Source organism: Pseudomonas farris (assembly GCF_019145235.1).
Lineage (GTDB): Bacteria > Pseudomonadota > Gammaproteobacteria > Pseudomonadales > Pseudomonadaceae > Aquipseudomonas > Aquipseudomonas farris.
In genome coordinates, this window is the sequence record NZ_JAHSTV010000013.1 from 114,988 (window position 1) to 168,913 (window position 53,926).

Genomic DNA, 53,926 nt, shown 5'->3' on the forward strand with positions numbered 1-53,926 from the left:
CACCGCTGCTGCCAAGGCGCTGCCTGAGCTGGCCGGCAAGCTGACCGGTAACGCGATCCGTGTTCCGACGCCGAACGTGTCGATGGCCATTCTCAACCTCAACCTTGAGAAAGCCGCCACCCGTGAAGAGATGAACGAGTACCTGCGCTACATGGCGCTGCACTCCGATCTGCACAAGCAAATCGACTACGTCAATTCGCAGGAAGTGGTTTCCACCGACTTCGTTGGCTCGCGCCACGCAGGCGTTGTGGACGCTGAAGCGACCATCGTTCAGGACAACCGCGTTGTTCTGTACGTCTGGTACGACAACGAGTTCGGTTACAGCTGCCAGGTAGTTCGCGTGATGGAAGACATGGCCGGTGTAAACCCGCCAGCGTTCCCGCGCTAAGCGCTTTTTGTTGTGCGGTTTGGTCAGTTGCAGGTGTGTTGTCGGTGTTGGCCTCTTCGCGAGCAAGCCCGCTCCCACATTTGATCGAGTTGTCCCGGCGGACGCGGTCAAATGTGGGAGCGGGCTTGCTCGCGAAGGCGATGGATCAGGCGCCGCCGACTACTGCCGCTTGCGCAGTCCGCAACTCGTGACGATTGCCCCGGAACAGCACCAGCGTCGCAATCAATCCCAACACCGCCGCGCCACTGAGCCAGATCCCCGGCGCCGCCTTGTTGTCCAGCACATGGATCAGATACGTACAAGCCGCCGGTGTGAAACCACCAAAGGTCGCGGTCGCGAGGCTGTAGGCAAGGGAGAAACCGGTCGTGCGAACTTCCACCGGCATGATCTCGGTCAGGGCCACCACCATGGCGCCGTTGTACGAGCCATACAGGAACGACAGCCACAACTCGACGATCAGCAGATGGCTGAAGCTCGGGTTCGCGACCAGCCATGACAGCGCTGGATAAGCCGTGAGGATCGCCAGAATCGTCGCCGCCAACAGCAGGGGTTTGCGCCCGATTCTGTCAGACACAGAACCCATCACCGGCAGCCAGAAGAAGTTCGACAGGCCGATGCACACGGTCACCAGCAACGTATCCAGATCCGACAGATGCAGTTCGGCCTTGCCGAAGGTCGGGGTGTAGGCGGTGATCAGGTAGAACGACACAGTGGTCATCACCACCAGCGCCATGCCGGCGAGGACGATGCCGAAGTTCTGACCAATCGAGCGGACAATGTCTTGCAGGGTAGGGCGGTGCTTGCGCGCCTGGAATTCCGGGGTTTCTTCCAGCGAGCGGCGGATCACGAAGATCACCGGCACGATCATGCAGCCGATCAGGAACGGCACGCGCCAGCCCCATTCACCCATTTCTTCCGGGCTGAGCCAATGGTTCAAGCCCACGCCGAGCAGGCCGGCGAATACCACCGCAGCTTGCTGACTGGCAGACTGCCAACTGACGAAGAAGCCTTTGCGGCCTGGTGTGGAGATCTCGGCGAGGTACACCGACACGCCGCCCAGTTCCACGCCCGCCGAGAAGCCTTGCAACAGGCGACCGAGCAATACGATCAGCGGCGCCGCGACGCCCAGCGTCGCGTAACCCGGCACGCAGGCAATCAATAGTGTGCCGGCGGCCATCATTGCCAGTGTGATGATCAGGCCTTTGCGGCGGCCGTGACGGTCGATGTAAGCCCCGAGGAAAATCGCCCCCAACGGACGCATCAGGAAGCCGGCCCCGAAAGTGGCCAAAGACAGCATCAGGGAAGCGAAAGCGCTGTCGGCAGGGAAGAAGGTTTTAGCAATGGCCGTGGCGTAAAAGCCGTAAACCATGAAGTCGAACATCTCCAGGAAGTTTCCGCTGACGACGCGAAAAATTGCTTTGCCGTTGCTCGTATTGGAAGACATTTGTAGGTACTCACGCTGGTAAATCTTGTTTGAAAACGCTGCGCCTGTGGGGTGATCGGGTTTACGATTGCTTCGCAATCGGACGGGGGCAAGCCCCCTCGCCACACAGGCTCGCTCCCACAGGTTTTGCGTCTGGCTGACGGGCGCTGGCAGACCTCGCTCTCATGCGCTCTGAGGCCCATAATGGCGGGCGCGGTTTTGAGGGGAGATGAAGATTTGTTAACTGGACGGTGGAGTGGACTTGTGGTGCTGGCCGGCATCTTGTCCGGTTGTGGCAACGGCGACAGCCTGGAACGCTTCGACGGCCCGACCATGGGCAGTCGTTATTCCATTCAATACGTAAGACATTCCTCCGCGCCCGGGCCGAAAGCGGTGCAGGCCGAAGTAGAAAATATCCTCGCCGAAGTGGATCGACAATTCTCGACCTATCGCAGCGACTCGGACACCGTACGTTTCAACGCACTGCCGGCCGGTCGCTGTCAGGTCATGCCTGGCCCTGTGCTCGAATTGATCCGTGTGGGCGAGCAGTTGTCATCCCAAAGCGACGGCTCCTTCGACTTGACAGTGGAGCCACTGCTCAATCTGTGGGGATTCGGTCCGCAGGCGCGTGAGGAAAAAGTCCCGAGCGCCGAAGCGCTTGCCGAGATGCAGCAACGCGTCGGCCACACCCACTTGCGCATCGACGGTGATCAGCTGTGCAAGGACGCTGCGGTTGAGATCGACTTCAACAGCATCGCTGCCGGTTACGCGGTCGACACGATTGCCGCAAAGCTTGAAGAGCAGGGCATCCACAACTACCTGGCGGAGGTCACCGGTGAACTCAAGGCTGCCGGCAAAAAGCTCGACGGTTCACCCTGGCGCATCGCGTTAGAAGAGCCTCGGGACGATCAGCAAGTCGCGCAAAAAATCATCGCCGTCGACGGCTACGCTGTGTCCACGTCCGGCGACTACCGCAATTATTTTCAGCAGAACGGCCAGCGCTATTCCCACACCTTCGATGCCCGCACCGGAGCGCCGGTCCTACACACCCTGGCGTCAGTCACAGTGATTCATCCTTCAGCGTTAATGGCCGATGGCCTATCGACGCTGTTGCTGATTCTCGGTCCTGAACGGGGTTGGGACTATGCCGAAACCCATGACATTGGTGCATTCTTTGTGATTCGTGCCGATACAGGTTTCGTCACACGCACCAATCAGGCTTTTGAGCGCCTGGTGGGCGAGAAAACCAAGTGATTGCGGTCTCAAAAGCATTTTTGATGGCGTTGTAGTGCAGGCAAAACTAGCCTACGACGCGACCAAGGGTTAATGTGCCCGGCGTTGACGCTTCTATAGACTGTGTCCGGGTTCTGCACTGGCCCCAAATTGTTCCTTCACGCCGCAGATCGGCGTGATTTAGCCGCAGGTGCCGAGGGCGCCGCGGCCTGTTCTGAGGAGTATGCATGGCTGTCTACAACTACGACGTGGTGGTGTTGGGTTCCGGCCCGGCGGGAGAGGGCGCGGCAATGAATGCCGCCAAAGCAGGACGCAAGGTGGCGATGGTCGATAGTCGTCGCCAGGTCGGCGGCAACTGCACCCACCTGGGCACCATCCCGTCCAAGGCCTTGCGTCACTCGGTCCGGCAGATCATGCAGTTCAACACCAACCCGATGTTCCGGGCGATTGGTGAGCCGCGCTGGTTCTCGTTCCCGGACGTTTTGAAGAGCGCCGAAAAAGTCATCTCCAAACAAGTCGCCTCGCGCACCGGCTACTACGCCCGTAACCGCGTCGACGTGTTCTTCGGCACCGGCAGCTTCGCCGACGAGCAAACCATCGAAGTGGTCTGCGCCAACGGCGTGGTTGAAAAACTGGTGGCCAAGCACATCATCATCGCCACCGGCTCGCGTCCTTATCGCCCGGCGGACATCGATTTCCATCACCCGCGTATCTACGATAGCGACACCATCCTCAGCCTCGGCCACACCCCGCGCAAACTTATCGTTTACGGCGCTGGCGTGATCGGTTGCGAATACGCCTCGATCTTCAGTGGCCTGGGTGTGCTGGTTGAGCTGGTGGATAACCGCGGCCAGTTGCTGAGCTTCCTCGACTCGGAAATTTCCCAGGCGCTGAGCTATCACTTCAGCAACAACAACATCACGGTTCGCCACAACGAAGACTACGACCGCGTCGAAGGCGTGGACAACGGCGTGATCCTGCACCTGAAGTCCGGCAAGAAGATCAAAGCCGATGCCTTGCTCTGGTGCAACGGCCGTACCGGCAACACCGATCAGCTGGGCCTGGAAAATATCGGCGTGAAGGTCAACAGCCGTGGCCAGATCGAAGTCGATGAAAACTACCGCACCTGCGTGCCGAATATTTACGGTGCCGGGGACGTGATTGGCTGGCCGAGCCTGGCCAGTGCCGCCCACGACCAGGGCCGTTCGGCCGCTGGCAGCATTGTTGACAATGGCAGCTGGCGTTTCGTCAACGACGTGCCAACCGGCATCTACACCATTCCGGAGATCAGCTCGATCGGCAAGAACGAGCAGGAGCTGACTCAAGCCAAGGTCCCGTACGAAGTGGGCAAGGCGTTCTTCAAGGGCATGGCGCGTGCGCAGATCGCCGGTGAGCCGCAAGGCATGCTGAAGATCCTGTTCCACCGCGATACCCTGGAAGTGCTGGGCGTTCATTGCTTCGGTTATCAGGCGTCGGAGATCGTGCACATCGGTCAGGCGATCATGAGCCAGCCGGGTGAACTGAACACCCTGAAGTACTTCGTCAACACGACGTTCAACTACCCGACCATGGCTGAAGCCTATCGGGTAGCGGCGTACGATGGCCTCAACCGGCTTTTTTGAGCGGCTCCGGCCGGTGGCCTGAGCCGGCCGGGGAGACCGATTTCAGCAATTCTCGAGCGTGGCAGTGGCCAAACCGGGAAAGTCTGTAATCAGGCTGTCAACGCCGAAGTCGGCGAGTCTGCGCATCAGCGCGGGCTCGTTGACTGTCCACACCGACACATGCAGCCCCTGACGCTGCGCCTTCTGCAGGCGTTCCGGCGTACACAGGGTCCAGTTCAGCGCCAGCATCTCACAGCCATAGTTTTGCGCGACCTTCAACGGGTCGAGCCAGGCATACTCGGCCACCAATCCGCGAGACACGTCCGGCACCAGGTCCAGCGCGGCTTTCAATACTTCGCGTGAACTCGACGTAATCGTGATCTTGTCCCGCATACCGAAACGCTGAGCCATTTCGCGAATCGCCAGCACGGTGGTCACGGCACGGGTGCGTGAAGCGCTTTTGACTTCCAGCTGCCAGTGCTCGAAATCGCATTTCTCGAACAGTTCTTCCAGCGTTGGGATCGGGCAGGGTTTGATCCAGCCCGGGCCACCCTTGCGCGCGTCATAGGTCACCAACTCCGCGGCGGTATGCTCGACTACTTTGCCGCGGCGGTCGGTGGTGCGTTTGAGGGTCGGGTCGTGGATCACCATCAACTCGCCGTCCTTGGACAGGTGCAAGTCCAGTTCACAACGACGTACGCCGTGCTTGAGGCATTCCTGAAAGCTGGTCAGGGTGTTTTCCGGTGCTTCGCCCTTGGCGCCGCGATGGCCGTAGATGAGAGTCACGGTTCTTCCTTAAATTAAATGCCTGATTCGTTTTGTTCGCGGGCCAGGCGTCGTTCTTGTGCCTGTCGCTGCAAGATGTAACGGGCCAGCAATTGCCGCTGGGCATCGGACGGGTATTCGAACTCGGTGCCGACATCGTAGCCGTCGCCCTTGCGGTCGCAATGGGTGACGCGGGCTCGCAGCAGCAGGCCAAGGGCTTGCGGCATGAGTACCAGCTTGACTGACAGATGCGCGCCAGTGGCGATGGGCGTCGGATGCTGGAAGTCGATGCCTCCTTCGGAGAGGATCACCGGCTGCGGTTCGCCGATCTGCCCGAGCACGGTCAGAGCGACCACCTGGCTCAGCAAATCGATGCGTTTGTTCTGGGATTTCAGGAACGCGGCGATGGTCCGGTCACGTTCGCTGATCTGTCGCAGCAGGTGTTGCGACTCGAATTCGCTCAGGTGCAGTTCGCTGAGCAGGTTGAATAGAGGGGAAGCATCCTGCAACACTTCCTGGCCTGCGGCTTCGGGAGCAGACAGGGGCCGAATTTCCAGTGCGATCGTGTCCTCGATACGGTAGTATTCGCGGCGATCTTCTTCATCTAATGTCGACATGGCGAACCCATGGTAGCGGCGGTGGTCTGAGTGTAAAGCTGGTTATCGACCCCCGCCACAAGGACGTTCCTTTTCCCTCCGAACAAGCCCCGACATGTTCAGACCTCTCTTCGTATTTATTGGCACGCGTTATACCCGTGCAAAGCGTCGCAATCATTTTGTGTCATTCATTTCCCTGACCTCGATGATCGGACTCGCCCTCGGCGTGGTCGTGATGATCGTCGTGCTGTCGGTCATGAACGGCTTCGATCATGAGATGCGCACCCGCGTGCTGGGCATGGTGCCCCACGCGACCATCGAGTCCGGTGAGCCGATCAGCGACTGGCAAAGCCTGGCCGCCAAGGTCAAGCAGAATCCGCAGGTGACGGCGGTTGCGCCCTTCGTCCAGATGCAGGGCTTGCTGACCAACAACGGCAAGGTCTCCAAAGTGCTGCTCAATGCCATCGACCCGGTGCAGGAACGGCAGGTGTCGATCATTGATAACTTCATGCAACAGGGCAAACTCGACGACCTGGCGCCGGGCAGTTTCGGCATCGTCATCGGCGACAAGGCCGCGGCCAAGCTCGGCGTGGCGGTTGGCGACAAGCTGACGTTTGTCGCGCCGGAAGTCACCGTGACCCCGGCCGGGATGTTCCCGCGCATGAAACGCTTTACCGTGGTTGGCATCTTCCATGTCGGTGCCGGTGAGATCGACGGCTATCTGGGCATCACCAACCTGCAGGATCTGGCGAAGCTGCACCGCTGGAAGCCGGATCAGGTCCAGGGCATCCGCTTGAAGTTCGACGATCTGTTCCAGGCACCGCGCATGGCGTGGACCATCGCCCAGCAACTCGGCGAAGACAAGTATTACGCCCGCGACTGGACCCGCACCCACGGCAATCTGTATCAAGCGATCCGCATGGAAAAAGCCATGATCGGCCTGCTGTTGCTGCTGATCGTCGCGGTTGCAGCGTTCAACATCATTTCCACGCTGGTGATGGTGGTGAACGACAAGAAGGGCGACATCGCGATCCTGCGCACCCTCGGCTCCACGCCGGGGCAGATCATGGCGATCTTCATGGTCCAGGGCACGGTCATTGGTGTGGTCGGTACGCTGATCGGCGCTGTGGTCGGGATCTTCGCCGCGCTGAACGTCAGCGCCGCGATTTCGGCCCTTGAAGGGCTGATCGGCCATAAATTCCTGAACGCTGACGTGTATTTCATCGATTACCTGCCGTCGCAAGTGCAGAGCCAGGACGTGTTGATGGTCTGCGCCGCCGCGTTGGTTCTGAGTTTCCTCGCCACCCTGTATCCAGCCTGGCGTGCCGCGCGCACCCAGCCTGCGGAGGCGCTACGTTATGAGTGAGTCGGGCATGAGTGATAAAGCAATCTTGAGCTGCCGCAACCTGGGCAAATCCTACGTGGAAGGCCCGGAATCGGTAGAGGTTCTGGCGGGTCTGCAACTGGAGTTGCACCCAGGTGAGCGCGTGGCGATCGTCGGTACGTCGGGCTCGGGCAAAAGTACCTTGCTCAACCTGCTGGGCGGCCTCGATACGCCGACCAAGGGCAGCGTCTGGCTGGCCGGTGAAGAGCTCTCGGCACTGAACGAAAAGGCCCGTGGCCTGCTGCGCAATCGGTCGCTGGGTTTCGTTTACCAATTCCACCACTTGCTGCCTGAGTTCACCGCGCTGGAAAACGTCTGCATGCCGTTGCTGATCGGTAAAACCGCAATCCCGGAAGCGCGTCAGCGTGCGACGGCGTTGCTGGAGCGGGTAGGGTTGGGCCATCGTCTGGAGCACAAACCGGCGGAACTGTCGGGTGGTGAACGCCAGCGTGTGGCCATCGCCCGCGCCTTGGTGAACAAGCCAGGCCTGGTGATGCTCGACGAGCCGACCGGCAACCTCGACTCCCACACCGCCCAAGGCATTCAGGATTTGATGCTGGAACTCAGCACCTCGATGCGCACGGCGTTCCTGGTGGTGACCCACGACATGAACCTGGCCCGCCAGATGGATCGCGTCCTGCATTTGCAGGAAGGTTACCTGACACCCATCTGATTGACCGAAACCCGGCGTACTGAACAGTGCGTCGGGTCTTTTATTTTTATACGGTGCCCCAGCGAATGTTCAGACCGTTATCGATCTTTATCGGCACGCGCTATACCCGCGCCAAGCGCCGCAATCGCTTTGTTTCCTTCATCTCGATGACCTCGATGATCGGCCTCGCCCTGGGCGTGCTGGCGATGATCGTGGTGCTGTCGGTGATGAACGGCTTCCAGCGCGAAATGAGCTCGCGCATCCTCGGCATGGTGCCCCACGCGACTATCGTCGGCGTGAACCCTATCGACGATTGGCAGCCGGTGGCCGCCGCGGCGATGAAGAATCCTGAAGTGACGGCGGCGGTGCCGTTCACCGAGATGGAAGGCATGCTGTCCTACAAGGGCACGATGCAGCCGATCCAGGTCAGCGGTGTCGATCCGGCGCTGGAAGGCAAGGTCTCGATCGTTGCCAAGCACATTGTTCAGGGACGTCTCGATGCCTTGAAGCCGGGCGAGTTCGGCGTAGTGGTCGGTGAGATCACCGCGCGACGTTTTCGCTTGAATGTCGGCGACAAGATCACCCTGATCGTGCCGGAAATCAGCAGCGCACCGGGTGGGATTACCCCGCGCATGCAGCGCCTGAACGTGGTCGGTGTGTTCAAGGTTGGCGCCGAGCTGGACGGCTCGATGGCGCTGATCCACCTCGCCGATGCCGCGCAGATGCAGCACTGGCAGCCGAATCAGGTGCAGAGCGTGCGCCTGGCGGTGAAGGATCTGTACGCCGCGCCGCAAGTGTCGAGCGACATCGCGACCGGCTTGGGCGCTGCCTACAAGGCTGACGACTGGACCCACACCCAAGGCAGTCTGTTCAACGCGATGAAGATGGAAAAAACCATGATCGGCCTGCTGTTGCTGATGATCGTCGCGGTGGCGGCGTTCAACATCATCGCCACCCTGATCATGGTGGTGAACGACAAGGGCGCGGACATCGCAATCCTGCGCACCATCGGCGCGACGCCTCGGCAGATCATGGCGATCTTCATGGTGCAGGGCACGGTGATCGGGGTTGTCGGTACCTTGATTGGCGGCGTGCTGGGTGTGATCGCAGCGCTGAACGTCAGTGAGCTGGTGGGCTGGATGGAGCGGGTCAGCGGGCAGCACATCTTCAGTTCCGATGTGTACTTTGTCAGTAACTTGCCGTCGGAGCTGCAGGGCGCGGATGTGTTGTTGATCTGTTCCGCCGGTTTCATCATGAGCTTTTTGGCGACGGTGTATCCGGCGTGGCGGGCGGCGAAAGTCGAGCCGGCTACTGCGTTGCGGTATTCGTAAGCCGTTACATCGCCTTCGCGAGCAAGCCCGCTCCCACATTGGATCTGAGTCGGTCACAAATTTGTGATTCAACTCGGTCAAATGTGGGAGCGGGCTTGCTCGCGAAGGGGCCAGACATGCCGCCCTCAATCCCCCTTCGGCAACTCAATCACAAACCGCGTCCATCCGTTATCCGATTCGCAATGAATCTGCCCGCCATGGGCGCGGATGATCGACTGGGTGATCGCCAGCCCCAACCCCGCATGCTCACTGCTGCCTTCACGACGCGCCGGGTCTGCCCGGTAGAAGCGGTCAAACAAGCGCGGCAACAAGTCTTCAGAAATCCCTTCACCATTGTTTTCAACAGTCAGGTTCAAGCCTGCCGGCTGCTCGACAATTTTCACCCGCACCTCGCCACCGACCGGGGTAAACCGCAACGCATTGTCCAGTAAATTGGACAGCGCCCGACGCAGCATGCTGCGGTCGCCCTGCATGCTCGCGCTGCCGTCACGACTCAACTTCACCTGAGCGTCCTCGGCCAACGGTGCAAAGAACTCCAGCAGCACATCGGCTTCCTCCGCCAGTTCCAGCGGTTCACGTTTGGGCATCAGCAAGCCATGGTCAGCCTTGGCCAGGTACAACATGTCATTGACCAGTTGCGCCATCCATTGCAGTTCTTCGAGATTGCTGTGCAGCGCTTCGCGGTAATCCTCGATGGGGCGAGGGCGGGTGAGGGTGACCTGAGTATGGGTCAGCAAGTTCGACAGGGGGGTGCGCAGTTCATGGGCGATGTCGGCAGAGAAGGCCGAGAGACGCTGAAAAGAGTCGTCGAGGCGTCCGAGCATGGCGTTGAAGCTGTAAGCCAATTCCTCGAGCTCTGGCGGCATGTCTGCTTCTGGCAGACGAGCATTGAGCGATTGCGCCGACACGCCGCTGGCGACCGCGCTCATACGCCGCAGCGGGCGCAAACCACTGCGCGCCGCCCAGGCACCGAGCAGGGCAGTGGCCAGCGCTGACAAGCCGACGGTCAGCCAGATCAGATGCTGCATGCGTTGCAGAAAGTGTTGGTGATGGGTGATGTCCAGCAGCAAGGTCAATTGCGGTGAGTCGGGTTTGTCGGGGAACAGCGGTGCATTCAGGACGCGATAGTCGGTGCCGTCGTTGCTCATCGTCGACAGGCCTGGTTGGAGCGGCAAGTCTTTGGGTAAACGGTCCGAGCTGTCGTACAAGCGTTGGCCGTCACTGCCAATGATGCGCAGCGAAAGATCGGCTTGTCGGCTCAATTCATCGGCCAGTCTGGTCTCGCTTTCGCTGGACTGGATGTCATCCAGCGCCCGGCGCAAGCCAATCAGCTTGCCATCCAGCAACTGCTGGTCCAACTCGACAAAGTGCGCCTCGCTGGCGCGACTGAACAACACCCCGGCGAACAACGACACCACGGCAGTGCAAGCTGCGAACAGCAGCGCCAGACGATTGCTTAGTGAAAGTCGGCGCATCAGGCAGGGCGCTCTTCAAGGACGTAGCCCATGCCGCGCACGGTGTGGATCAGCTTGTTCGGGAAATCATCGTCGATCTTCAGGCGCAAACGGCGGATCGCCACTTCGATAACATTGGTATCGCTGTCGAAATTCATGTCCCACACCTGGGAAGCGATCAGCGACTTGGGCAGAACTTCGCCTTGTCGCCGCAGGAGCATTTCCAGCAGGGCGAATTCCTTGGCGGTCAGGTCGATGCGCTGACCGTTGCGCTCGACCCGGCGGCGGATCAGATCCAGGCGCAAGTCGGAAAGTTGCAGGCTGGTTTCCTGAGGCGTGGCGCTTCCGCGACGTAGCAGACTGCGAACCCGCGCCAGCAGTTCGGAGAAGGCGAACGGTTTGACCAGATAGTCGTCGGCGCCCAGCTCAAGGCCGTGGACCCTGTCCTCTACCGCGTCTCTAGCGGTAAGAAACAGTACCGGTGTGTCGAGACCAGCGCCGCGCACCGCTTGCAGAATCTGCCAGCCATCGCGACCAGGCAGCATCACATCGAGAATCAACAAGGCGTAATCGCCGCTCAACGCCAATTGCTGGCCGGTGTTGCCGTCTGCCGCCAGTTCGGTGGTGAACCCGGCCTCGGTCAGGCCCTGGCGCAGGTAGTGGCCGGTTTTCGGTTGGTCTTCGACGATCAGCAGTTTCATGGGCGACTCGGGCAGTTGGAACAGGTGCGTTATACCGTGGGCGGCGGCGAAGCAGGCCTACCTGACAAAGTTGTAATTTGTCTGTCAGGTGGTTGGCAGTACCCGCAGCTTAGAGTTTCCCACAAGCTGAACCTCATCTTGTTGGAGCGCGACTATGTTTTTGCACAATCGTCTGGTACTGGCTGCTTGCTTACTGACTCTGAGCCTGGGGCTTGAGGCTTCCCCCGCGCATTCCTATGACTTCGGTCAACCAGCGACGGCCGCCAAGGCTACCCGCAGCGTTGAAGTGGTGATGGGCGACATGTCCTTCACTTCCAAGGCGATGGATATCAAGGCCGGGGAAACCGTGCGTTTTGTACTGGTGAATAAAGGCCAGTTATTGCACGAATTCAACCTCGGCGACGCGGCGATGCATGCCCGGCACCAGCAGGAAATGCTCCAGATGCAGCAAAGCGGCATGCTTATGCCCACAGGGATGAAGACCATGGACCACGGCTCCATGGGCCATTCTTCCGAAGGGCATGGGATGAAACACGATGACCCGAACAGCGTGCTGGTGGAACCAGGCAAAACCGCCGAGCTGACCTGGACGTTCACCAAGGCCGCCCACCTGGAATTTGCCTGCAATATCCCCGGCCACTATCAGGCCGGTATGGTCGGCAAACTGACAGTCAGTCAGTAAGCACTCAAAGGCGGGAGCAAAGGCTGGTAGAATCCGCTGATTCTTCAGTCAGGTTTCCGCCATGCATCCCGCAGCCGAACACTCGCCGCTGGGCAAATCCAGCGAATACATCGCCACCTATACGCCGTCCTTGCTGTTCCCGATCCCGCGCACCGCGAAATGGGCCGAGCTGGGCCTGACGGCTGAAACCCTGCCGTACAAGGGTGTGGACTTCTGGAACTGCTTCGAACTGTCGTGGCTGTTGCCATCCGGCAAGCCTGTGGTGGCGATTGGCGAATTCAGCATTCCGGCGGATTCGCCGAACATCATCGAATCGAAGTCGTTCAAGCTGTACCTCAACTCGCTGAACCAGACAGCGTTTGCCGATACCGCAAGCCTTGAAGCGACACTGGCGAAAGACCTCTCGGCCGCTGCTGGCAAACCGGTGGGCGTGCGGATTCGCAGCTTGAAAGATGTTGAGGCAGAAGGCGTCGTGGCGTTGCCGGGCGTGTGCATCGATGACCTGGACATCAGCGTCAGCAACTATGAACATCCGCGTCCGGAACTGCTGCGGTGCGATGAGTCGCTCATTATTGAAGAGAGCGTGCACAGCCATTTGCTCAAATCCAACTGCCCGGTTACCAGTCAACCGGATTGGGGCAGCGTGGCGGTGGAGTATCGCGGCGCGGCGCTGGACCATGCGAGTTTGCTGGAATACATCGTGAGCTTCCGCCAGCACTCGGACTTCCATGAGCAGTGTGTGGAGCGGATTTTCCTCGACCTGCAACGGTTGCTGAAACCAGAGAAACTGACGGTGTATGCACGGTATGTGCGTCGCGGTGGGTTGGACATCAACCCGTATCGCAGCACCGAAGAAGTGCAACTGCCGAACCATCGCTTGGTCCGTCAGTAAAGCTCCAATGTGGGAGCGGGCTTGCTCGCGAAGACGTCGGCACATTCAACATCAACGTGCCTGCCAGACCGCTTTCGCGAGCAAGCCCGCTCCCACAAGGGATTGCATTTCAGGTCGCAGACATTAAAAAGCCCCGCTATCGATAGCGGGGCTTTTTGCATCTTGCGGGTTCAGATTCCCATATTGGCCAAGGCTTGCACGATGTTGCGCAAGGTGCCGGCAAGGGTCGGGTGTTCGAGTTCGAAGCGCTCGACGGCCAGGTTCACATTGTCGGCGAGGTTGGTGTCCTGGGTTTTGGTTTCGAGTTCAAGTTCCAGTTCGATCTGTTCCATCAGCGCGTGCAAGTCTGCGCGTTCGGCTTCGGTCAGCGGTGGATTCTGTTCCAATTGCTCGCGCAGTTTGTTGAGCTGTTCTTGCAGTTCGCGGGCAGGCATGGCGTTCTTCCTTTTATCGATAGGCACTGGCATAGACCGCAGCGGCGCGCCAAAGGTCTATGGCTGACCTTTAGATTAATCCACTCCCGGGCAAACTGCATGATCTCGATCAGGGCTTTTCGCCCTTGAGCCGGCGCAGGCTGATATCGGCCAGGCAAGTGTCGAGTTCGCCCAAATGATCGATCACCGAATGCACGCCCAGGCCGAACAGTTGCATTGTCGCCTTGCCGCGCAGGTGTTCCCGTTCCTTTTGACTCAAGGCCTGCCATTCGCTGGGGGCCAGCCCGCACAGCGAGCCGCAGGACGCCAGGCCAATGGTCCACAACCCGGCATTCAGGCCCGATTGCAGAAGACGCGGTTCGCCGCTGACCAGCACGCAACCGTCCAGACGTTCGACATTCAACGCCATCAACGCTTGCCAACAGGCGTTCGGGGCCGGCCATGGATTGATTGTTGCCGGGTGTTGCGAAGGCTTGATCCAGCCCGGGAGTGCCGCGGCCAGAGAGTGGCTGAGGGCGGGGGGCAGTTCATCGAGCCAGGCGCAAGGAATCTGTTGGCGCTGCAAGCTGGACAGACTATCCAAAGCGCCGAGCGTGACTTCGGTATGTTCGGCAGTCAGTGTGCCGGCTTGACGAGTGCGTGCGCCGAAATCCACCAGACATCCACTGAGGCCGAACAGTACAGCGGTCAGGTTGGGAGCGATGAGAGGCGAGGTTTCGGCGCGCGGCATGTCAACATCCTTGAAATAGTAACAAGGCTATTCGTGGACGGTGACAGTTGAGTGACACTGATGTGAATCGCTCCCAGCCAGGAAGAATTCATCCGGGGGGCGTCGCGCACGATGCTGCCTAAACCGGGTTATCCGTCATATACTAGCGGCCTTTGCGCCTGGGCCAAGCCCCCGCGCCAGTACGAATCCAAGGAGTTTCTCTATGCGCTGGAGCAATCGACTCGCTCAGCTTTGTATGTGTGCCAGTGTATTGCTGGTTCCGTTTGCGGCTCAGGCTGCCACGGAAGAAGATCCTTGGGAAAGCATTAATCGCCCGATCTACAAGTTCAACGATTTTGTCGACACTTACGCACTGAAGCCATTGGCTCAGGGCTATCAATTCGTCACGCCGCAGTTTCTGGAAGATGGCATCCACAACATGTTCCGCAACGTTGGTGATGTGACCAACCTCGCCAACGACGTGTTGCAGGTCAAACCCGCCGCGGCAGGCGTCGACACTGCGCGTTTGATCTTCAACACCACCTTCGGCCTGCTGGGCTTCTTCGACGTGGGCACCCAGATGGGCCTGCATCGCAATGATGAAGACTTCGGCCAGACCCTCGGTTATTGGGGAGTGGGCAGCGGCCCATACTTGATGCTGCCGCTCATGGGGCCAAGCACCTTGCGTGATGCGCCTTCCAAGTATGTCGACGGCTATACCGGCCCGTACCGCTACATCCACGACGTGCCGGTGCGTAATTCGATCTTCGGCCTGAACATCGTCGACACCCGCGCCAACCTGCTGTCGGCCGAGAAGCTGGTCAGCGGCGACAAATACACCTTCATTCGCAATGCGTACCTGCAAAACCGCGAATTCAAAGTCAAGGACGGCCAGGTTGAAGACGATTTTTGATCTCGACCGGTAAACGAAGAAGGCGGCCATTTTGGCCGCCTTCTTTCGTTTGGCTTTGCGGGTTAATCGGGTTATTTCATCTTCAGGATTGTAAGCCCGAGTTTCTGATTACCATCGTCCTGTGCTTTCACCCATACCACCTCGGTGTCGGCCTCAAGGCCTTTTAGCGCCGCATGATCGGAATCGATCCGCACACTGAGCCGGTCACCGACCTTGAATAAGCGGGGCGCTTCAACCTGCATGCCGCTGCTGGAAAGGTCGATACAGACGGCTGGCACCTCGTCGCCTTCATGAATCAGCGCCACATCGGCATCTACCCGCATGCGGATGAAATCGCGCTTTTCGCTGTAGTCCCGCTCAGTTTGGCTCATGGGCTCGATCCTTCCTTTGGGTTACGGTTTTGCCTGTTCTTATAACTCCCGGTGATTTGACAAGTAAAGACGTCAAGCGACCATCGGCGTGAGCTTGAAACGCCTCGCGGATGGGAGTACCGTCTGCGCCTTAGAAGGGCACCTTTGGTGGACCTGTGAGTAGGGCAAACGCTCGAAAACGGTGCAATCAGAGAGGCTAGAAAGCGAATCCAGTAGTGTGTGCGGGGGCCAATGCCCAGCCTGCTACGCCAACCTAATTCTGGCGCCGTTTGCCCACATGCCAAAAACCAGTGCCACGCTGCTGATAATCGATGATGACGAAGTAGTGCGCGCGAGCCTCGCGGCCTACTTGGAAGACAGTGGTTTCAGTGTCCTGCAGGCCAGCAACGGCCAGCAGGGTCTTCAGGTATTCGAGCAAGACAAGCCCGACTTGGTCATCTGCGATCTGCGCATGCCGCAGATGGGCGGACTCGAACTCATTCGCCAGGTCACCGAGCTGTCGCCGCAAACCCCGGTGATCGTGGTATCGGGCGCCGGCGTGATGAACGACGCGGTCGAGGCCCTGCGCCTGGGCGCGGCGGACTACCTGATCAAGCCTCTAGAAGATCTGGCCGTGCTCGAGCACTCCGTGCGCCGGGCTCTGGATCGTGCGCGTCTGCTGCTGGAAAACCAGCGCTATCGCGAGAAGCTGGAAAAGGCCAACCGCGAGCTCGAAGCCAGCCTGAACCTGCTCCAGGAAGACCAGAACGCCGGTCGCCAGGTGCAGATGAACATGCTGCCGGTCAGCCCCTGGAGCATTGATGAGTTCCAGTTTGCGCACCAGATCATTCCATCGCTGTACCTGTCGGGCGATTTCGTTGACTACTTTCGGGTCGACGAGCGTCGGGTAGCGTTTTACCTGGCGGACGTTTCCGGTCATGGCGCCTCTTCAGCCTTCGTTACCGTGCTGTTGAAGTTCATGACCACGCGCTTGCTGTTCGAATCCAAGCGCAACGGCACATTGCCAGAGTTCAAGCCTTCAGAGGTTCTTGGTCATATCAACCGGGGCCTGATCAGTTGTAAGCTGGGTAAACACGTCACAATGGTCGGTGGAGTCATCGACGAGGAGACCGGTTTGTTGACCTATAGCATCGGCGGTCATCTGCCGTTGCCTGTGTTGTACACGCCAGACAGTGTTCGTTACCTGGAAGGGCGCGGTCTGCCGGTGGGCCTCTTCAATGAAGCCACCTACGAAGACCACGTACTGGAATTGCCGCCAGTGTTCAGCTTGACGCTGATGTCTGATGGCATTTTGGACCTTTTGCCAGAACCCACACTCAAAGATAAAGAAGCTGCTTTACCTCAACGGGTGAAGGCAGCGGGCGGCAGCCTGGATGGTCTGCGCCAGGTTTTTGGATTGGCCACGCTAGGGGAGATGCCGGATGATATCGCCCTGTTGGTGTTGAGCAGGAATCTTTAATGAGTACCGGTAGAATCCAGTTCGCCGAGCAGGACGGCACCTTCGTCCTGAAGTTCGTCGGTGAAGTTCGCCTGACCCTGTGTTCGGCGTTGGATGCGACTATTGAGCGGATCTTCACTGCGTTGAATTTCAACGCCATCGTGATCGACCTGACCGAAACCCGCAGCATCGACAGCACCACCCTGGGCCTGCTGGCCAAACTGTCGATCCTGTCGCGGCAAAAGGTCGGCCTGCTGCCGACCGTCGTCACCACCCACGAAGACATCACCCGTCTGCTGCAGTCCATGGGTTTCGAGCAAGTGTTCAACATCGTTGACCGCCCGATCCCATGCCCTGAATGCCTGACCGACCTGCCAGACCAGGATCAGTCCGAAGAAGTGGTACGCGTCAAAGTCCTCGAAGCGCACAAAATCCTCATGGGCCTGAACGACTCCAACCGTGAGGCGTTCCATGACCTGGTGAATGCGCTGGAGCGGCATTGACTCCCTAAAACGGTACGGGTCTGGTCCCGCGTAAACACACTATTGCGACCCACCACAAGTCCCCTGTGGGAGCGGGCTTGCTCGCGAAGGCGTCAGTCCAGTCACTACGATGTTGAATGTACAGGCCCTTTCGCGAGCAAGCCCGCTCCCACATTAGTCCCGCGTCGAACACACTATTGCGACCCACCACGAATCCCCTGTGGGAGCGGGCTTGCCCGCGAAGGCGTCCGCACACCCACCACGGCCATCAGCGCGAAGCCAACCCTATCCCCACTACCAAACGCACACAAAAAAGGGCGAACCCGCTAAGGTTCGCCCTTTTTGCATCGCTGCGAGCTAGATCACAGCTTGGCCTGCAACAACGCCTCAAGCTTCTCCTGATCCCGAGCAAACTGACGGATACCCTCAGCCAGCTTCTCGGTCGCCATCGCATCCTCGTTGGACAACCAACGGAACTGCGCTTCATTCAAGCTCAGACGCGCTTCACCGGCATGCCCAGGCGCCAATTTGCGCTCCAGCTTGCCAGTATCCGCCGCCAGCTTCTCCAGCAGATCCGGGCTAACGGTCAGACGATCACACCCAGCCAGCTGCTCAATCTGATTCAGATTACGGAAGCTCGCGCCCATCACCACAGTCTTGTAGTCATTGGCCTTGTAGTAGTTGTAGATACGCGTCACCGACTGCACGCCCGGATCATCCGCGCCGGTGTAGTCGTTGCCGGTGGCTTTCTTGTACCAGTCGTAGATGCGGCCCACGAACGGCGAAATCAGAAACACCCCGGCATCGGCACAAGCGGCAGCCTGAGCGAAAGAGAACAGCAGCGTCAGGTTGCACTGAATGCCTTCCTTTTCCAGCTTCTCGGCAGCGCGAATGCCTTCCCAGGTCGAAGCGATCTTGATCAGCACACGGTCACGGCCAACGCCGGCCTTGTCGTACAGGTCGATCAGACGGTGTGCACGCTTCAATACGGCGTCAGTGTCGAACGACAGGCGCGCATCCACTTCAGTGGAAATACGGCCCGGTACAACCTTCAGAATTTCTTGCCCTACCGCAACGCCAAAACGGTCGCTGGCCAGGCCCACATCGCCCTTGCAGTCGTGAACGCAAGCGTTCAGCAACTCGGCATAAGCGGGAATGGCCGCCGCTTTGAGCAGCAGGGAAGGGTTGGTGGTAGCGTCCACGGGTTTAACGCGAGCGATTGCTTCGAAGTCGCCGGTGTCGGCAACCACGGTAGTCATTTGTTTGAGTTGTTCCAGCTTGGAAGTCATGAGCGTGCTCTGTCCTATGGGTCTAATGACATTACCCGAGCGCTTGCAGCCACTCAAGGGCGCGTACGTGTATCGATGGCCCCAGCGGCAACAACCTGAAAACGGATGTTTGAAAGGCGGGGCGTGGTATCGGTAGATACGATGCTGAAATGGGGGACAGGTTCAACGTAAGCGACCGTTAACGCCCCTCCAACAACTCCGCCGCCTGATCCAGCAACGCCAAAGGCTCTTTGGCCTTATGAATATCCACCGACAACAATTGCCGAAACTTCCGCGCCCCCGGAAACCCGGTGCCCAGCCCCAGCACATGCCGAGTGATGTGATGCATCGCCCCACCCGCCAGCAGATGCTCGGCAATATAAGGCCGCAACTGCGCCAGCGCCTCGGCCCGACTGATCACCGGGGCTTTGCTGCCAAACAGCTGCTGATCCACCTCAGCCATCACATAAGGATTGTGATACGCCTCACGGCCCAGCATCACGCCGTCAAACGTCTGCAGATGCTCGTGACAAGCCTCCAGCGTCTTGATCCCGCCGTTGAGAATAATCTCCAGCTCCGGAAAATCCGTCTTCAACCGCGCCGCCACGTCATAGCGCAGAGGCGGAATGTCGCGGTTCTCTTTCGGCGACAACCCCTCCAGAATCGCAATTCGCGCATGTACCGTAAAACTCGTGCACCCGGCATCCCGAACCGTGCCGACGAAATCACACAACTCCTCGTAACTGTCCCGCCCATTAATCCCGATCCGATGCTTCACCGTCACCGGAATCGACACCGCATCCCGCATCGCCTTCACACAATCAGCCACCAACTGTGGATGCCCCATCAGGCACGCACCGATCATATTGTTCTGCACCCGATCACTCGGGCAGCCGACGTTCAGGTTTACCTCGTCGTAGCCGTGCTCCTGGGCCATGCGTGCGCAGGCGGCCAGATCCAATGGGACACTGCCGCCGAGTTGGAGCGCGAGCGGGTGTTCGGCTTCGTTGTGGCGCAGGAAGCGGTCGTGATCGCCGTTGAGGAGTGCGCCGGTGGTGACCATTTCGGTGTAGAGGAGGGCGTGCTTGGAGAGTAGGCGTAGGAAAAAGCGGCAGTGACGATCTGTCCAATCCATCATGGGCGCAACGCTAAACCGCCGAGACAGCGCAGAGCTTGTTTTATATGGGTTAGTGACTGTTTTAGCTAGCATTTTTCTCTGCGCGTTCTGGGCCGTTTTTGGGCGTTTTCAGGCGTTTTTTAAAGGCCGGTGGTAAAATGTACCACTCACTTTCTCATTTGTACCACTGGAACGATGGCAACCATTAGAGCAAGAAAGAAGGCCGACGGATCGGTCAGTTATACGGTCCAAATCCGCCTTAAAAACAAAGGGGTAATAGTTTACCAAGAGTGCCAGACCTTCGCCCGGAAACAGGCTGCCCTGGCATGGGCTCGAAAGCGCGAAGCGGAGCTGGACGAGCCAGGCGCGATCGAGCGGGCAAATCGCAAAGGCACCACGGTCAAGGAGATGATCGACCGTTATTTGATTGAGATGGAGAAGGTCCGGCCTTTGGGTAAGACCAAGCTCGCCACGCTCAAAGCGATCAGCGAATCATACCTGGGTAAATTGAATGACCAGGACATCAACAGTCAGCAGTTGGTGGAGTATGCGCTGTGGCGGATGGGCAAGGAGGGCGGGAATGTACAGCCTCAGACGGCTGGTAATGATTTGGCGCATTTGGGCGCGGTGCTGTCGATTGCTCGGCCTGCTTGGGGCTACGAAGTCGCTCCGCACGCAATGACGGATGCCCGGCGGGTGTTGAAAAAGCTGGGGTACAACATGAAAAGTCGTGAGCGCGACCGACGCCCGACGTTGGATGAACTCGACAAGCTACTCACGCACTTTGAGGGTATCCAAGCCCGTCGCCCAACGTCGATCAACATGCTCAAAATGACCGGGTTTGCGTTGTTCTCAACTCGCCGGCAGGAAGAAATTACGCGGATCCTGTGGACGGATCTGGATGAAGTGGGCCAGCGGGTATTGGTGCGCGACATGAAAAACCCCGGCCAGAAGATCGGTAACGATGTCTGGTGCCATTTACCGCCGGAAGCCTGGGCCATTCTCCAAACCATGCCGAAGGTACTGCCTGAGATATTTCCGTACAGTGCAGAGTCCGTATCCACATCCTGGACCAGGGCTTGTCAGATACTTGCTATCGAAGATCTGCACTTTCATGACCTTCGCCACGACGGCGTTAGCCGGCTGTTCGAAATGGACTGGGACATTCCTCGGGTAGCGAGTGTATCGGGGCATCGCGATTGGAACTCAATGCGGCGTTACACCCACCTTCGTGGACGCGGTGACGCCTACGAAAACTGGAAATGGTTCGAGAAAATCCTACAGGCGCCCGTAAAATTGGGCGCCAGGACACTGAAGTGAATTAGCTACTGCGTGGCGCGCGGTTCAGCTGATTGTTCTCTTTGACGGCTGCGGCGCGCTGAGCATCCAGGTATTCGGAAAGGTCCGTGATGTGAATACCCTTTGCGCTCTTTTGGCTTGGCTCCATGCGCGTGATGGGAATCTTGATTTGCCCGGCCCCCACCTTTCTCTGGAACATGTCCGTGGTGAGATGAGTGAAGTAATCCTTACAGACTCGCTCCAAGGGAATGACCACCTGACCGTTGTATTGGGCCATGAGGACAAATAACGTTTTCATAGTGTTGCTCCTTCAAGTGAGAAAGTCCGAACAGTTGTTTCGTGCTTAGTCGATGAATGGCCAGCCAACAGCTGAGCTACAACGGCGAATTCGGCCGCATCAATGTCGCCAAGCTCCTTGGCGAAGCCGGTAAGGCACTCAAGACGGATCCGCGCATCGTCGGTTTTCCGCACCTGGTAATCGAACAACGCAGTGCCGACAATCCGAATTGCCATCAGATGCCGGGCGGACTGGGCGTCAATGTTGGCCAATGTGTTAGCCTTCGAATCGCTGCTGCTTTGGTGCTGTGCTTGCATGGTATTGCCCTCAGTGGTGGTTGATGTCGGGGAGGGCCAACTCCTCGACATCGCTTCTCTTGTCCGTCAGTCCTGGCGAGCCAGGTGGATAACCAGGTCGGTGTAATCAGGATCTTCCTCAGTGCATGCTTGCCACTCCAGCACGCTCAAAATCTGCTGAGGACTGCACTCGTCTACCAGGATCTCGCGCTGGCCAGCTGCAGCACGAACTTCCAGAATCTGCAGCAAACCATTCTCGCCATATGCACCTGCCTGAATGACCGGGTGGCTTTTGCCCATCCATTCCAGTCGATCCTGGATTTCCAGCAGCTTGCTCGTTTTGCCGTCGCCGGCATTGCCCATAAAGATTTGGATTTGCATTGGTGCAGCCTCCCTTACGCTTTGAAAATCCAGCACTTGACCGTCGTGGGACGACCAGGCGCCAGTGGTGTTTTGCTGTTCAGTGCAGCCCTTACGGCGCTGTGTACCGCTTTGTTTGCTTCCAGGAATTTGTGCGATCGCGACTCTTTGAGCAGGTCGCGCAAGGTGGCCACGTCGGCCAACTTCTGTTTGTGTTCAGCGGCGCGCTCGCTGAATTCGTTGAGGTTGATCGCGATGATGCTTGGGTCGCTGCTGTGGTCGACCATGGGGTCTTCACTCAGCGATTCGAGGTAGTCGTACACCTCCCAAAACTCTGCAACAGCCGGGTGGTCATTGCTGATCGACGCCTGGCGCTCGATGGCCATGCGGACGATCTGACGTTGGGTAGCTGCTACTTGGGGCTCGTCCAGCTTCAGGATCAAACGCAAGGCATCGAGCAGGGAAAGGAGCTGAGCGTGGTTCTTGCTGATACGCTCGACTCGGATGTATCCGCGCAGGTCATAACCGCAGCTGCTGCAGTTGCCATGCTCGTTGGGATACTCGGTGCCGCAAGCAAAACAGTGGGTGTGCAGGCGGCGCAGCTTGGCCTCGTGTTCAGGCATGCGCTGAGCGAAAAGCTCGAGGACGGCGGACTCTTTGCCGACGGCTCGAATTAGGAAGTGACTGAGCGTGCCGCCGTCCAAAGCGTTCAGCTTGTCTGCTGCTGCGCGACTTTCCGGGGTGACCGTCGGCCGGATGAAATGCAGCTTTACGATCCGTGTCATGATCGCTTCATGGGCGACTACTGCGGCGTTTTGGCTGATGGCGATCGTCCCGCGAAACGGCGGTTCATAAGTTTCGTTGCCGGCAGTCTTCACGCCTTTGGTGGCCAGGGTGCCGCCGCCGTAGAAGTCTTTCAGCTCGTCCCACTCGAACGTTTTGGCGTGCGATCGATCGTCGCCGTGACGATCGGCTTCCAGGAACACCACCGGCATACCCGACACTTGCCCCATCAGTCGCGAGCGCCCGGCTTTCGTGGACTTCATCGGGTCAAAACCTTCATAGCCTTCCCGGCCGAGCAACTTCCACAATAGATTGAGCAGGGTGGTCTTACCGGCACCGGCCTCACCAGTGGCTTCCAGGAATGGGAACGATTGGTAGCGGGCACGGATCTGCTCACAGAACAACGAACCGAAGAAGAACACCAGCGCTACCAGCCCCTGGGCGCCGAAGCACGTCCACAGCAACTGCAGCCACTGTTCGTCAAAGTCTTTCCCATCGCGCTGCAGCTTGATGGGCACGCCTTTCTGCAGCGTCTTCAGGCGTAGTTTCCCGAACTCGAAATAGTCCTCGCCGTTGACCTTGTAGGTGACGCCTTCCTTGATAGCTATGTCGCCGTAGACGTAGCAGCCGTATTCCTTGCTGTAGCCCACGTAGTCGATCGTCGAAACGGTTTTGATGCCGAACAGTTGATCCTTCATAAGTTTGTCCAATTGTTGGCCGCTCCCGGTGTACATGGCGCCAGCAGCCATACCAAGCAGTCGCTTTTTGAATTCGCTGGCAGCTGAAAGCTGGCCGCTGGTGAAAGTGTTCTTCACGCTCTCGGAGTCGTGGGGGAAGTCGACGCGCACGTAGTACCAAGACTCGTCCGTGACCTCGTTGCGCTGGAAGTACAGGGCTTGTGGGTAGCAGTTGGCGATCTCGACGACGCTGCCGGACTGCTGCAGTGCCTTCTCGCGCTGCTGTGATTGATTGAGCAACTGGTCGTCGTGGTTCTCGCTGTCCTCGATGTCCTGCATCGCCCGGTTGAATTTCTCCATGTCCAACTTGAACCAGTACAGGCGGTTACCGAAGCCGAGGTGAAATTCCCCACGCTTGTTCCAGTCGTACATCAGCAACGCCTTCTCGGCGGCGCTCTCGGCCAGCAGCAGTGCGCCCTGGTGACGTGCTTGCTTGAGATCGGCTGCGACCTGGTCGGCGCGCTCGCTCTCGTGTTCGATGAAGCCCCAACGCTGATGCAGGTCGTTCCAGTCAGTCTTGCGACCGTCACGAAGTGGGATTTGTGCGGCTTCGCAGACGAACCCAAGGGCTCGCGCCTGCTTCGCCCAGCGTTTGGTGTAGGCGTGGGCACCCGGTTCGTTATCGAGCGCCCAAACCAGCTTGGGCAGTTTTCCCTCCCGGGTACGAATGAGCGTCCGTAGGGACTCTTCGGGGAACGCATTTGAGGACATGGCCGACACGGCCGCGATGTCGTTGTGAACCAGGGCGATCGCGTCAAAAATGCCCTCAACAATCCAGATCTCTTTAGCCTCGAGCAGATCCACGCAAGGTGGGCACCACCAGACACCGCGATAGCTGTCCTTGGATTTGAACCGCGCTTTCATCTTTCCGAAGCGGTGCGGCCGATCGATCAGTCGTTCCCACCAGCCACCTTTCTCCAGGGCGAAGCGAACGGTGGCGCTGCCGGCGTTGTGTTCGACGGAGTAGAAGCTTTCCTGAGTGAACCAGCCCTGGATCAGCTCGATGCGGAAGCCTCGGGCAAATTCCAGATAGGCGCGGGCGGTCGCGTTGGGGTTTTGATCGGTTGCCGGTGCACGCTTGCTCCAGTCCTCAAACAGCTCGTCGTACAGCTCTTTCACGTGCAGGGTGTGGGCACACTTTTCAGGCCTGCCACAAATCACCAGCCACGGAGCCGAATACCGCGTGTACAGGGTTTTCTGACGGCATTTAGGGCAGGTACCGCCGCGCATGTAGTCGGTGTTTGCCCGATGCTTGAGCCCGTAGTCGGTTTTCAGGCGCTCGATCACGTCGCTGCGCAGTTGTTCTTTCATGAGTTACTTCGCTGTTTTAAGGCAGAGGGTGAGGGCGCCGATCAGATGTTTCTGAGCGGCCATCACGGGGCAGTTGGCGAGGATTGATCCGTGGCGCAGGCCATCCGGAATCAGGCGGTACTGGTCTGCGTACCAGAGTTCATTGAGGCTGAGACGGTACTGTTCGCGCAGGTTGGCCAAGAGCGCTTCGGCCTCGTCCGGCGTCAGTTTTGCGTTGATGTTCATGGCGTTTTCCATCGTCAAACCTCAATTTCGGGCGCAGCTCACCCAAACCCACGGGGCTGGGGATCGGGGATTTATTGGTTGGGTGTTACGAAGTGGTTACGCGAAAACGACCGTTATCCGGTGCGTTGAGGATGCGTTCATAGATCAGGCTGACAGGGACAGCCCAAACCTCACCGGTGGCGGTGTCGGTAATGACGGTGTGCGTCGGCGTGCTGGTCAGAACATCCAGGCGCTGCCGATCGTTGGCCGCAGACAGATTGCTGTAGGCCAGATGAACCATTCGTTCGGCGGTTGGGGTCAGTACTTCGAAGTCCGCCACCAGGTGTTGAACTGCACGCTTGAGCAGCTGCTGATCATCGCCGAGGTGTTCGCACTGATGCCGTTCAAGGAACACCAATGCCGCGGCTTTAAGCATGTCCTGATATTCCTCTACTGCAGGCAGATTGTTCATTGGCCGTTCACCGATTTGGAGCGGTACAGATCGATGGCTGCCAGCACTTCCGCGTGCCGTGCTGCCATGTGGAGGTTGTGAGCGTTGAGGATCAGCTCGGCTTCTTCTTTGCTGATCGAGCCGTCTTCAAGAGCCTTGGCTATGGCCTGGTCAACACACCCACGTTTCGCTGCTACTTGCACCGACCGGGCGTACATCTCGACGTTGTCCAGCGTCTCGGGGTCTGCCACCGGCACGAACAGTCCGCCGTACAAGGCAGCTACGTAGTTCGGGAAGTGGTGGGTGCCACAGTCCTGCTCGAGCAGGTAGACCTGTGCGTCATTGAGAGGACTGCAACCGGCGTTTTCGTATGCGTGGTTGTCGAACTTTTTGAGCTTCATTCCCAAGCGTGCTGCAGCAGCTTCGCGTCCGCCTGCGTAGCTACGGATGATCTCGCTCATGACATCTTTGCGAGTTTCTAGGATCGGGCTTTTCATCTTCTACTTTTCCCTGCTGGACGCTGCCACTACTGTTCGATTTCGCCGTCTTTGATACCAAGCAGCACGGCGGCTCGATGTGCCTCCCCACGGCGACCTTTGATCCGACCGTTCAATAGGTCGCTGACTAAATTTTTGTTCAGTCCGTGTTTGCGACTGAACTCTGCAATGCTGACGCCTTTTCTATCGAGAGCCGCCCGGGCTTGCTCGTGCGTAACAGTGGCGGGCATAGTGTTCCCCTTGTTCGTTTATGTTTATTTGCGTTTGTCTGTGGTGATTCTTGGTCAAAAAAATGATCAAGTCAATGGTGGTGACTAAAAAAATGCTCATAGCGGATCGAGTGGGTGAACGCCTCAGGGAAGAGCGCGAGCGCTTGGGGTTAAATCAAACTGATTTTGGTGTACTTCTTGGGGTCAGTCGGGGCACGCAGAAAAACTACGAATTGGGAGCAAGTTCTCTCGACCTGCGATACGTGACGGCGCTTGAAGAGCGCGGTGTTGATGCGGCATACGTGCTCACCGGGCGGCGAGCGACTCCATTGGGTCAACTTTTTAGCGCTTCGGAAGAGGAGTTGATAAACCAGTTCAGAACCATCTCCGATGATGATCAAAAAGCGATTCGCCGCTTCCTTGAAGCCATGGCAGACGATGCGGCCCGCCATAGGCCTTAACTTGCAACAAAGCACATGACTCATTGTCGCGTCCCCGTTTCAAAGCTGTTTGCCGCCCCGATAACGTCGATTCAGCAATGCACGTTATGGAGTAGTAAGCATGTTGGATCGCAAGAAGAACGATCAAACTTCGTTTGATACCACTGAGTTCGACACAACCGAGCTCACCGATATTGAGCGTCGTTTGATCGATCTGTACCGCCGGCTAAGTCATGTGGAGCAGCAACAAGTCCGCCGAGTGGCCGAGATACTGGCAATCAACCCAAAAGAGCCGGTAAGGAGCTGAGCCCCATTTTTTGAATGATTCCGATCGCCGATGCTCCCGTGTCTGCGGTCGGACTCTACGCCATGGCCTGCGATCCCAACTGTTCGAACAGCTCCCGCTGTTTGGCCATTGGCATGTCCCGCAGGCGATCGAAAAGCATCCTTTCGAATGACTGCGCCGACGGGCTCAACGTGTGTGAGAACGTCAGGTTTGCCACCCAGGTGTGCCCGCACTTTGCGTCCAGGCACTGGCAGTAAAGCTTCACAAAATCCATGGTCACTTCTTCCCGCGAAGCGATGCGGCCTTTGTGTCCGCATTTGCATACAACTCTCATTGTGTCCCTCCCCAGGGGCAGCTGATCGCCACCATATTGCCACAATATGTAGTGGTATTCTCTCTGTTTGGCGCTTCATGTAGGGGTATCCACTGCTTCTGGTGCTGATCGCCAGCTGAATCGCCTATCCTCTCTGAGCGTGTCATTCAGCTGGTTGAACAGCTGGCAGATCGGCCGAATTTCGTTGCTGGTGTACACCCGATCGATCTTCTCGATGTCGCCGAAGCCACCGGTGTTTTCCGGGATGATGCCGGCCAGCGCGGGGTTCATGCGCCAGGCGGCAATGACGTCGTTTCGCGTGATGTTTTTCACCTTCTCCAGTTCATCTTTGGCCTGGAAGTCACCCACGGGGATGATCTGGATCGCGTTTTCCTTGCCGTTTGGGATGTTGACGAACATCGAGCGGAAGTTACCCACACCCTTACTGGCACTGATCTGTGCACGCAGCTCGTCCTCGTCTTCCTCAGTCAGGTCGGGGTCATTGGTGTAGAAGATGTAGCCGGCGTGCGCTCCGTTGCTGTAGTACCGGCGGCGGAACAGCGTCGCGGCCTCGTTGAGCAGCAGCGCCTGCAGGCCGCCCAGGTAGTCCGGCACGCCGTAGATATTTTGTTCCACGTCGTAGTCCAGGACGTGTTCGATCTCGTCCTCTTCAAACTCCATTTCCTTGTTGTCGGGCAGCAGCATCACAAATCCGCCACCCACCTTTACCCGCATGTTGATCGCCGGCAGGTGCTGCAGCTCCAGCACCTGGCCAAAGGCATTTCTATGGCGAAGCAGATACGCTTCGCCGAACACCATGTAGTCCAGGCCGGCCCGTCCCATGGTCTGCGTGCTGCAGCCGGCCGAGGCGATGAACTCACGCAGCAGCAGGTTGCGCTTGAACTTCGGAATGGCGCCGTGGTGCGCGTTGGCGCGCAGCAACTTGGCCAGCCCAACCCGGGACACCGGCGGCTTGTAGATCTTGCCGTCGTCGCTGGGAAACACTCCCACGTACTCGCCGATATTGCCGGACAGCACCTGCTCGGGTTCCCCGAATGTGAAGGAGCGCATCGGCTGTTGCGGTTGTTGGGCTACGTGAGGTTTTTTGCGTTTGCGGTTGGCCATGGCTGCTGTGGTTACTCGTGACGTAGCGGCTGCGGCGCCGCTTGTTGGTATTCAAAGGTTCGTTGGACAGAGCGTGCATCACCGCCCAGGCGATGTCGGCGTGACCGGTGGCCTCAGTGCGCGAAGCGCTGTAAGTGATCTGGCCGCTGTTGGTGGATCCGCGCTTGATGGTCAGGAAGGCCTGGGCGATGTCGGTCCAGCCGGCGTCCCACTCGATGCGACTGCCTTGGATCGTGTCCTGGGCCTTGAGTACCAGGGCGTTTTTCGCTTCAAGGCTGTAGTGAATCGGCGTCGCCTTGGCGTAGAAGTCGCGCACCAGGTCGAACACGCCGTAGCCCACGCCGGTAACGTCGATGCCGATATGCTGGACGTTGAAGCGCTCGGTCAGCTTCTTGACCTGGGCGGCTTGGTAGGTGAACGAATGGCCCCGCCAGCTGTGCTTCTCCAGGATCCGGAACTTCGCCCCGGGTTCGAGCGGCGGAGCAATGACTACGCAGGTGGCGTCGTCGCGGGTGCGGCTCGGGTCGTAGCCGAGCCAGACCGGACTGTTGCCGAACGGACGATCCAGATCCGGGTTGTAGTCCTCCCACAACGACAGATCCGAGTAGCAGCGCTCAAGATCCTTGAGGCTGAAAGCGCTTTGCGTGCTGTCGATGAACTTGCAGTAAAACAACTGCTGGAACTTGTCCTCGTCGTACTCCAGCTGCAGTTGCTCGAGGTCGAACAGATCGCAGCCCCCGGCGATAGCATCGTCCAGGGTGATTGTCTTGCGCCACTGGCCGTCCGGGCACAGCGCGCCCTGCGTATAGGCCGATTCGCTGGGCCATACGCCGCCGGCCTTTTTGCCGCGCTTGCTGTTGCGGAACTCTTCGCCCGACCAGAACGGGTACGCCTGGTGCGACACCGCGCTGGGCGTCGAGAAATAGGTTTTACGCCATTTCTTGTGGGTGCCCATGGCGCTGGCCACGGTGCTCAATTTCTCGAAGTCGCGGATCCAGAAATATTCGTCCACGTAGACGTGGCCGTGGTAGCCCTGGGCGGTGCTGCTATTGGTGCTGAGGAAGCGCAGTTCGGCGCCGTTGCTGAGGGTGATGGGGTTGCCGGTCAGCTCGATGCCAAACCACTGCTGGGCGAACTGGATGATGTAGCTACGGAAAATTTCCGACTGCGATCGGCTGGCGGACAGGAACACCTGGTTGTCACCGCTTAGCACGGCATCCATGAATGCTTCGCCGGCGAAGTAGTAGGTCAGGCCGACCTGACGGCTTTTGAGGATGTTCCGAACTCGGCGCGTCAGCGGGTTCTGTTTCGCCTCGAACAGCTCTTTCTGGTAGCCGTACATCTTGGAGATGAACTTATCCAGGAAGTCCACTTCGGTCAGGCCGCTGATGTCGTTCTTGGCCTTCTTTTCGCGCTTCTTGCCGCCGCCATCGCCCCGATCGCGGCGCTGGCCAGAGGGGCGTTCCCGGGGCTCGTCCGGACTTTCGGACGGCGCCCCCGGCGCGGGCTTCGCCGACTGCTTAATCAGGCGTTCACGCAGGGTGGTCAGGCGCTCCAATTCGTCGAGTTCGCCCTTGGTCAGCGTGTCGACTTTCTCCAGGATCAGGGTGATTCGCCGGCTGATGGCGGTCAGCGGTTCCTCGTCCGTCAGCATCTCGTCCCAGCATCCTTGGCGGATCCAGTAGTAGACGATGCGGATGTTGGGCAGCTTCAAATGCGCCTGGATTTCCTTCACCGAACAACGGCGCAGGTAGAGGCGTTTTGCGGCTTCTTTGACTTCGGTCGGGTAGTTCATGGGCCGCAGTCTATGCGGCGAAAACGCCGGAAACGCGGGGTTAAATTCCGTGATCCGCCTATATCGCGGATATAGGAGAAACACGAATTTGAACCGTTTGTTTGAGGGCAAACGGCTCCCTATCGTAGCGGCTCATTCAACGATTGAGCGCAGTTACCACCCATGCCCCGTTCCCTTGTCTCCTACTGGAAACGTGTTGCCACCAGCGGCCCGACCGTCGATGGCCGCGAGATCCTTCCCCAGGAACTGCGCGATATCGCCGAGACGTATAACCCGGCGTTGTACACGGCCGTTATCTGGTGCGAACACGAACGCTGGTTCGGTTCTTTCGGGACTGTATTCGCGGTGCGCCTCATTGAGGACGCCGAGGATCTGGAGCCTGGCCAAGTCGCGCTTGAAGCGCAGCTGAAACCCAACGACAAGTTGCTGCGCCTGAATGACGCCGGTGAAAAGGTCTTCACCAGCATTGAAATTCGCCCGAATTTCCGTGGCCGTGGCAAAGCCTACATGACCGGTATCGCGGTCACTGACGAGCCCGCCAGCGTGGGTACTCAGGAACTCTATTTTTCCAGCCGGACCAGTCGGGACGCTTACTACGCCGCTTCTGTCGAGCTGGGCTCCTTCCGCGAAAACGAGCCCAAGGGTGAGCTGGGCAAGCTCACCGCGTTGCTCACTGGCTTGTTCAAGCGTTTCAGCGCTGAAGACAGCTCTACCGAAACCTCCCCGCAAACCCCAACCGAGAGCAAACCCCCAATGGATGAAGCTACCGCAACGGCTTTGAAAGCCCTGCTGGCGCAGCTGCTGGTTGTCGCTGCCGGCATTCAGGCCGTGATCGAGCCTGCAGCCGAAGAAGCACCAGAACCCGATCAAGCCCCGATCGATGACGTGAGCGCGGCAGTGGACGAAATCGTCGCCACTGCAGAAGAAGAGCGCGAGTTTGCACGCAAGGGTGGCGGCTCCAACAAAGCCGTATTGGCTGCACTGTCGAACCTGCAAAAGCAGTTCACCGCACTGCAGAACACCACCACTGGCCGTCAACTGCCGCGCACCACTGGCGCAGCTGACAAAGCCAAAGCGCGGGTGCTCTGACATGGCCAATCTGAGCGCCTACGGCGCGAAAATGTTTGCACAACTGCAGCTCGACATCGCCGAAACCTATGGTGTTGAGTTGGCCAGCAAGCAGTTCAGCGTAGATCCGACGATCGCCCAGGAACTGAACGACGCGATTACCGCCAAGTCGGATTTCCTGCAGCGCATCAACGTCATTCCGGTGACCGAGATCAAAGGTCAAAAGGTGTTTATCGGTGTTTCTGGCCCGGTCACCGGCCGCACCAACACCAAGACCACCGACCGCGAAGCCAAAGACGTATCGGCGCTGGATCAGACCACCTACGAACTCTCCTCGACCGAATCCGACGTGGGCCTGCCGTACGCGAAAATCGACGCCTGGGCCAAGTTCCCGGACTTCCATCAGCGCTATTCCGCTGCGGTGCAGAAACAGATCGCCCTGGACCGCATCATGGTCGGCTTTCATGGCACCCACGCCGCCCCGCAGACCGATATTGCCGCTTTCCCGATGTTGCAGGACGTGAACAAGGGCTGGCTGCAGCAGGCGCGTGAGCAGATCCCGGCCCAGGTGTTGAAGGAAGGCAAGACCGCCGGCAAGGTAGTCCTGGGCGTGGATGGCGACTACGCCAACCTTGATGCCCTGGTGCATGACACCAAGCAGATGGTGGACGAACGCCTGCGTGATGGCGGCGACCTGATCGCCATTATTGGTACTGACCTACTGGCGGCCGACAAGGCAAAGCTGTACGCCAAGCAAGGCGACGTGCCGACCGAAAAAGAGCGCATTGAAGAAGCCCAGGTGATCGCCACCTACGGCGGCCTGCCGAGCTTCAGCGTGCCGTTCTTCCCAGTCAACGCCGTGGTGGTCACCAGCTGGGACAACCTGTCGATCTACTTCCAGGATTCGAGCTGGCGCAAGCAGACCGTGGAGAACTCCAAGCGCTCCCGCGTCGAGGATTACAACAGCCGCAATGAGGGCTACGTGATCGAGCAGCTGGAGAAGTTCGCGATGACCGAGAATGTGGAGCTGGTGAAGTGAGCCTGGCCCTTGCGCACAAGCGCCGCATGCTCGCCTCCGGGGGCGCAGCCTTAGCCGCTGCTGCAGCGGCACCGCTGGCGTACTCGCCGGCGGAAGCCCTGAGCAGCCCGGCCAACGCCCGCAAACACCTGCTGCTGATGGAAGCGTCCCTGGATCAGGATCTGGAGCGCCTGAGCGCGCTCAAGAACCTGGCCAGCAAGCAATCGCTCAAGCGCGAGGAACTGCTGCCCAAGTACCAGGACTTTATCCAGCGCTACATGGAATCGGGCCTGGTGATGCCGAACCGTGTCCTGGTGCAGGTGATGGTCTGGCTGTTCGACACCGAGCAGTTCGAAGACGGGCTGGAGCTGGCCGACTTCGCGATCGAGCAGGGCCAGGAAATGCCGGAGCGCTTCAAGCGCCGCGACGTGCAGACCTTCGTCGCGGACGCCGTGATCGAGTGGGCTTACGCCGAGTACAACGCCCAGCGCAGTCCGGAGCCGTACCTGTCCGACCTGCTGCCGCGTGTCGATGATGAATGGGAGCTGACTGAACAGATCCCGTCCAAGTACCACAAGCTGATCGGCATGCGCGCCATGGAGGCCGAACAGTGGGAAACCGCGCTCAAGCATCTTGAGCGCTCCACTGAGTTGTACTCGAAGGCCGGCAACGAGACCCGCATCCAGAAGTGCCGCAAGGCACTGGCCAAACAAGTAACTGCCACCACCGGCGCCGAATAACCGACTACCCCCCCAGCGGGGAACTGTGGACGTGTGTCTGCCATTTATGGCCAGCCCCACGAAAAACAGTCTCCCCGCCCTAATTTGAGCGGCCAGCAATGAGCTTTTCAGGCAAACCCACCACCTTTGTGGAACAGACGCTCGAGAACGACGGCTTCTGGCCGAACCTCTCCGTGTCCGAGTTCCAGAAGGGTTACCGCCTGCCGGCGGAATTCCTGGGCGAGCTGCTGACCGACGCACTGAGCATCGCGATGGCCGAGGTCAACGTCGACCTGGCCAAACTCAAAGCCCGATGGCAAACCGTGGGCATCACCAACGTCGAGTCTGCGGATTCCACGCTGCTGCCTGAGCGTGCCTTGAAGGCCAAGTTATACAAACGCGCTGTGTACTGCCGCGCCAAGGCCAGCGCGCTGCAGCAGTTTCCAACCGTGACCCGTCGCGAGAGTGCCGAGAACACTGGCAAGGAAGCGCCGGAGCGTGAAGACACATTTCTGGCTTTCAGTCAGCAGGCCGTGCGCGCCCTGCAGGGCCGTGGCCGCATTACGGCGGTGCTGCTATGACCAAGCTGCAGAAACTGACCGCCTACCTGCTGGAACGCCGCCTGGTCGAGCCTGAACAGCTCGACAGCTGGACCGAGCAAGTGACGCTCAACCTGGTCTGGAAGCCCGACGTGGACGGCATGCACCTGGGCGACATGCGCTATCGCGCTGCAATTGTCCTGGAGCGCTTCGCCGACCATCCGGCACGGTTGATGGCCCTGATCGGCAGCTGGCTGGAAACCTACGATCCAGAGCGCGATCGGCACGAATTGCCGGCGGCGCAGTTCGCCGTCGAGCCGCTGGACAATGATCTGTTCGACGTGGAAATCACGTTGGAATTCGTCGAGCCGCAATACCTGGCCGAAGACCCGGCCGGCGAGATCCAGGCCTTTGGCAAGACCTGGGCATTTGTGCCGTTTGACCTGTGGGTCGCTGAGCGCGGCGAGGTGGCTACCCATGGCGGGGCGTAGCACCTTCGAACTCGATGCACGCGGTTACCTGGGCGTGCGTGAGCAACTGGCACTGCTCAGCCTGCCGCCACAACTGCGCCGGCGCCTACTGAACAACGTGACCAAGCGTGTACGGACCATGAGCCGCAAGCGCGTGCGCGATCAGCAGAACCTGGACGGCTCGCCGTTCGAGGCGCGCAAGGGGTCGGCCAAGGGCAAAAAGAAGATGGAAGCCGGTCTGGCCAAGCTGATGGTGGTGACCCGCGTCAGCGCCGACGAAGCCGAACTGGGCTGGAAAAACGCGCTGACCCGCTGGGTCGCCGCGCAGCAGCACCACGGCGTCAGCGAACGCCGTACCGCCGCGCAGATGCGCCACTGGAACAAAACACCACCCGGTCTGGCCGCCACCGACAAGCAGGCCAAGCGCCTGCGCCGGTTGGGCTTTCGTGTGCGCCAGGCGGGCAAAAAGACGCTGACCCGGCCGTCAGTGGCGTGGATTCAAGAGCATGTGAACTACGCCAAGGCGGGGCTGCTGATCCGCATTCTGGACGACGAGCGAAGCGAGTCCACTGGCGCACAAAGCTGGGAAATCACGCTCCCGAAACGCCAGTTCATCGGCGTCAACACCGACCGCGACACCAGCTTGCTGGTTAACCAGGTGTTGCAACAAATCCTACATTCACCCCGCTAACGAGGCACTGCATGGCACTCGGTCAAGTCACCGTCGACAATCTCAATCTGGGCCAGGGTGCCGTTACAGAGATTGAGCGCTACTTCCTTTTCATCGGTCCGGCCAGCAAGAACGTCGGCCAGTTCATCCCGCTGAACACCGACAGCGACCTGGACGCCACCCTGGGCGTCCAGGCCAGCGATCTGAAAACCCAAATCACTGCTGCCCGTCTTAACGGTGGTCAGCGCTGGGCGTGCGTGGCCGCTCCGATCGGCGCCGAGGGCAATTGGTCCGAGGCCCTGGAAAAAGCCCAGCAGCAAGGTTTCTCGGTGGAAGCCGTGGTGATCACCAAGCCGGTGACCACTGCCGCCGAGCTGTCCGAGATGCACGACGCCGCGATTGCACTGAACAACACCTACGGGCGCCGTGTGTTCGTGATGGCGGCGGTTGTGGGCATCACCGCGCAACAAACCTGGGCGCAATACGTCACCGAGCAAAAAGCCCTGGTCGCTGACCTGGCGGCGCCGCGTGTCCTGCCGGTGCCGCAACTGCACGGCAATGACCTGGGCGTGCTGGCTGGTCGCTTGGCGAAGGCTGCCGTGAGCATTGCCGACAGCCCGATGCGCGTGGCCACTGGCCCAGTGCTGGGCCTCGGTCCGGTGCCGATCGATGCCGACAAAATCCCGCTGTCGTCGGCGGTGCGTAGTGAACTGGACCGTGCGCGTTTCTCCGTGTCGCAGACCTATCCCGATTACCCGGGCGTGTACTGGGGCGACGGCAACATGCTCGACACCCCGGCGAGTGACTTTCAGGTCGTTGAACACCTGCGCATCACCGATAAGGCGGCGCGCCTCATCCGTCCATTGTTGATCCGCCGCGTGGCCGATCGCCGATTGAACAGCACCCCCAACAGCATGGCGGTCAACACCAACCAACTGATGGCGCCCCTGCGGGCGATGGCCAAGTCCATCACGTTCAACGGCGAGGTGTTCCCCGGCGACATCGAGCCGCCGAAAGACGGTGATCTGGTGCTGAGCTGGCTGAGCAAAACCAAGGTCGCGGCCTACATAAAGCTCAAACCCCTCAACTGCCCGAAAGACCTGACGGCGAACATCGCCCTCGATCTTTCCACCGACAAAACGGAGTAACGCGCCATGGCAAAAATTGGCGGCAAGAACTTCGATGTGAGCCTGGGCGACCTGTCGCTGCACGTCGAGAACTGCACCCTGGACATCACCGACAACTCGGCAGTGGCGCAAACCCGGGGCGTGCCGGATGGCTTCGTGGATGGCGACGTGGCGGCGGCCGGCGAGTTCGAGCTGGACACCACCAACTTCAACTTGCTGATCGATGCAGCGCGATCGGCTGGCAGCTTCCGTGCCCTGAAACCGTTTGACGCGGTGTTCTTCGCCAAGGCCGGCGAAGACGAGGAGCTGCGGGTCGAGGCCTTCGGTTGCAAGGTGAAGGTGTCCAGCCTGCTGGCGATCGATCCCAAGGGCGGCGAGAAGAGCAAACACAAGGTGCCGTTCGACGTCACCAGCCCGGACTTTATCCATATCAACGGCGTGCCTTACCTCGACGCTGCAGAGATCGAGGGGCTGCGCTGATGGTGGATTGGTTCGACCGCGCCCAGGAACTGGAGCAACGCCAACGTGACCAGGCGATCAAGGCCCAGCTGCAGCAGCCAAGGCCGGTCGGGCCAAGCCTGACCCATTGCCAGGACTGCGACAAAGAGATCCCGCCGGCGCGCCAGGCGTTGGGCGGCATGACGCGGTGCGTCCCGTGCCAGACGGTCCACGAAAAGAGTAATCGTTGATGACGACTGAAGCCGTACGCCTCGGATCGCTGGAACAGAAATTTGCCGTTTTCGAACACCGGTTGAGTGAGCTGGAAAGTCGGCACGAAACCGTACCAACGCGCGTCACCAAGCTGGAGCAGGGTTTTGAACACATGGCAGGTCAGCTGTCGGAACTCAACGCCGGCCAGCAGACGCTGACGGTGGCGGTAAATGACATCGGGGCGAAGGTGGGCCGCTTACTGACCATCCTGACGCTAGTGGGGGCCGTGCTGCAGATGGCCGTGCCCGCGCTCCTGCGGGTGTGGTTCCCATGAGCCTGCGCGGACGGATTCAAGCCGGTGCGATCGCGCTGGCCAGCGCTTCGCTGTTGACGTTCCTGGGCACCTGGGAAGGGCAGGGACGGAACACCGTTTACGCGGACAACCTGGCCCGTGGGTTGCCAACTGTGTGCAAGGGCATCACCCGGCACACCAGCCCGTTTCCGGTGGTGGTCGGTGACTATTGGTCGGACGCTCGTTGCGCCGAGGTTGAGCAGCTGGTGATCGGCAAAAGTCAGCTGCAGCTCGCCGACTGCATCACCAACCCGAACGTGGGCCAGAACACGTTCGACGCCCTGACCAGCCACGGGCACAACGTCGGCGTGCCCAGCACCTGCGCCAGTCGGGCGATGGGGCTGATCAACGCCGGCCGCATCGCCGAAGGCTGCAAGGCCTTGGCCTGGGCACCGGATGGAAAGACGCCGGTGTGGGCGTTCGTCACCGACGCCAGTGGCCGCAAGCAGTTCGTTCAAGGCCTGCACAACCGCCGGCTGGCCGAAATGGAGCTGTGCCTGAAATGACCCTTTCGCCGTTCCGACTCGCCCTGATAGTGATGCTGATTACTGCCCTGGTGCCCTTGTATTGGTTCATCCGGGTTGTGGATCAGCGCGATGCAGCGCTGAAAGACCTGAGCAGCGTGCAATCGGAAGTGAAAGGTCTGCGTGAAGCGGCCCGCATCAGCGGCGAAATGCTCGCCGAGCGGGATGCGATCGACCTGAAAAACACCACGGAGTTGACCCATGTCCGCACTGAAAACCAAAACCTGCGCCGCGCTGTTGACGATGGCACTAAGCGGTTGCGGATCCGCGCCACCTGTCCCGCCTCAGTGCCCGCCACCACCGGCGCCGCCCGCGTGGCTGATGCAGGAACCGCCGAACTTGCAGCAGACGCTCGACCGGATTATCACACCCTCCTAGATCAGCTTGCCCTGACCCGGCAGATGGTTTTCGGTCTGCAGCAATACGCCCTTGGGGTGTGCCAGCGATCGCCAGCGCACCAGGGCAACACTTTTCCCAACCTCAACAAGAGAGCTACCCCATGAGCCAACAGAACACCGAAATCACCCTGGAAGTCGGCGAGCAGGAATTCACCTTCAGCCTGACCCCGGCGGATGTGACCAAGTACTTCAACGCGCTGACCCAGACCAACAAGGTCGCCCCGGGCAACAACCTCTTGATGACCACCGTCAAGCAGGAAGAAAAAGCCACCTTGAAACCGCTGCTGGGTAACCCGGTGATGGTGATGCAGCTTGCCGGTGCGCTCCTCGAGGAGTACGGCCCGAAGGTTGAGGTGATCGTAAAAAAGCGCTCGGCCACGCTGAGCGCCTGACCGAAAACGGCCTGGGCCAGCTGATGGCCCTGACGAACCGCTGGCTGCCTGGAGCCGAGCCCACGCCTGAGGTGATGGGCACGGCCAAGTGGCTGGAGGACGAATACTGGAGACGCATGGAGATGGCCGTGGCTAACGGCATCGCCCTTGCGCTGAACGGGTAACGACATTGGCAGACCGTAGCGCCAGCCTGGCTTTCATCCTGAGCTTGACCGACAAGGTCACCGCGCCTCTGGGTAAGGTGAAAATGGGTTTTTCCGACCTTGCCGAGCAAAGCGAAAAGCACATCAAAACGATGGGCCTTGGCCTGGGCGGTCTGACGGCGGCGGTGGTCGGGATTCAGCAATCCATGGCGCCGGCACTGGAGGTCAATCGCGCCCTGGGAGACGTCCGATCGCTGGGCGTCGCCGAGGACGCGCTGACCGCGCTCAACAGCAAGTCGCTGGAGTTCGCGGTGAACTACGGCGAGAACGCCAAGGACTTTGTGGCGTCGGCTTACCTGATCGACGGAGCCATCAAAGGGCTGGCTGGCAATCAGTTGGCGACCTTCACCAACACCAGCAACCTGTTGGCCAAGGCCACCAAAACTGATGCCGAAACCATGGGCGAATACGTCGGCACCCTTTACAACCTGCAGAAGTCCCAGGCGGACGCCATGGGCAAAGGCGCGTGGGTCGAAAAACTCGGCGGGCAGACGGCGCTGGCGGTGCAGTTATTCCGTACCAGCGGCGCCGCCATGAAAGACGCCTTCAAGGAGGCCGGCGCGATTGCGACAACGGCGGGAGTAGACCTGGCCGAACAGATGGCGGTGATCGGTACGCTGAGCAGCACCATGGAAGGCGGCGATGCCGGCGGCCGCTACAAAGCGTTTTTCGAGAACATCGGTGCGGCGTCGGAAAAGCTGGGCATACAGTTCACCGACCAGCAGGGCAAGATGCTGCCGATCATGACCATCCTGGACAAGCTCCAGGGCAAGTTCGGCGACCTGACCAGCGCCTCGGCGGGGGCCAAGCTGATGGAGGCCTTCGGCGGTGAAGGCGCCCAGGTGATTGGCGCACTGGCCAAGGACACCAGCCGCTTGCGCAACGGCATCGAGCAGCTGAGTAAGGTTCGCGGTCTGGAGAATGCCGAACAGATGGCCCAGGCCATGGTCGATCCTTGGCAACAGTGGGCATCGCTGGTCGAGGTCATGCGCGTGGCGTTTGGTCAGGTGCTGATCCCAGTGCTGTCGCCGTTCATGAACAAGATGGTGGACATCGGCAAAACGCTGGTGCGCTGGTCGCAGCTGTTCCCCAACATCACCCGGGTGATCGGCATCACCGCGCTGACTATCATGACGATTATTGGCGCTATGTCTCTGCTGACCCTGACGGTGGGCATCGCGAAATTGACCTGGCTGGGGCTGCTGACCGTCTGGAAAGTCGTCCAGTTGCTGAGCCTGCGCACCGTGGCGGTTTTCATTCTGCAGAAGTTGGCGATCCTGGCTTACGTCGCCGTGATCTATACGTTGAGTGCCGGCCTGGCACTCATTCGCGGCGCAATGCTGCTGTGGCAGAGCGCGATCTGGCTGGTCAACGTCGCCCTGACGGCCAACCCTATCGGCTTGATCGTGATGGGCATTGCCGTCCTGATCGCGATCGTGGCCGCCGCCGTCTACTACTGGGACGAATGGACGTCGGCCCTAATGAACACGGCCGCGTTCCAATTTGTCGCCGAGAAATTCCAGAAGCTGGCCGACTGGTTTAACTCCATGGCCGGCTGGTCCGGCATGGCCAAAGCCGCCTGGGACAGCATCGTCGGCATCTTCACCAAGGCCATCAATGGCCTGATCGAGATGATCAACAGCATCCCCGGCGTGAACATCGAGGCACGTTTCGGCGGCATGCCCGAAGTGCCCGGCATCGACGTGGCCACCAACGCTTCCGACACCGCCAACGCCGCGCAGAAAGCCCAGCAGACCATCAACGCGGCCATCCCCAGCCTTTCCCCAACGCGACCGACAGCGGTGCCGCCTGGCGGCCTGCTGACCAGCATCCAGAACAACAGCAGCAGCCAGAACAAGGGCGTGCATGTGGAGAACATGACCATTCAAAACAGCAAACCGATGAATCCGTTGGAGATGGAAAACATGGTCGCCATGGCGGTGGGCGGATGAGCGAGTACGTGGACCTGTTGATCGTCGACAACGACCTGGCGCTGGACCCTTCGAATCAGCCGCGGCTGATCGATGACCGCGCCTGCATCGCCCAGGACATCGCGCACATGATCCGCGACAGCGGGCTGCTGGTCACGCTGGTGGCTGAGCGTGATCGGCTGCGGCAACGCGACTGCATTCAGCAGATGGAACTGCTGGTAGAGGCTGACGAGCGCCTGGTGCCCGGGACTGCGCGCATCACGCAATTGGAACCAGGTCAGTACCTGGTCACCGCCAAAACCCTGAAATTCGGATTGATCGAGGTAAGCCTGTGAGTGAGGTCGATTTTAAACAGGTGATCGCCGACGCTGGCATCCCGACCACCGAGGCCGGTTTGAAAGCCGCCTGGGAAAAGGAGGTCGAAGCCCAGGGCGCCAAGGTCGCCAACACCAGCAGCTATTCGCCGTTCTGGCGGGTGATGACAGCCCTGGTCACCAAGCCGGTGCTGTGGCTGCTGGATTTCCTGTGCCTGACCGTGCTGCCGAACTTCTTTGTGAAAACGGCGGTGGACGCCTGGCTGGACATGTTGGCCTGGGCGGTCAACGTCGAGCGCAAGGGCGCGACCAAAGCCCGGGGTACGTTGCTGTTTACCCGGGCGACGCCGGACGGCGTGATGGAGCTGGAAAAGGGCATTGTGGTGCAGTCCGCTGCGATCAACGGCAACGTCTACCAGCTGACCACGACGGCCGCTGCGACCTTTCAGCGGGGGCAGTTGCAGCTGGAGGTGCCGGTGGAGGCGACCGAAGCCGGCAGCGGCTACAACCTGGCACCGGGTTACTACGCGATCCTGCCCATTCCGGTACCGGGCATTGTCCAGGTGGTGAACAGGGACGGCTGGCTGGAATCACCGGGTGCGGATTCGGAGCCCAACGACCAGCTGCGCCTGCGTGTGCGCAACCAGTTTTCGGCGGTCAACCAGTGGCACACCGACGCGGTGTATCGCGCCATGATTTCCGCCTTCCCGGGTGTGCGGCCCGATGGCGTGTATTTCGAACACGGTGCGCCCCGGGGGCCGGGCAGTGCGAACGCCTATGTGCTGTTTGATGCCGGTGTGCCGGCGGACAGTTACCTGGAGCAAATCAACGCGCACATCCGCGACCATGGCAACCATGGCCATGGCGATGATCTACTGGCCATGGTCATGCCCGAAGTGCCGGTGGTCCTGCTGTTCAACGTCTGGCCCCGGGCCAATCTGACGCCTGCCCAGGTGATCGATCTGCAAAGTGAAATCGAGCTGTTCGTGCGAGCGGCGTTCCGTGAGAGCACGCCCCGAGATTATCAACCGACGCTCACTTACCCACAGTCGCGGTTCAGTTTCAGCCGATTGACCGAGGAACTGCACGGCCAGTTTCCCGGCATCGAGTCGCTGAGGATTACCCCGATGGTGGACATCGTCAGCGCGCTGTCCATTCCCCGGATCGACAAACTGACGGTGCTGATGAAGTGATCAAGCTCAAATTGCCGTTCTGGCTGGAAGGGACCGAACTGTCGAAGCTGACCGCCGCTGCGCAAGCCTGGTGGGAAACCGTCACCGGCTGGCTGCGTTGGCCATACCTGCAAATCGACCCCGACACCTGCCACCTGACCATCCTGGAACTGTGGGCCTGGCAGCGCGACGTCACGCGCTTCAAAGGCGAGCCCGAAGCCTTGTTTCGGCTGCGGGTGAAGTACGCCTTTATCAACTCCGTGGACGCTGGCAGCACCGCCGGCATGAAGCGCATTTTCGAGCGCCTGGGCGTGGGTTACGTCGAGATCGAGGAGCGCCAGCCCGATCGGGATTGGGACGTGGTGCTGCTCAAATTCAGCAACGCACAACTGTCACTGAACCCGGAATTGCTGCGTGTGTTGATCCAGCAATACGGCCGCACGTGCCGGCGTTACGACTTCGTGACCATCACCCCCGTGGCGCTGCAAATCGCCTTGATCGACTTTAACGACGACCAGCAAACGCTGGTTGCCAGCCTGTAGGAGCGCACCGTGAGCGCCAATATCACCCTGGCCGGCGAAAGCCAGATTGCCCTGAAGCAAAGCCAGAAAAAGCCGCTGATTATCAGCAAATTCATTTTCGCCAATGTACCCGGGCTGGACCCGGTGGCGCCGCTCGATCGCGCTGCCGGCAAGCCACCGGTGGAGCAGATCGTCCACGTCTACACCATCCCGGCGCAAAACGCCGGCTACGTGAATCCCAACCAGGTGGTGTACAGCGCCCAGCTGGGATCGGACATTGGCGATTGGGATTTCAACTGGGTCGGCCTCGAGGACGAAGAAGGCGTGCTGTTCGCGGTGTCCTCCGTGCCGTTGCAGCAGAAGCGCAAGAACATTCCGCCGCTGCAGATCGGCAACAACGTCACCCGCAACTTCCTGGTGGCATTCGACGGCGCCCTGGAGCTGACCGGTGTCACCATCGACGCCAGCACCTGGCAGCATGACTTTACCGTGCGCCTGGCCGGCATTGATGAACGTGAGCGCCTGAGCAATCGCAACCTGTACGGCCGCGCCTGTTTTTTCGGCGGCTCGCTGACCTTTGAGAAGACCGCGACCGGCTTTCAGCTGCGACCGGGAACGGCCTACATCGAAGGCGTTCGGGTGGCCCTGGGCGAACCGTCACCGGTCATGGGCGTTATTCCCGTGGGCAAAATCTGGCTGGATGTCTGCCTGGAACGCCAGCTCAACGATCGGGTGGCCAGCTGGAAAGTGGTGTATGGCGATCAGACGGACTACACCGACGCCGCCGGCGCTCGCCACTACTGCGTACCGATCGCCGACTTTATCTCGTCGACCACCATCACCGATCTGCGGACGGCTGAGCCTATTCCGGGTGCATTGATCCAGTACCTGGCCGCGCGCAACGGTGACTATGAACAGCTGCGCGCCCGGGCAACAACGAAAGAAGACGTGGATCTGGGTAACTTGCCCAACGCCAAGAGCGACGACCCAACGACCAACAGCAGCAACATTCTGGCCACCACCGCAGCACTGAACAAGCTGCAACAGCAGGTTGGAGATTCCATGACCGGCATGGTGTGCGGGTTCGCCATGAACACGGCCCCGTCCGGCTGGCTGAAGTGCAACGGCGCGGTGGTATCCCGTGCCACCTTCGCGAGTCTCTTTGCGCGTATCGGCACCGTGTTCGGAGCGGGTGATGGGGTGACCACTTTCGGCGTGCCCGATTTACGAGGGCTGTTCCTTCGAGGTTGGGACGACAGTCGTGGAGTGGATGCCGCCCGGGTATTTGGTTCCTATCAGGAAATGCTGCTGCAATCTCATGCCCACTCCGCCACGGCCGCCGCAGTCGGCGATCACGTTCACTCCGCTTGGACGGACGCCCAGGGCAACCACGCTCATAGTGCGTGGACAGACGCGCAAGGTAATCACCAGCACAGCATTTTCCGGGCTTTAAACAGCAACGTAGGTGGCGGTGGCCCCAACATCACCACAGCCAACGGTGCCAACGGCTATGCGTCCCCCACGGACTGGGGCGGGTCCCACAGCCACAACGTCGGTATCGGCGCCGCCGGTAACCACGCGCACAACGTCGGCGTTGGCGGTGGGGGTAACCATACTCACGCCCTGACAGTCACCGCCACAGGCGGTGCCGAAACCCGTCCGAAGAACGTGGCCCTTCTTTTCTGCATCAAGTATTGAGATCGATCATGACTGACAAACTCGTCTACCAGACGGACCACCTGGGCATTTTCATTGGTGCGGTCGAAGCTGACGAATCGCCTCTGGAGCCAGGTGTGTACCTCATTCCCGGTGGCTGTGTGGAAACCCCGCCACCGGCGATCCCTGAACACAAAGTTGCCTGGTGGAATGGCCAGGCCTGGCAACTGGTGGACTATTTCGGTGGTGTGGTCGTCTACAGCATCGACACCGGTGAGCCGCGAACCCTGGAAGGATTTGATCCGCTCCCGGCCGGCTTCACTTTGAAAAAGCCGGGGCCGAACCAGATCTGGAAGGACGGCGAATGGGTCGACGATATCGACGCCGTGCTGGCCGCGCTGTATGACACCAAGCAGCAGGCGATCGGCGCCGCGTATAGCCAGTACGTCGCCGGTGGCTTCAGTTCGGATGCGCTGGGAGAGGTGCACCGTTACAGCAGCGCGATCGACGACCAGGTGGATTTAAACGGCCAACTGCTGGTGGGACTGGATGACGTCTATCCCTGCTATGACGTTGACCAGGTGAAAGCCTTTCGACCGCATACCATCGCCCAGCTACAGAAAGTCAGTCAGGACCTGGTGCGCTTCAAACAGGCCGCCATGCAGCACGCCGACAGCCTCAGGCAGACCTTGGCCAAAGCCCTGGATGACAAGGATCTGAAGGCCATGAAAGCCATCACTTGGACGCCGCCGACATGACCTGGGCGCCGGTGACCATGCGCTGGCCAGAACAAGCCACGCAATGGATGGGAGGCCTGACGGCCGCCAAGGATCTGGCCGGCGGCGAGTTGGTCAACACGGCCCAGCGCCTGGCCGGCCTTGAGGGTTTGGCCAGCACCAACCCGGGGCCGGTCGGTGACGCGGCCAAAGGCGCGATCGCCGCCGGCCGTGCGGCCTTGGCCGAGCAGTTGGGCCAGGCCCCGGCGTGCCTGGTGGTGACGCCGTTTCAAAGCGGCATCGGCCAGGGACGCGGGTATCAGCGCTTTTTGTCCGCGCCCAATGTGCTCGAGCATCTGGCGAAGAAACTGGAGGACGTCACCGACACCGGGCGCCCGGGCGGGCCGCAATACGCGCTGTCGATTCTGTTCCTGGGCACGCGCCTGGAACAGCTGGCCAGCAGCCTGGCGCGGTTCAACGCCTTGCTGCCGATCCCCGACCTGGTGCGCACGGAGCGCCGCGCCCAGCACTTGGTGAAGCTGGAAACCGAAAAGTGGGAGATCCCCGGCGCCGGACCATTGCCACGCTGGCAAGCGCTACCCCTGGTGCGCTGCACGGTGGTCAAGGCTGCCAAGCAATCCATGGCCGGCCAACTGGCGGTGCTGGAGAGCTACGCGGCCGACAGCTCTCCGCTGGGCGATCTGGCCGCTTTGGCGACCCGCAAAGCCGCCCAGCAGCAGGGCCGGGACCAGCAATTGGCTGACCTGAAAAACCTGCTGGCTGGGGGAAACCCTGATACCAGTATGCGGGCGCGCCTGATCGGCCCCGGCAACGTCAGCGAGTTGCGGCGCGAGCTGCTGGCCGGCGATGCCCCGGGGCACGAATGGGTGCTGTGCGCCGGCCTGATGCTGGTCGGCTCGAAAGAAGGGTTGAGTTTTGTGCAGGAGCTGGTCGGCCTATGACGCTGCTACTTGATGGCCACAAGGTCCAGGGCAAGAACCTCAAGGTGACCGCGAACCTGCGCATTGAAAGCGGCGACATGTCCGGCCAGACGAGCAACACCGACAAGGCCCACAAAGGGTTCAAGCCCAAGACGCTGACCGTCTCGTTGATGATTCCGTTTGTGGATAAGTCCCAGCTGGTCGATCTGATGCGCCTGGCCGAAGCCACCGCCGGCGGCGGCCAGTTGCACCTGTACCGCGTCGTCAACGACTCGGCCGAGGTCTTCGGCGTGCGCCAGGTGGAGTTTTCCGACGGCATCAGCGCCCGCGAGGACGATTCGCTGCGTGCCTGGCTGGTCCAGTTCACGCTGAGCGAGCGCGAGTCGAACCCGGAAAAGGTCGAAGGCCGACGCGCCGGCAACAAGGTCAACGCCCAAGGCGCCCCGGGCAGTGCGGTCGGCGACGGTGGTGGCGCGACGGATGCAAGCAGCGACAACCCGGCGCTGAGCGGTTTTGAAAAGGTGCTGGGCCGCGTGGACAAGTGGCTGGGCGGGAGTGAACCGAAGTGAAGCTGCACAAGATTCTGGCAATCAATAGCGCGCCGATCGCCCTGGTGAAAGACGACGTTCGGCTGGACGCCACCAGCCCCGGGCGGGCGACATTCACCATCCAATCCGCGGTGCCGGTGAAAGGTCTGGTGACGCTGGATATCGGCTACAACGAAGGCACCTTGCAACGGCACTTCATTGGCTACGTCGAGCGCTGCACCGCCGCCAATGGCGTCGAGCAGGTGCTGTTCTGTCGCGAGCTGGCCGCCGTCCTGGCTAACCCGCTGCCGCTGAACCTGCGTCATGTTGATTTGCGCGCCGTGCTGGCCGAGGTTAGCGAACAGACCGGTTTGCGCTTTCGTGTCCCCGATCGGCCCTACGCCAGCGTCAAGGCGCCGTTCTTTTACAGCCTGGCCGCTGGTTACCAGGCGATGGACAGCCTGGCCCGGGTGTTCAACATTCCGGACTTCACTTGGCACCAGCTGGGCAACGGCGAAGTGTTTGCCGGCAGCTGGGCCGACAGTTTCTTCGGCGCCCGTGCGCCACTCCAGATCCCCACGGAGCTGTTCGACGGCTACCAGGGCAACCAAAGCGCGATGGTCGCGGCCCTTCCCGGGTTGCGGCCAGGTGCAACGATCAACCACGGCGAGCGGATCACTAGTGTGGCCCTTGCCAATGACCAGATGGCCATCCGATGGAAGACGCAATCCGCCGCAGCGTAGAGCGGCAATTCCCTGAACTCACCGGTGGTTACCACCTACCGCGCTTTGCCCGGGTTGTGGCCGTGGCCGATGCCCCAGCCGGCGCGGGGATCTGCGACGACTTCCGGCCGCGCTATGCCGTGGACATCGAAGTTCTCGGCCCGGACGGTGAACCCGATCCGCAGCTGCCCCAGCTCGCCGGCGTGCCGTTGCCGCTGCCCACCGGTGGCGAGGAAATGGGCCTATATGCCTTTCCGGAGGAGGGCACCCAAGTGGTGGTGTGCTTCGCCTATGGCCTGCCGAGTAAGCCCTATATCCAGACGATCCTGCCCCACGGCCTGAGCATGCCTAAGGTGCCGAAAGGCGATCAGGTGTGGCAGCACAGCGAGGCCGCCCAGCAGCGCGTCGATGCCGATGGCAACTGGTTGCGCCAGACCGATGGCAAGATCCAGGACAAGGCGATCGAGCGCGAAGTAGAAGCCCTGGACAACCGCGAGCAGTTCCAGAGCCACACGCAGACGATCGACGACCATTCGACCGAGTCAGTGGGTGGCATCAAGAAGATCGAAGCCCTGGGAGCCATGAAACTATTGTCGGGCGGATCCGCGAGCCTGGCGGCCGTGGACGATCTGCACCAGGCGACCGGTCGCGACTTGAACCTGGTGGTGGGGCAGAAGCACAACGCCACGGTAGGCGGCGACATGCAGGAGAAAATCCAGGGCTTGCGCAAAAGCGTGGCCGGGATCAGCCAGCGGATGCAGGCGCCAAAGAACTGGATCGGGTCCGAGGACACTAATCTATTTCAAGTGATGTGTGATCTGCTTGAACTGATTGAGCAAATGAACATACAGATTGCTGGTCATGTACATGCTTCTAGTCCACCACCTGCCAACGCGGAAGTATTTACCTCCGCATCAGCTAACGCCAAAAAATTAGCAATCACAGTGAAAAAAATTACGCTGTGATTGTCCGATGATAGGCAGCTTTTAGGTGATTTTCTTTTCGGCAGATCTAACCACCATTTCTATAGGATTAGAAAATGGTATTTCGCTAGCTGTGCTCGGGTTTGAACTTCTGAATAGACTGTCGAGGGCAAGTTTTCGATCCATGTCGGCGTTTAACTTGTTTTCGCTTAGCAGAGCTAAATAAGTTTTTGTAAATACTATTCTCTCGGCTGCATCGTTCATGTAGTGTGCGCTAGAATTGAATTGGTTAAGGCATATTCTAATTAGAAGCCCCATTAGAGTAAGCAGAAGGAACGCGCCTGAAATATCTGCAATTATTGTAGCGTTACTCGGAGTTAATCTGCTCTGAACAGACTTGATGTTGGATTCGATTGCGTTGTCACTAGGCTCCTTTTTGTTTGTTGGTGTGGCAGTGGCTGTGGGTGATGGGGAGGAGGCGGATGTTTCCGTCTTGTTGTCAGTGTGCAGGAGTTTAGCTAAGCCCGTCGCGCCGCCAGCACTATAATAACTAATTAGCCCGAAAAAAGTTAATAGCATAGATGCGAGGACCGCGACCAACCATAGGTTCTTGGCAATTCTATGGCTTTTCTTTCTTTCCCCCCAATACTCCACAGAGGCTTTGAAATCTGCTGTGTCATGAAAGGCTGATTTGGCTGCAATCACATCATTCTTTGCGTCAGTGAAAGTACTTTTAGCATCATTTTTAAGAGCTTTCGCTTGGTCTCTGTAAAATTTCAGGCGCTTTTCGAACTGTCTTTTCTGCAAGGCTGCTCGGGCTTCATATTCGATTTCAACGGTGCTTAGCATATCCTTTGTTTTTGATACTTCGTCTTGCAAGTTTTGATTTGCATCGTTCACTGTGGCTTCAAAGAAAGATATTTGTGATCTTATGCTGTCTTCTTCTGATCTTATAATCAGATCGCTCACGTCCTCTCTTGAAAACACTATATGAGATGCAAGGTCTTTGGCGTAAATTTGGGTTGCATCACTCATGGATGCTTTTATGTTGCCATACTTCTGCAATAATAAATTGTGTTGTGGGAGTAGGTACAGTAAGGCGAAGTATGCGACTTTTTCTCCGTGCTGATTTTTAATTGCACTAACTAATTTTGCTTTGGAAGAGTTCCGGTCAAAGTAAGGCGAGCTTTTTGTGCCTAGCTCAGTAACGCTAGTTCCTTCAGAGTTTTTGATAATATTTGTGACGCGATTAATCGGTTCGAGAAAAACAAATCTGAACAGCTCCCCTGGGCCATGACCGAGAGAGTTGTCAGTCAGCCATGCCCAAAAAGATTTTTCTTCGTCTAGCCAGGCTTCCAAACCTTTAAGCTCTCTAAATTCTACAGTTTTTTCACCTAACCTGAGGGAGTAAAAGCTTTCTTCGTCATCTATATTTGACACGTTTCATCCTTGGTTATTTTTGCTGTCGGTGTATTGATCTCTGTTGGTTCATGGATAGCAGAGACGGTCGCATCAGACTACCATCGGTTACAGTAAAAAAAACCATAGGGGCAGACGTATTTCCTCTCTTGTAGTTACTCTAGGCGACACCACCAAGATTGCGCATAGGCGCAGCCATCAATGTATTCAATTCCGCTGAGGACAAAGCCAGTCACGGCCATCCCTGCCAGCGTTGCGTCCAGCAGTTGTGGCAACGGGTCCGGGTCGAGGGGCAAACCCACCTGCACCCGGGCGATATTGGTACTACGACCAAGATCAGAGCTGACTGCCGAGTTCACCATGACATTGCCTCTAATCGCTGGATACCGCCCCCGCGCCTTTGTATCAAGGGCAACGCCGCGTATCCGCATAGGGGTAACGAGTACATGCATCTGGATACTCCCTTGCTTATTCGCCGCTATCAAGGTCGAGCAGTGATTCCACTGCATAGGCCAAGGCGCCATCAGCTTGCTCCAGGAGATCGCTGAGATCATTCCGATCAATCACCTGAGCGTTGTGCAGGGCGTGAGCCTGGCGAAGCAGGGCCTTATGGTGAGCCCCTGGGTGTTCGAACAAAGCAGTTTCGTCTTGCAGCATGACTTTCCACTGCGCGATTGCGCTGTTTCTGCCGATCGGCGTTTCAACGTGTTCCTCGTTCATCACCCGACCCCTCATCAGCTTATTCAAATTACTGTATGTATAAACAGTATATCTCTGGTCGATGGTTGACCTATGCCTGTCCGATGAAATGCCGATCAGGGTGGCCAGTGCGCGGCGGCAACGAATAATCGCCAGCGAAGAAAAAAACATCTGAAAAAGCACTTATCCCCCTCCCGCCGACGGGCTTTGCGTCCCTTTTTTGTGCAAAGGCGGGGGTGGTGCAAATCAAGGCCGCGCCCAAGCCCGCTGAGGGGGCTGTGAGGCATTTTGCAATTTCACGGAGTGCAAGGTTTTGCAAAGAAGTGCAGCGGTTTTGCGCAGCGCCCAAAGCAAGCCAGGTCGGTGGGCGATCTCTAGAAGCCCCGATTTGCAAGGAAACGTCGTTTGAAAACAAGCGTCTTATCGAGTTTTTGATTTCTCAATAGCTCGCACCAGGGGAGCTTTGGGCGTGTTTCAGGAAGGGTATCAACTTGCCTTAAAGCCCCAGCGCAGCGGGCTTTCAGGCCGTTCAGCGCATTTCATAGGTGACCAGCGGTGATATGGTAATTGGGACGACCGCAATCGCCCCATAGCTGCCCCCGGGTGAGGGGCAGTTATCGGCCATTAGCAAACGGTCGATCCAGCGCCACCTCCGGGTAAAAGCAGACCTTAACCAGCCATGTTACTGATCCTTCGGTGCCATTGAGAGGCCGTAAGCGAGTGGCATTTTATTTTAGTTGAACTAGATTGAAGCGCTGAATTGTAATGTCTTAATATATCGCTCCATGAATAGCCAATCTGGCGCGCTATCACCATCGACCGGCAGATATATTAAGGATTCTTTCATTCTGGCTATTCCCCACTTCCTGCCGTAACTATAACGATATCGCTCCTTCTTAATGAGGGCGCATAGAAATAACGCCACATATTTGTTCATGTTAAATTTTGGCGTAAATATATGAACGTCTTCAGTCGAACAAAACGGCTTATCTTGATAAAACGCATTGGCTACGCTATTTCCGTTGCGAACTACGGAAATAACTCCTGCTTGGTGCATTGGTGCGTGATCGGTTTTACTTGTGACGCCGTTATTAAATTCTGAAGCGCTCACAAAAGGATATTTGCCCACGCCATTTAGCTCTTTTTTCCTCGGTCCGCGCCCTCTATCAATTTCGAATATATCTTCATATTTGAAAGGCTTCAAGGCGCTCAGGTCTAGTTCAAGAACCTCATCAATCAAGCTTTTTGAAATATTATCTGCAGCGGCTATATTAGCGTGCCGCACCCACTCTGGTACCGAATCCAACGAAGGTATTTTGATCTCCGAAAGTGTTCTATTTGCCTGTCGACCATAATTATATCTATATTTATTTGCACGCAAGCAGGCGCAGTAGAATATTTTCTCCTGGCTTGACATGTCGACCTTCGCAGTTAAGTAATATAAATCTCTGCCGCTATAAAACGGTTCGGACTGCAGGAAGGACTCCATAACGGAACCTCCGCATGCGACTGTAATTGAACCGGCAGGGAGAGGGTTTAAACCCTCGACCAAACAGATTCTTGCGGACACTCCATTGTTCTTTGCTGTTCGAGATACAAACGGTACACCATCAGGATCAATAGCTTGCTTATTTAGTTCAAGATTCGATCCGTATCTAACTTCAAACAAATCAGCAACACTTACAAGCTTCACTCCGGTGCCTCCAGGTCATCCTCAACTCCAGATTCATCGACTTCTAGAATTTCCTCGTCCCGCAAAATATTGAACACTAGGAATTTCTTTACAGCTTCTTCGAAGTCGGCCTTCAACACCCCGGAGTAATCTGTTTCCATATAAGCTTCTGCGCACCACTCGTCATTAGCAGTGACCTGTTTTTTAACACACAAGCCCGGTATATCTTCTCTGTTCTTATAGGAATAAAGCCATTTCTCTCTAATCTCCTCCCATCGGCCGGAAATATCTGTCCGACCTTGCTGCTTGGTTTTCTCAAACCCATCATCTTTCCAATACCCAAACCAAGTTTTTCTGTTTTCAGCTTCATGTGGCTTGTGAGCGGTGAAGACCATAATGCACGTAATGGTACCCACTGGGGTAAAAAGCTCGTCAGGCATGGACATAACGGCTTCAAGGCAGTGCTTAGATAACAAGGTATGCTTTGTTTCATGCGGAGTTATCACACAAGACATTGGAACAATGGCGATTCCTGTGCCCCCTACTTTCAAACAATCAAGCATGTGCTCAACGAAAGCTAGCTCATGAAGACCTTTTCCCTTCTGAGCATAAGGTGGATTTATCATTCCTATATCAGGCTGACGAGAAATAATCTCTTTAGTTATCGCATCATCAAAACAGCTTCCCTGATGCAGGTTAGCTTTTCCATCACCACGAAGAATCATATTACTTGCTGCGAGCGCATACATATTTGGTTGCTGCTCTACACCTATCAATCCGTATTGCTTTACCCTTGCTTTTTCCTCATCAGTTATGCATTTTTTAAACATCTGATGCATTGCGGAAACGAGGAAGCCCCCGGTACCACAGCAGGGGTCAAAAACCGTGCTGTCCTTTTGCACGTTTGCAATTCGTGAAAAAAGATCTGTAATGTGGCGAGGAGTTAGAACGATTCCAAGTGCCTTTTTATCACCACCTGTGTACCGCAGAAACTCTCCATAAAACTGGCCGATGATATCGTAATCATGGTAGACGCTTATGAACGGCCAAGCATGGATGTTTATTTTGTCAATCAAGTTATAAAGCGGACTTTCACCTGTTAGTTTGTCCGCTCGACTCAATTCTGGATGAACGCGCAGAAATGAGTATGGCTGAATCATGTTTTGTTTTTTGGCGTGAGGTATATCAGACTTCTTGATTTCCTCCTCAATAGCATCGCAGAGTTTCTCTGGCAGCTCGTCGGGGGTGTACACTGAAAATACTTTAGAGAAAACAAAATTACTCAAAGCAATCAAAACCCCGCTCACTAAAAGCGGCTTTTCACTTTCACTGAGCTTTGCGTAATCACGCATGTAATTGTGAAGGTCTTTCGAGAAAGACATTAAATCCGAAAGTCGTCCTTTTTCCACCTCTGGATCGTATGTTGCATGTTCGATGAGATTCTCAAAGCCTATAATCTTATCGATCTGAGTGCCACTTTTGTTATTCAATGGCTTGCAATCAGGAATTACACCCGCAACGCTTCTGGGCTGTAAATATGTCGAAATGCGCAAGCTACCTTTTGACTGTCCGCTACAGCCTATAGCGATGACATTAAACTCTTTTGCAAGATAACTTGCGTAATGGATAGCACCATCAGCAGCAAAATCTCTAGGGCAATCCAGGAACTCGCTAGCGTGTCTTTTGTTATCCGCCTTGCATTCAAAAATAATTACAAAGTCTTGAATTTTTTTTGATTTTATTATGAATTCCGGAGCGCCTACGCCACCCTTTCCAGTTTTGCTCGCACTTCTAAGAAGGCTTTGTATTTTTGTATTCTGACTTTTCTGCTCTTCAATTATTATGTCTTCATTGTCGAAGTAGCCGAGATTTCTGAGCGTGTCCCTAACTATGTTTTCGGTAATTCTTTCGTTCATTTTAACTCTACAAAAAGTAAATTCTGCGTGAATATTCTATGCGCCCTAGTTCATTCAGATAGCAAGCAGTATGCACGAACGCGTCCATTTAGCCTCTCTAACTGAATCCCTCCAAGGGGGCCGAGCTGGAGTCATTACAAAACCGGCAATACTAGCACTGCTACGTACCTGCGGTCCTCAATGACGCATCCTTACCTGAAGGAAGCAGATGCACAAGGCGCCTCACGCGAATGGGTACCTATTACAGCAGCTCTATACACCAAGGAATCTTGGCTTCGATGAGGGGGATTGGGCATAGCGTTCCTCTTGCACAGGGCCAAGTAACGTCAGTGACAGGGTCACCAGCTAGTCCTTTTCCATCGTTCTCAGGCGCGCTAAACCCTGCTTAATAAAGCCAGCGTTCTCGCCAATTCGATCCAGGGCAGTCCGAGCGTTGTCTCCGGCGATAG

65 protein-coding genes (2 of these 65 running past the window's edge) are annotated in these 53,926 nt (G+C 58.3%); 39 read left to right on the top strand and 26 right to left on the bottom strand.

Going from position 1 to position 53,926, the window contains the following annotated elements; all coding sequences use genetic code 11:
- Positions 1-388 carry the final stretch of a glyceraldehyde-3-phosphate dehydrogenase gene (locus tag KVG95_RS24880; protein ID WP_052965467.1) on the top strand. 1,076 nt of this gene lie to the left of the window's left edge, so the window shows 388 of its 1,464 coding nt (coding positions 1,077-1,464); the start codon falls outside the window, past its left edge; its stop codon occupies positions 386-388.
- Positions 389-533: 145 nt separating this feature from the next.
- On the opposite strand, the gene KVG95_RS24885 is transcribed toward KVG95_RS24880, so the two are convergent.
- Positions 534-1,832, bottom strand: a complete 1,299-nt coding sequence (locus tag KVG95_RS24885) for an MFS transporter (RefSeq protein WP_217858278.1) — start codon at positions 1,830-1,832, stop codon at positions 534-536.
- Between the two features lie 183 nt (positions 1,833-2,015).
- On the opposite strand from KVG95_RS24885, the gene KVG95_RS24890 reads away from it, so the two are divergent.
- The gene (locus tag KVG95_RS24890; protein WP_225923295.1) at positions 2,016-3,065 is read left to right on the top strand and encodes an FAD:protein FMN transferase; all 1,050 of its coding nucleotides are present in this window, start codon (positions 2,016-2,018) and stop codon (positions 3,063-3,065) included.
- Positions 3,066-3,271: 206 nt separating this feature from the next.
- Positions 3,272-4,666, top strand: coding sequence for a Si-specific NAD(P)(+) transhydrogenase (gene sthA, locus KVG95_RS24895; RefSeq protein WP_030128406.1), 1,395 nt, complete (start codon positions 3,272-3,274; stop codon positions 4,664-4,666).
- Positions 4,667-4,708: 42 nt separating this feature from the next.
- Here sthA and KVG95_RS24900 read toward each other — a convergent pair whose 3' ends face one another.
- Complete coding sequence (locus KVG95_RS24900) at positions 4,709-5,431, bottom strand: glycerophosphodiester phosphodiesterase (RefSeq protein WP_217858279.1); 723 nt, start codon at positions 5,429-5,431, stop codon at positions 4,709-4,711.
- 14 nt (positions 5,432-5,445) lie between these two features.
- Positions 5,446-6,027 (bottom strand): PilZ domain-containing protein, encoded by a 582-nt coding sequence (locus KVG95_RS24905; RefSeq protein WP_217858280.1) that lies wholly within the window; start codon positions 6,025-6,027, stop codon positions 5,446-5,448.
- A 94-nt stretch (positions 6,028-6,121) separates the two neighbouring features.
- Between KVG95_RS24905 and KVG95_RS24910 the strand changes: the two genes are divergently transcribed.
- From KVG95_RS24910 to KVG95_RS24920, 3 genes are all read left to right on the top strand, one after another.
- Complete coding sequence (locus tag KVG95_RS24910; RefSeq protein ID WP_217858281.1) at positions 6,122-7,372, top strand: lipoprotein-releasing ABC transporter permease subunit; 1,251 nt, start codon at positions 6,122-6,124, stop codon at positions 7,370-7,372.
- A 7-nt stretch (positions 7,373-7,379) separates the two neighbouring features.
- Positions 7,380-8,063: a lipoprotein-releasing ABC transporter ATP-binding protein LolD gene (gene lolD / locus KVG95_RS24915; RefSeq protein WP_020700644.1), complete on the top strand. Its 684-nt coding sequence runs from the start codon at positions 7,380-7,382 to the stop codon at positions 8,061-8,063.
- 65 nt (positions 8,064-8,128) lie between these two features.
- Positions 8,129-9,373 (top strand): lipoprotein-releasing ABC transporter permease subunit, encoded by a 1,245-nt coding sequence (locus KVG95_RS24920; protein WP_217858282.1) that lies wholly within the window; start codon positions 8,129-8,131, stop codon positions 9,371-9,373.
- A 125-nt stretch (positions 9,374-9,498) separates the two neighbouring features.
- Here the strand turns inward: KVG95_RS24920 and KVG95_RS24925 are convergent, their stop codons facing one another.
- On the bottom strand, positions 9,499-10,848 hold the full coding sequence (locus tag KVG95_RS24925; RefSeq protein ID WP_217858283.1) for a heavy metal sensor histidine kinase: 1,350 nt from the start codon (positions 10,846-10,848) through the stop codon (positions 9,499-9,501).
- Positions 10,848-11,528: a heavy metal response regulator transcription factor gene (locus KVG95_RS24930; protein WP_217858284.1), complete on the bottom strand. Its 681-nt coding sequence runs from the start codon at positions 11,526-11,528 to the stop codon at positions 10,848-10,850. The genes KVG95_RS24925 and KVG95_RS24930 overlap by 1 nt, the downstream gene beginning before the upstream one ends.
- Positions 11,529-11,682: 154 nt before the next feature.
- Between KVG95_RS24930 and copI the strand changes: the two genes are divergently transcribed.
- On the top strand, positions 11,683-12,210 hold the full coding sequence (copI, locus tag KVG95_RS24935; protein WP_217858285.1) for a copper-resistant cuproprotein CopI: 528 nt from the start codon (positions 11,683-11,685) through the stop codon (positions 12,208-12,210).
- Between the two features lie 61 nt (positions 12,211-12,271).
- Positions 12,272-13,102: an NADPH-dependent 7-cyano-7-deazaguanine reductase QueF gene (queF, locus tag KVG95_RS24940; RefSeq protein ID WP_217858286.1), complete on the top strand. Its 831-nt coding sequence runs from the start codon at positions 12,272-12,274 to the stop codon at positions 13,100-13,102.
- A gap of 170 nt (positions 13,103-13,272) precedes the next feature.
- Here queF and KVG95_RS24945 read toward each other — a convergent pair whose 3' ends face one another.
- Together KVG95_RS24945 and pcrP are read right to left on the bottom strand one after the other, a co-directional pair.
- The gene (locus tag KVG95_RS24945; RefSeq protein ID WP_217858287.1) at positions 13,273-13,536 is read right to left on the bottom strand and encodes a DUF4404 family protein; all 264 of its coding nucleotides are present in this window, start codon (positions 13,534-13,536) and stop codon (positions 13,273-13,275) included.
- 109 nt (positions 13,537-13,645) lie between these two features.
- The gene (pcrP, locus tag KVG95_RS24950) at positions 13,646-14,266 is read right to left on the bottom strand and encodes an HAD superfamily inactivated hydrolase PcrP (protein ID WP_217858288.1); all 621 of its coding nucleotides are present in this window, start codon (positions 14,264-14,266) and stop codon (positions 13,646-13,648) included.
- A gap of 202 nt (positions 14,267-14,468) precedes the next feature.
- On the opposite strand from pcrP, the gene KVG95_RS24955 reads away from it, so the two are divergent.
- Positions 14,469-15,158: an MlaA family lipoprotein gene (locus tag KVG95_RS24955; protein WP_052965480.1), complete on the top strand. Its 690-nt coding sequence runs from the start codon at positions 14,469-14,471 to the stop codon at positions 15,156-15,158.
- Between the two features lie 71 nt (positions 15,159-15,229).
- On the opposite strand, the gene KVG95_RS24960 is transcribed toward KVG95_RS24955, so the two are convergent.
- Positions 15,230-15,529 carry a PilZ domain-containing protein gene (locus tag KVG95_RS24960; RefSeq protein ID WP_052965481.1) on the bottom strand — a complete coding sequence of 100 codons (300 nt, stop codon included), beginning with the start codon at positions 15,527-15,529 and terminating at the stop codon, positions 15,230-15,232.
- A gap of 277 nt (positions 15,530-15,806) precedes the next feature.
- Between KVG95_RS24960 and rssB the strand changes: the two genes are divergently transcribed.
- Both rssB and rssC read left to right on the top strand, forming a co-directional pair.
- The gene (gene rssB, locus KVG95_RS24965) at positions 15,807-16,988 is read left to right on the top strand and encodes a two-component system response regulator RssB (protein ID WP_038979995.1); all 1,182 of its coding nucleotides are present in this window, start codon (positions 15,807-15,809) and stop codon (positions 16,986-16,988) included.
- Entirely contained in the window at positions 16,988-17,470 is a 483-nt protein-coding gene (rssC, locus tag KVG95_RS24970) for an anti-sigma factor antagonist RssC (RefSeq protein WP_007897104.1), read from the top strand. The genes rssB and rssC overlap by 1 nt, the downstream gene beginning before the upstream one ends.
- Positions 17,471-17,811: 341 nt before the next feature.
- Here the strand turns inward: rssC and tal are convergent, their stop codons facing one another.
- Positions 17,812-18,738, bottom strand: coding sequence for a transaldolase (tal, locus tag KVG95_RS24975; RefSeq protein ID WP_217858289.1), 927 nt, complete (start codon positions 18,736-18,738; stop codon positions 17,812-17,814).
- A 178-nt stretch (positions 18,739-18,916) separates the two neighbouring features.
- Entirely contained in the window at positions 18,917-19,927 is a 1,011-nt protein-coding gene (gene dusA / locus KVG95_RS24980) for a tRNA dihydrouridine(20/20a) synthase DusA (RefSeq protein ID WP_217858290.1), read from the bottom strand.
- A gap of 102 nt (positions 19,928-20,029) precedes the next feature.
- Here dusA and KVG95_RS24985 point away from each other — a divergent pair, with 102 nt between their 5' ends.
- Positions 20,030-21,154 carry a tyrosine-type recombinase/integrase gene (locus KVG95_RS24985; protein WP_217858291.1) on the top strand — a complete coding sequence of 375 codons (1,125 nt, stop codon included), beginning with the start codon at positions 20,030-20,032 and terminating at the stop codon, positions 21,152-21,154.
- A gap of 1 nt (position 21,155) precedes the next feature.
- On the opposite strand, the gene KVG95_RS24990 is transcribed toward KVG95_RS24985, so the two are convergent.
- Positions 21,156-21,431: a pyocin activator PrtN family protein gene (locus KVG95_RS24990; protein ID WP_217858292.1), complete on the bottom strand. Its 276-nt coding sequence runs from the start codon at positions 21,429-21,431 to the stop codon at positions 21,156-21,158.
- Positions 21,432-21,487: 56 nt separating this feature from the next.
- Here KVG95_RS24990 and KVG95_RS24995 point away from each other — a divergent pair, with 56 nt between their 5' ends.
- Entirely contained in the window at positions 21,488-21,751 is a 264-nt protein-coding gene (locus tag KVG95_RS24995) for a hypothetical protein (protein WP_217858293.1), read from the top strand.
- A gap of 42 nt (positions 21,752-21,793) precedes the next feature.
- Here the strand turns inward: KVG95_RS24995 and KVG95_RS25000 are convergent, their stop codons facing one another.
- The 6 genes from KVG95_RS25000 to KVG95_RS25025 form a co-directional block, all read right to left on the bottom strand.
- Positions 21,794-22,087: a hypothetical protein gene (locus tag KVG95_RS25000; RefSeq protein ID WP_217858294.1), complete on the bottom strand. Its 294-nt coding sequence runs from the start codon at positions 22,085-22,087 to the stop codon at positions 21,794-21,796.
- Positions 22,088-22,101: 14 nt separating this feature from the next.
- Positions 22,102-24,897 (bottom strand): toprim domain-containing protein, encoded by a 2,796-nt coding sequence (locus KVG95_RS25005; RefSeq protein WP_217858295.1) that lies wholly within the window; start codon positions 24,895-24,897, stop codon positions 22,102-22,104.
- Positions 24,898-24,900: 3 nt separating this feature from the next.
- A complete protein-coding gene (locus KVG95_RS25010; protein ID WP_217858296.1) occupies positions 24,901-25,134 on the bottom strand; it encodes a hypothetical protein in 234 nt (77 codons plus the stop codon).
- 73 nt (positions 25,135-25,207) lie between these two features.
- A complete protein-coding gene (locus KVG95_RS25015) occupies positions 25,208-25,573 on the bottom strand; it encodes a hypothetical protein (protein WP_217858297.1) in 366 nt (121 codons plus the stop codon).
- Positions 25,570-26,049, bottom strand: a complete 480-nt coding sequence (locus KVG95_RS25020) for a YmfL family putative regulatory protein (RefSeq protein ID WP_217858298.1) — start codon at positions 26,047-26,049, stop codon at positions 25,570-25,572. The genes KVG95_RS25015 and KVG95_RS25020 overlap by 4 nt, the downstream gene beginning before the upstream one ends.
- A gap of 29 nt (positions 26,050-26,078) precedes the next feature.
- Positions 26,079-26,279, bottom strand: coding sequence for a DNA-binding protein (locus KVG95_RS25025; protein WP_018929266.1), 201 nt, complete (start codon positions 26,277-26,279; stop codon positions 26,079-26,081).
- Between the two features lie 92 nt (positions 26,280-26,371).
- Between KVG95_RS25025 and KVG95_RS25030 the strand changes: the two genes are divergently transcribed.
- Together KVG95_RS25030 and KVG95_RS25035 are read left to right on the top strand one after the other, a co-directional pair.
- Positions 26,372-26,719, top strand: coding sequence for a helix-turn-helix domain-containing protein (locus KVG95_RS25030; RefSeq protein WP_217858351.1), 348 nt, complete (start codon positions 26,372-26,374; stop codon positions 26,717-26,719).
- Between the two features lie 100 nt (positions 26,720-26,819).
- On the top strand, positions 26,820-27,005 hold the full coding sequence (locus tag KVG95_RS25035) for a hypothetical protein (protein ID WP_217858299.1): 186 nt from the start codon (positions 26,820-26,822) through the stop codon (positions 27,003-27,005).
- 55 nt (positions 27,006-27,060) lie between these two features.
- Here KVG95_RS25035 and KVG95_RS25040 read toward each other — a convergent pair whose 3' ends face one another.
- The 3 genes from KVG95_RS25040 to KVG95_RS25050 form a co-directional block, all read right to left on the bottom strand.
- A complete protein-coding gene (locus KVG95_RS25040) occupies positions 27,061-27,318 on the bottom strand; it encodes an ogr/Delta-like zinc finger family protein (protein ID WP_217858300.1) in 258 nt (85 codons plus the stop codon).
- 75 nt (positions 27,319-27,393) lie between these two features.
- Positions 27,394-28,263 (bottom strand): phage portal protein, encoded by an 870-nt coding sequence (locus KVG95_RS25045; RefSeq protein WP_217858352.1) that lies wholly within the window; start codon positions 28,261-28,263, stop codon positions 27,394-27,396.
- Positions 28,175-30,217, bottom strand: a complete 2,043-nt coding sequence (locus KVG95_RS25050; protein WP_217858301.1) for a terminase large subunit domain-containing protein — start codon at positions 30,215-30,217, stop codon at positions 28,175-28,177. The genes KVG95_RS25045 and KVG95_RS25050 overlap by 89 nt, the downstream gene beginning before the upstream one ends.
- 162 nt (positions 30,218-30,379) lie before the next feature.
- On the opposite strand from KVG95_RS25050, the gene KVG95_RS25055 reads away from it, so the two are divergent.
- The 24 genes from KVG95_RS25055 to KVG95_RS25170 all read left to right on the top strand — a co-directional run bounded on the left by KVG95_RS25055 (position 30,380) and on the right by KVG95_RS25170 (position 47,813).
- Positions 30,380-31,306 carry a GPO family capsid scaffolding protein gene (locus KVG95_RS25055; protein ID WP_217858302.1) on the top strand — a complete coding sequence of 309 codons (927 nt, stop codon included), beginning with the start codon at positions 30,380-30,382 and terminating at the stop codon, positions 31,304-31,306.
- A gap of 1 nt (position 31,307) precedes the next feature.
- Positions 31,308-32,324: a phage major capsid protein, P2 family gene (locus tag KVG95_RS25060; RefSeq protein ID WP_217858303.1), complete on the top strand. Its 1,017-nt coding sequence runs from the start codon at positions 31,308-31,310 to the stop codon at positions 32,322-32,324.
- Complete coding sequence (gpM, locus tag KVG95_RS25065; RefSeq protein ID WP_217858304.1) at positions 32,321-33,043, top strand: phage terminase small subunit; 723 nt, start codon at positions 32,321-32,323, stop codon at positions 33,041-33,043. Before KVG95_RS25060 ends, gpM begins: the two co-directional genes overlap by 4 nt.
- A 98-nt stretch (positions 33,044-33,141) precedes the next feature.
- Entirely contained in the window at positions 33,142-33,603 is a 462-nt protein-coding gene (locus tag KVG95_RS25070) for a head completion/stabilization protein (protein ID WP_217858305.1), read from the top strand.
- Positions 33,600-34,052, top strand: coding sequence for a phage tail protein (locus KVG95_RS25075; protein ID WP_217858306.1), 453 nt, complete (start codon positions 33,600-33,602; stop codon positions 34,050-34,052). The genes KVG95_RS25070 and KVG95_RS25075 overlap by 4 nt, the downstream gene beginning before the upstream one ends.
- The gene (locus tag KVG95_RS25080) at positions 34,039-34,722 is read left to right on the top strand and encodes a phage virion morphogenesis family protein (protein ID WP_217858307.1); all 684 of its coding nucleotides are present in this window, start codon (positions 34,039-34,041) and stop codon (positions 34,720-34,722) included. The genes KVG95_RS25075 and KVG95_RS25080 overlap by 14 nt, the downstream gene beginning before the upstream one ends.
- Before the next feature lie 11 nt (positions 34,723-34,733).
- Positions 34,734-35,849: a DUF2586 domain-containing protein gene (locus KVG95_RS25085; RefSeq protein ID WP_217858308.1), complete on the top strand. Its 1,116-nt coding sequence runs from the start codon at positions 34,734-34,736 to the stop codon at positions 35,847-35,849.
- A 6-nt stretch (positions 35,850-35,855) separates the two neighbouring features.
- On the top strand, positions 35,856-36,308 hold the full coding sequence (locus KVG95_RS25090) for a phage protein (RefSeq protein ID WP_095633052.1): 453 nt from the start codon (positions 35,856-35,858) through the stop codon (positions 36,306-36,308).
- The gene (locus KVG95_RS25095) at positions 36,308-36,517 is read left to right on the top strand and encodes a TraR/DksA family transcriptional regulator (RefSeq protein WP_095633053.1); all 210 of its coding nucleotides are present in this window, start codon (positions 36,308-36,310) and stop codon (positions 36,515-36,517) included. Before KVG95_RS25090 ends, KVG95_RS25095 begins: the two co-directional genes overlap by 1 nt.
- On the top strand, positions 36,517-36,813 hold the full coding sequence (locus tag KVG95_RS25100; protein WP_095633054.1) for a hypothetical protein: 297 nt from the start codon (positions 36,517-36,519) through the stop codon (positions 36,811-36,813). The genes KVG95_RS25095 and KVG95_RS25100 overlap by 1 nt, the downstream gene beginning before the upstream one ends.
- Complete coding sequence (locus tag KVG95_RS25105) at positions 36,810-37,337, top strand: lysozyme (RefSeq protein ID WP_217858309.1); 528 nt, start codon at positions 36,810-36,812, stop codon at positions 37,335-37,337. The genes KVG95_RS25100 and KVG95_RS25105 overlap by 4 nt, the downstream gene beginning before the upstream one ends.
- Entirely contained in the window at positions 37,334-37,858 is a 525-nt protein-coding gene (locus KVG95_RS25110; RefSeq protein ID WP_217858310.1) for a lysis protein, read from the top strand. The genes KVG95_RS25105 and KVG95_RS25110 overlap by 4 nt, the downstream gene beginning before the upstream one ends.
- The gene (locus KVG95_RS25115; RefSeq protein ID WP_217858311.1) at positions 37,855-38,145 is read left to right on the top strand and encodes a putative phage tail assembly chaperone; all 291 of its coding nucleotides are present in this window, start codon (positions 37,855-37,857) and stop codon (positions 38,143-38,145) included. Before KVG95_RS25110 ends, KVG95_RS25115 begins: the two co-directional genes overlap by 4 nt.
- A gap of 23 nt (positions 38,146-38,168) precedes the next feature.
- Entirely contained in the window at positions 38,169-38,309 is a 141-nt protein-coding gene (locus KVG95_RS25120; protein ID WP_162842852.1) for a DUF6890 family protein, read from the top strand.
- A 5-nt stretch (positions 38,310-38,314) separates the two neighbouring features.
- On the top strand, positions 38,315-40,300 hold the full coding sequence (locus tag KVG95_RS25125; RefSeq protein WP_217858312.1) for a phage tail tape measure protein: 1,986 nt from the start codon (positions 38,315-38,317) through the stop codon (positions 40,298-40,300).
- Positions 40,297-40,614, top strand: coding sequence for a DUF2590 family protein (locus tag KVG95_RS25130; RefSeq protein WP_217858313.1), 318 nt, complete (start codon positions 40,297-40,299; stop codon positions 40,612-40,614). The genes KVG95_RS25125 and KVG95_RS25130 overlap by 4 nt, the downstream gene beginning before the upstream one ends.
- On the top strand, positions 40,611-41,786 hold the full coding sequence (locus tag KVG95_RS25135; RefSeq protein WP_217858314.1) for a baseplate J/gp47 family protein: 1,176 nt from the start codon (positions 40,611-40,613) through the stop codon (positions 41,784-41,786). Before KVG95_RS25130 ends, KVG95_RS25135 begins: the two co-directional genes overlap by 4 nt.
- Positions 41,783-42,307 (top strand): phage tail protein, encoded by a 525-nt coding sequence (locus tag KVG95_RS25140; RefSeq protein ID WP_217858315.1) that lies wholly within the window; start codon positions 41,783-41,785, stop codon positions 42,305-42,307. Before KVG95_RS25135 ends, KVG95_RS25140 begins: the two co-directional genes overlap by 4 nt.
- Before the next feature lie 9 nt (positions 42,308-42,316).
- Positions 42,317-43,984, top strand: coding sequence for a phage tail-collar fiber domain-containing protein (locus KVG95_RS25145; protein ID WP_217858316.1), 1,668 nt, complete (start codon positions 42,317-42,319; stop codon positions 43,982-43,984).
- An 8-nt stretch (positions 43,985-43,992) separates the two neighbouring features.
- Positions 43,993-44,700, top strand: a complete 708-nt coding sequence (locus KVG95_RS25150; protein WP_217858317.1) for a DUF4376 domain-containing protein — start codon at positions 43,993-43,995, stop codon at positions 44,698-44,700.
- On the top strand, positions 44,697-45,620 hold the full coding sequence (locus KVG95_RS25155) for a hypothetical protein (RefSeq protein WP_217858353.1): 924 nt from the start codon (positions 44,697-44,699) through the stop codon (positions 45,618-45,620). The genes KVG95_RS25150 and KVG95_RS25155 overlap by 4 nt, the downstream gene beginning before the upstream one ends.
- Positions 45,617-46,168, top strand: coding sequence for a baseplate complex protein (locus KVG95_RS25160; RefSeq protein WP_217858318.1), 552 nt, complete (start codon positions 45,617-45,619; stop codon positions 46,166-46,168). Before KVG95_RS25155 ends, KVG95_RS25160 begins: the two co-directional genes overlap by 4 nt.
- Complete coding sequence (locus KVG95_RS25165; protein ID WP_217858319.1) at positions 46,165-46,869, top strand: hypothetical protein; 705 nt, start codon at positions 46,165-46,167, stop codon at positions 46,867-46,869. The genes KVG95_RS25160 and KVG95_RS25165 overlap by 4 nt, the downstream gene beginning before the upstream one ends.
- Positions 46,842-47,813, top strand: a complete 972-nt coding sequence (locus tag KVG95_RS25170) for a hypothetical protein (protein ID WP_217858320.1) — start codon at positions 46,842-46,844, stop codon at positions 47,811-47,813. The genes KVG95_RS25165 and KVG95_RS25170 overlap by 28 nt, the downstream gene beginning before the upstream one ends.
- A gap of 21 nt (positions 47,814-47,834) precedes the next feature.
- Here the strand turns inward: KVG95_RS25170 and KVG95_RS25175 are convergent, their stop codons facing one another.
- The 6 genes from KVG95_RS25175 to KVG95_RS25200 form a co-directional block, all read right to left on the bottom strand.
- Positions 47,835-49,211 carry a DUF6161 domain-containing protein gene (locus tag KVG95_RS25175; RefSeq protein WP_217858321.1) on the bottom strand — a complete coding sequence of 459 codons (1,377 nt, stop codon included), beginning with the start codon at positions 49,209-49,211 and terminating at the stop codon, positions 47,835-47,837.
- 134 nt (positions 49,212-49,345) lie between these two features.
- Complete coding sequence (locus KVG95_RS25180) at positions 49,346-49,642, bottom strand: hypothetical protein (RefSeq protein WP_217858322.1); 297 nt, start codon at positions 49,640-49,642, stop codon at positions 49,346-49,348.
- Between the two features lie 16 nt (positions 49,643-49,658).
- Complete coding sequence (locus KVG95_RS30240; protein ID WP_367616794.1) at positions 49,659-50,072, bottom strand: hypothetical protein; 414 nt, start codon at positions 50,070-50,072, stop codon at positions 49,659-49,661.
- 559 nt (positions 50,073-50,631) lie between these two features.
- Positions 50,632-51,582, bottom strand: a complete 951-nt coding sequence (locus KVG95_RS25190; RefSeq protein WP_217858323.1) for a restriction endonuclease subunit S — start codon at positions 51,580-51,582, stop codon at positions 50,632-50,634.
- Positions 51,579-53,477, bottom strand: a complete 1,899-nt coding sequence (locus KVG95_RS25195; RefSeq protein ID WP_217858324.1) for an HsdM family class I SAM-dependent methyltransferase — start codon at positions 53,475-53,477, stop codon at positions 51,579-51,581. The genes KVG95_RS25190 and KVG95_RS25195 overlap by 4 nt, the downstream gene beginning before the upstream one ends.
- A 345-nt stretch (positions 53,478-53,822) precedes the next feature.
- Positions 53,823-53,926, bottom strand: partial view of a hypothetical protein gene (locus KVG95_RS25200; protein WP_217858325.1) — the 3' portion only. Its footprint extends 112 nt past the window's final position; only the last 104 of its 216 coding nucleotides appear in the window; the start codon falls outside the window, past its right edge; the stop codon is at positions 53,823-53,825.

Excerpts from the sequence above, each read along its gene's own strand:
- pcrP (WP_217858288.1), bottom strand. The coding sequence starts at position 14,266 with ATGCCGCGCGCCGAAACCTCGCCTCTCATCGCTCCCAACCTGACCGCT.
- KVG95_RS25160 (WP_217858318.1), top strand. The coding sequence starts at position 45,617 with ATGACGCTGCTACTTGATGGCCACAAGGTCCAGGGCAAGAACCTCAAG.
- KVG95_RS25040 (WP_217858300.1), bottom strand. The coding sequence starts at position 27,318 with ATGAGAGTTGTATGCAAATGCGGACACAAAGGCCGCATCGCTTCGCGG.
- KVG95_RS25180 (WP_217858322.1), bottom strand. The coding sequence starts at position 49,642 with ATGCATGTACTCGTTACCCCTATGCGGATACGCGGCGTTGCCCTTGAT.
- copI (WP_217858285.1), top strand. The coding sequence starts at position 11,683 with ATGTTTTTGCACAATCGTCTGGTACTGGCTGCTTGCTTACTGACTCTG.
- KVG95_RS24985 (WP_217858291.1), top strand. The coding sequence starts at position 20,030 with ATGGCAACCATTAGAGCAAGAAAGAAGGCCGACGGATCGGTCAGTTAT.
- KVG95_RS25060 (WP_217858303.1), top strand. The coding sequence starts at position 31,308 with ATGGCCAATCTGAGCGCCTACGGCGCGAAAATGTTTGCACAACTGCAG.
- KVG95_RS25090 (WP_095633052.1), top strand. The coding sequence starts at position 35,856 with ATGGCAAAAATTGGCGGCAAGAACTTCGATGTGAGCCTGGGCGACCTG.
- KVG95_RS24905 (WP_217858280.1), bottom strand. The coding sequence starts at position 6,027 with ATGTCGACATTAGATGAAGAAGATCGCCGCGAATACTACCGTATCGAG.
- KVG95_RS24945 (WP_217858287.1), bottom strand. The coding sequence starts at position 13,536 with ATGCCTGCCCGCGAACTGCAAGAACAGCTCAACAAACTGCGCGAGCAA.
- KVG95_RS24990 (WP_217858292.1), bottom strand. The coding sequence starts at position 21,431 with ATGAAAACGTTATTTGTCCTCATGGCCCAATACAACGGTCAGGTGGTC.
- dusA (WP_217858290.1), bottom strand. The coding sequence starts at position 19,927 with ATGCTAGCTAAAACAGTCACTAACCCATATAAAACAAGCTCTGCGCTG.
- KVG95_RS25015 (WP_217858297.1), bottom strand. The coding sequence starts at position 25,573 with ATGAACAATCTGCCTGCAGTAGAGGAATATCAGGACATGCTTAAAGCC.
- tal (WP_217858289.1), bottom strand. The coding sequence starts at position 18,738 with ATGACTTCCAAGCTGGAACAACTCAAACAAATGACTACCGTGGTTGCC.
- KVG95_RS24925 (WP_217858283.1), bottom strand. The coding sequence starts at position 10,848 with ATGCGCCGACTTTCACTAAGCAATCGTCTGGCGCTGCTGTTCGCAGCT.
- KVG95_RS25010 (WP_217858296.1), bottom strand. The coding sequence starts at position 25,134 with ATGGAAAACGCCATGAACATCAACGCAAAACTGACGCCGGACGAGGCC.
- lolD (WP_020700644.1), top strand. The coding sequence starts at position 7,380 with ATGAGTGATAAAGCAATCTTGAGCTGCCGCAACCTGGGCAAATCCTAC.
- KVG95_RS25030 (WP_217858351.1), top strand. The coding sequence starts at position 26,372 with ATGCTCATAGCGGATCGAGTGGGTGAACGCCTCAGGGAAGAGCGCGAG.
- KVG95_RS25050 (WP_217858301.1), bottom strand. The coding sequence starts at position 30,217 with ATGAACTACCCGACCGAAGTCAAAGAAGCCGCAAAACGCCTCTACCTG.
- KVG95_RS25085 (WP_217858308.1), top strand. The coding sequence starts at position 34,734 with ATGGCACTCGGTCAAGTCACCGTCGACAATCTCAATCTGGGCCAGGGT.
- KVG95_RS24890 (WP_225923295.1), top strand. The coding sequence starts at position 2,016 with ATGGCGGGCGCGGTTTTGAGGGGAGATGAAGATTTGTTAACTGGACGG.
- KVG95_RS25100 (WP_095633054.1), top strand. The coding sequence starts at position 36,517 with ATGACGACTGAAGCCGTACGCCTCGGATCGCTGGAACAGAAATTTGCC.
- KVG95_RS25095 (WP_095633053.1), top strand. The coding sequence starts at position 36,308 with ATGGTGGATTGGTTCGACCGCGCCCAGGAACTGGAGCAACGCCAACGT.
- KVG95_RS25080 (WP_217858307.1), top strand. The coding sequence starts at position 34,039 with ATGGCGGGGCGTAGCACCTTCGAACTCGATGCACGCGGTTACCTGGGC.
- KVG95_RS25025 (WP_018929266.1), bottom strand. The coding sequence starts at position 26,279 with ATGCCCGCCACTGTTACGCACGAGCAAGCCCGGGCGGCTCTCGATAGA.
- KVG95_RS25130 (WP_217858313.1), top strand. The coding sequence starts at position 40,297 with ATGAGCGAGTACGTGGACCTGTTGATCGTCGACAACGACCTGGCGCTG.
- KVG95_RS25120 (WP_162842852.1), top strand. The coding sequence starts at position 38,169 with ATGGCCCTGACGAACCGCTGGCTGCCTGGAGCCGAGCCCACGCCTGAG.
- KVG95_RS25150 (WP_217858317.1), top strand. The coding sequence starts at position 43,993 with ATGACTGACAAACTCGTCTACCAGACGGACCACCTGGGCATTTTCATT.
- KVG95_RS25195 (WP_217858324.1), bottom strand. The coding sequence starts at position 53,477 with ATGAACGAAAGAATTACCGAAAACATAGTTAGGGACACGCTCAGAAAT.
- KVG95_RS25070 (WP_217858305.1), top strand. The coding sequence starts at position 33,142 with ATGAGCTTTTCAGGCAAACCCACCACCTTTGTGGAACAGACGCTCGAG.
- KVG95_RS24930 (WP_217858284.1), bottom strand. The coding sequence starts at position 11,528 with ATGAAACTGCTGATCGTCGAAGACCAACCGAAAACCGGCCACTACCTG.
- KVG95_RS25170 (WP_217858320.1), top strand. The coding sequence starts at position 46,842 with ATGGAAGACGCAATCCGCCGCAGCGTAGAGCGGCAATTCCCTGAACTC.
- queF (WP_217858286.1), top strand. The coding sequence starts at position 12,272 with ATGCATCCCGCAGCCGAACACTCGCCGCTGGGCAAATCCAGCGAATAC.
- KVG95_RS25005 (WP_217858295.1), bottom strand. The coding sequence starts at position 24,897 with ATGAAAGAACAACTGCGCAGCGACGTGATCGAGCGCCTGAAAACCGAC.
- KVG95_RS25075 (WP_217858306.1), top strand. The coding sequence starts at position 33,600 with ATGACCAAGCTGCAGAAACTGACCGCCTACCTGCTGGAACGCCGCCTG.
- sthA (WP_030128406.1), top strand. The coding sequence starts at position 3,272 with ATGGCTGTCTACAACTACGACGTGGTGGTGTTGGGTTCCGGCCCGGCG.
- KVG95_RS24885 (WP_217858278.1), bottom strand. The coding sequence starts at position 1,832 with ATGTCTTCCAATACGAGCAACGGCAAAGCAATTTTTCGCGTCGTCAGC.
- KVG95_RS24955 (WP_052965480.1), top strand. The coding sequence starts at position 14,469 with ATGCGCTGGAGCAATCGACTCGCTCAGCTTTGTATGTGTGCCAGTGTA.
- KVG95_RS24910 (WP_217858281.1), top strand. The coding sequence starts at position 6,122 with ATGTTCAGACCTCTCTTCGTATTTATTGGCACGCGTTATACCCGTGCA.
- KVG95_RS25155 (WP_217858353.1), top strand. The coding sequence starts at position 44,697 with ATGACCTGGGCGCCGGTGACCATGCGCTGGCCAGAACAAGCCACGCAA.
- KVG95_RS24995 (WP_217858293.1), top strand. The coding sequence starts at position 21,488 with ATGGCCAGCCAACAGCTGAGCTACAACGGCGAATTCGGCCGCATCAAT.
- KVG95_RS25110 (WP_217858310.1), top strand. The coding sequence starts at position 37,334 with ATGACCCTTTCGCCGTTCCGACTCGCCCTGATAGTGATGCTGATTACT.
- KVG95_RS24920 (WP_217858282.1), top strand. The coding sequence starts at position 8,129 with ATGTTCAGACCGTTATCGATCTTTATCGGCACGCGCTATACCCGCGCC.
- KVG95_RS25020 (WP_217858298.1), bottom strand. The coding sequence starts at position 26,049 with ATGAAAAGCCCGATCCTAGAAACTCGCAAAGATGTCATGAGCGAGATC.
- rssB (WP_038979995.1), top strand. The coding sequence starts at position 15,807 with ATGCCAAAAACCAGTGCCACGCTGCTGATAATCGATGATGACGAAGTA.
- KVG95_RS25055 (WP_217858302.1), top strand. The coding sequence starts at position 30,380 with ATGCCCCGTTCCCTTGTCTCCTACTGGAAACGTGTTGCCACCAGCGGC.
- KVG95_RS25115 (WP_217858311.1), top strand. The coding sequence starts at position 37,855 with ATGAGCCAACAGAACACCGAAATCACCCTGGAAGTCGGCGAGCAGGAA.
- KVG95_RS25035 (WP_217858299.1), top strand. The coding sequence starts at position 26,820 with ATGTTGGATCGCAAGAAGAACGATCAAACTTCGTTTGATACCACTGAG.
- KVG95_RS24960 (WP_052965481.1), bottom strand. The coding sequence starts at position 15,529 with ATGAGCCAAACTGAGCGGGACTACAGCGAAAAGCGCGATTTCATCCGC.
- KVG95_RS25000 (WP_217858294.1), bottom strand. The coding sequence starts at position 22,087 with ATGCAAATCCAAATCTTTATGGGCAATGCCGGCGACGGCAAAACGAGC.
- KVG95_RS25105 (WP_217858309.1), top strand. The coding sequence starts at position 36,810 with ATGAGCCTGCGCGGACGGATTCAAGCCGGTGCGATCGCGCTGGCCAGC.
- rssC (WP_007897104.1), top strand. The coding sequence starts at position 16,988 with ATGAGTACCGGTAGAATCCAGTTCGCCGAGCAGGACGGCACCTTCGTC.